General features: G+C 71.6%; 41 protein-coding genes and 1 pseudogene. 25 read left to right on the forward strand and 17 right to left on the reverse strand.

All coding sequences use genetic code 11. The annotated features are described in order from the left end of the window. Positions 1-89: 89 nt before the first annotated feature. Positions 90-1,310 carry a PP2C family protein-serine/threonine phosphatase gene (locus GTW40_RS24835; protein ID WP_343245780.1) on the reverse strand — a complete coding sequence of 407 codons (1,221 nt, stop codon included), beginning with the start codon at positions 1,308-1,310 and terminating at the stop codon, positions 90-92. A 212-nt stretch (positions 1,311-1,522) separates the two neighbouring features. On the opposite strand from GTW40_RS24835, the gene GTW40_RS24840 reads away from it, so the two are divergent. The 7 genes from GTW40_RS24840 (at position 1,523) to tgmC (ending at position 7,585) form a co-directional block, all read left to right on the forward strand. After that, a complete protein-coding gene (locus GTW40_RS24840; RefSeq protein ID WP_202486385.1) occupies positions 1,523-1,999 on the forward strand; it encodes a hypothetical protein in 477 nt (158 codons plus the stop codon). 143 nt (positions 2,000-2,142) lie between these two features. Then, positions 2,143-3,096 (forward strand): hypothetical protein, encoded by a 954-nt coding sequence (locus tag GTW40_RS24845; RefSeq protein WP_161182393.1) that lies wholly within the window; start codon positions 2,143-2,145, stop codon positions 3,094-3,096. A gap of 59 nt (positions 3,097-3,155) precedes the next feature. Continuing rightward, positions 3,156-3,698, forward strand: coding sequence for a hypothetical protein (locus GTW40_RS24850; protein WP_161182394.1), 543 nt, complete (start codon positions 3,156-3,158; stop codon positions 3,696-3,698). A gap of 90 nt (positions 3,699-3,788) precedes the next feature. After that, a complete protein-coding gene (locus GTW40_RS24855) occupies positions 3,789-5,030 on the forward strand; it encodes a helix-turn-helix transcriptional regulator (protein WP_161182395.1) in 1,242 nt (413 codons plus the stop codon). 181 nt (positions 5,031-5,211) lie between these two features. Then, complete coding sequence (tgmA, locus tag GTW40_RS24860; RefSeq protein ID WP_161182396.1) at positions 5,212-5,493, forward strand: putative ATP-grasp-modified RiPP; 282 nt, start codon at positions 5,212-5,214, stop codon at positions 5,491-5,493. Continuing rightward, entirely contained in the window at positions 5,490-6,443 is a 954-nt protein-coding gene (gene tgmB / locus GTW40_RS24865) for an ATP-grasp ribosomal peptide maturase (protein ID WP_161182397.1), read from the forward strand. The genes tgmA and tgmB overlap by 4 nt, the downstream gene beginning before the upstream one ends. 2 nt (positions 6,444-6,445) lie before the next feature. After that, positions 6,446-7,585 carry an ATP-grasp peptide maturase system methyltransferase gene (tgmC, locus tag GTW40_RS24870; protein WP_161182398.1) on the forward strand — a complete coding sequence of 380 codons (1,140 nt, stop codon included), beginning with the start codon at positions 6,446-6,448 and terminating at the stop codon, positions 7,583-7,585. Here the strand turns inward: tgmC and GTW40_RS24875 are convergent. Beyond that, on the reverse strand, positions 7,572-8,933 hold the full coding sequence (locus tag GTW40_RS24875; RefSeq protein ID WP_161182399.1) for a PLP-dependent aminotransferase family protein: 1,362 nt from the start codon (positions 8,931-8,933) through the stop codon (positions 7,572-7,574). The two genes, tgmC and GTW40_RS24875, sit on opposite strands and share 14 nt — an antisense overlap. Positions 8,934-9,022: 89 nt before the next feature. On the opposite strand from GTW40_RS24875, the gene GTW40_RS24880 reads away from it, so the two are divergent. The 6 genes from GTW40_RS24880 to GTW40_RS24905 all read left to right on the forward strand — a co-directional run bounded on the left by GTW40_RS24880 (position 9,023) and on the right by GTW40_RS24905 (position 17,180). Then, positions 9,023-9,811, forward strand: a complete 789-nt coding sequence (locus GTW40_RS24880) for an alpha/beta fold hydrolase (RefSeq protein WP_161182400.1) — start codon at positions 9,023-9,025, stop codon at positions 9,809-9,811. A gap of 45 nt (positions 9,812-9,856) precedes the next feature. Then, positions 9,857-11,791 (forward strand): FUSC family protein, encoded by a 1,935-nt coding sequence (locus GTW40_RS24885; RefSeq protein ID WP_161182401.1) that lies wholly within the window; start codon positions 9,857-9,859, stop codon positions 11,789-11,791. A 101-nt stretch (positions 11,792-11,892) separates the two neighbouring features. Next, complete coding sequence (locus GTW40_RS24890; protein WP_161182402.1) at positions 11,893-13,956, forward strand: VWA domain-containing protein; 2,064 nt, start codon at positions 11,893-11,895, stop codon at positions 13,954-13,956. Positions 13,957-14,084: 128 nt separating this feature from the next. Next, positions 14,085-15,800, forward strand: a complete 1,716-nt coding sequence (metG, locus tag GTW40_RS24895) for a methionine--tRNA ligase (RefSeq protein ID WP_161182403.1) — start codon at positions 14,085-14,087, stop codon at positions 15,798-15,800. Between the two features lie 60 nt (positions 15,801-15,860). Beyond that, on the forward strand, positions 15,861-16,304 hold the full coding sequence (locus GTW40_RS24900) for a hypothetical protein (protein ID WP_237525665.1): 444 nt from the start codon (positions 15,861-15,863) through the stop codon (positions 16,302-16,304). 186 nt (positions 16,305-16,490) lie between these two features. Then, positions 16,491-17,180: a nucleotidyl transferase AbiEii/AbiGii toxin family protein gene (locus GTW40_RS24905; protein ID WP_161182404.1), complete on the forward strand. Its 690-nt coding sequence runs from the start codon at positions 16,491-16,493 to the stop codon at positions 17,178-17,180. Positions 17,181-17,238: 58 nt separating this feature from the next. Here GTW40_RS24905 and aspS read toward each other — a convergent pair whose 3' ends face one another. Continuing rightward, positions 17,239-19,002: an aspartate--tRNA ligase gene (gene aspS / locus GTW40_RS24910; RefSeq protein WP_161182405.1), complete on the reverse strand. Its 1,764-nt coding sequence runs from the start codon at positions 19,000-19,002 to the stop codon at positions 17,239-17,241. A 186-nt stretch (positions 19,003-19,188) separates the two neighbouring features. On the opposite strand from aspS, the gene GTW40_RS24915 reads away from it, so the two are divergent. Further along, positions 19,189-21,396: a SpoIIE family protein phosphatase gene (locus GTW40_RS24915; RefSeq protein WP_161182406.1), complete on the forward strand. Its 2,208-nt coding sequence runs from the start codon at positions 19,189-19,191 to the stop codon at positions 21,394-21,396. On the opposite strand, the gene GTW40_RS24920 is transcribed toward GTW40_RS24915, so the two are convergent. From GTW40_RS24920 to GTW40_RS24930, 3 genes are all read right to left on the reverse strand, one after another. Continuing rightward, positions 21,393-22,442 (reverse strand): AI-2E family transporter, encoded by a 1,050-nt coding sequence (locus GTW40_RS24920; RefSeq protein WP_161182407.1) that lies wholly within the window; start codon positions 22,440-22,442, stop codon positions 21,393-21,395. The two genes, GTW40_RS24915 and GTW40_RS24920, sit on opposite strands and share 4 nt — an antisense overlap. A gap of 228 nt (positions 22,443-22,670) precedes the next feature. Continuing rightward, the gene (locus GTW40_RS24925) at positions 22,671-23,648 is read right to left on the reverse strand and encodes a pirin family protein (protein WP_161182408.1); all 978 of its coding nucleotides are present in this window, start codon (positions 23,646-23,648) and stop codon (positions 22,671-22,673) included. A gap of 142 nt (positions 23,649-23,790) precedes the next feature. Beyond that, positions 23,791-24,267 (reverse strand): SseB family protein, encoded by a 477-nt coding sequence (locus GTW40_RS24930; RefSeq protein ID WP_161182409.1) that lies wholly within the window; start codon positions 24,265-24,267, stop codon positions 23,791-23,793. A gap of 209 nt (positions 24,268-24,476) precedes the next feature. Between GTW40_RS24930 and GTW40_RS24935 the strand changes: the two genes are divergently transcribed. The 3 genes from GTW40_RS24935 to GTW40_RS24945 all read left to right on the forward strand — a co-directional run bounded on the left by GTW40_RS24935 (position 24,477) and on the right by GTW40_RS24945 (position 28,031). After that, on the forward strand, positions 24,477-26,303 hold the full coding sequence (locus tag GTW40_RS24935; protein WP_161182410.1) for an acyl-CoA dehydrogenase: 1,827 nt from the start codon (positions 24,477-24,479) through the stop codon (positions 26,301-26,303). 89 nt (positions 26,304-26,392) lie between these two features. Further along, positions 26,393-27,703, forward strand: a complete 1,311-nt coding sequence (locus GTW40_RS24940; RefSeq protein WP_161182411.1) for a M18 family aminopeptidase — start codon at positions 26,393-26,395, stop codon at positions 27,701-27,703. A gap of 67 nt (positions 27,704-27,770) precedes the next feature. Further along, positions 27,771-28,031, forward strand: coding sequence for a hypothetical protein (locus GTW40_RS24945; RefSeq protein ID WP_161182412.1), 261 nt, complete (start codon positions 27,771-27,773; stop codon positions 28,029-28,031). A 42-nt stretch (positions 28,032-28,073) separates the two neighbouring features. On the opposite strand, the gene GTW40_RS24950 is transcribed toward GTW40_RS24945, so the two are convergent. The 3 genes from GTW40_RS24950 to GTW40_RS24960 form a co-directional block, all read right to left on the reverse strand. Then, positions 28,074-29,894 carry a thioredoxin-like domain-containing protein gene (locus GTW40_RS24950; RefSeq protein WP_161182413.1) on the reverse strand — a complete coding sequence of 607 codons (1,821 nt, stop codon included), beginning with the start codon at positions 29,892-29,894 and terminating at the stop codon, positions 28,074-28,076. A gap of 104 nt (positions 29,895-29,998) precedes the next feature. Continuing rightward, on the reverse strand, positions 29,999-30,499 hold the full coding sequence (locus GTW40_RS24955) for an NUDIX hydrolase (RefSeq protein ID WP_161182414.1): 501 nt from the start codon (positions 30,497-30,499) through the stop codon (positions 29,999-30,001). 23 nt (positions 30,500-30,522) lie between these two features. Next, positions 30,523-30,918, reverse strand: coding sequence for a cupin domain-containing protein (locus GTW40_RS24960; protein WP_161182415.1), 396 nt, complete (start codon positions 30,916-30,918; stop codon positions 30,523-30,525). Between the two features lie 52 nt (positions 30,919-30,970). Here GTW40_RS24960 and GTW40_RS24965 point away from each other — a divergent pair, with 52 nt between their 5' ends. Further along, a complete protein-coding gene (locus GTW40_RS24965) occupies positions 30,971-32,044 on the forward strand; it encodes a helix-turn-helix domain-containing protein (protein ID WP_237525666.1) in 1,074 nt (357 codons plus the stop codon). Next, positions 32,041-32,535, forward strand: coding sequence for an LURP-one-related family protein (locus tag GTW40_RS24970; RefSeq protein ID WP_161182416.1), 495 nt, complete (start codon positions 32,041-32,043; stop codon positions 32,533-32,535). Before GTW40_RS24965 ends, GTW40_RS24970 begins: the two co-directional genes overlap by 4 nt. Before the next feature lie 15 nt (positions 32,536-32,550). Here the strand turns inward: GTW40_RS24970 and GTW40_RS24975 are convergent, their stop codons facing one another. Then, positions 32,551-33,345 (reverse strand): carbon-nitrogen family hydrolase, encoded by a 795-nt coding sequence (locus GTW40_RS24975; RefSeq protein WP_161182417.1) that lies wholly within the window; start codon positions 33,343-33,345, stop codon positions 32,551-32,553. Positions 33,346-33,562: 217 nt separating this feature from the next. Here GTW40_RS24975 and GTW40_RS24980 point away from each other — a divergent pair, with 217 nt between their 5' ends. Next, positions 33,563-34,387, forward strand: a complete 825-nt coding sequence (locus tag GTW40_RS24980) for a maleylpyruvate isomerase family mycothiol-dependent enzyme (protein ID WP_161182418.1) — start codon at positions 33,563-33,565, stop codon at positions 34,385-34,387. 408 nt (positions 34,388-34,795) lie between these two features. Here the strand turns inward: GTW40_RS24980 and GTW40_RS24985 are convergent, their stop codons facing one another. After that, a complete protein-coding gene (locus GTW40_RS24985; RefSeq protein ID WP_237525667.1) occupies positions 34,796-36,112 on the reverse strand; it encodes an MFS transporter in 1,317 nt (438 codons plus the stop codon). Continuing rightward, positions 36,109-36,759, reverse strand: a complete 651-nt coding sequence (locus GTW40_RS24990; protein WP_161182419.1) for a GntR family transcriptional regulator — start codon at positions 36,757-36,759, stop codon at positions 36,109-36,111. The genes GTW40_RS24985 and GTW40_RS24990 overlap by 4 nt, the downstream gene beginning before the upstream one ends. Positions 36,760-36,970: 211 nt before the next feature. On the opposite strand from GTW40_RS24990, the gene GTW40_RS24995 reads away from it, so the two are divergent. Continuing rightward, positions 36,971-37,867: a D-alanyl-D-alanine carboxypeptidase gene (locus GTW40_RS24995; RefSeq protein WP_161182420.1), complete on the forward strand. Its 897-nt coding sequence runs from the start codon at positions 36,971-36,973 to the stop codon at positions 37,865-37,867. Positions 37,868-38,074: 207 nt separating this feature from the next. Then, complete coding sequence (locus GTW40_RS25000; protein WP_161182421.1) at positions 38,075-39,022, forward strand: Bro-N domain-containing protein; 948 nt, start codon at positions 38,075-38,077, stop codon at positions 39,020-39,022. An 88-nt stretch (positions 39,023-39,110) separates the two neighbouring features. Here the strand turns inward: GTW40_RS25000 and GTW40_RS25005 are convergent, their stop codons facing one another. Genes GTW40_RS25005 through pdhA form a run of 3 tightly spaced genes read right to left on the reverse strand, consistent with a single transcriptional unit; the run spans position 39,111 to position 42,709 of the window. Then, positions 39,111-40,508 carry a dihydrolipoamide acetyltransferase family protein gene (locus GTW40_RS25005; RefSeq protein WP_161182422.1) on the reverse strand — a complete coding sequence of 466 codons (1,398 nt, stop codon included), beginning with the start codon at positions 40,506-40,508 and terminating at the stop codon, positions 39,111-39,113. Positions 40,509-40,518: 10 nt separating this feature from the next. Continuing rightward, entirely contained in the window at positions 40,519-41,496 is a 978-nt protein-coding gene (locus tag GTW40_RS25010; RefSeq protein WP_161182423.1) for an alpha-ketoacid dehydrogenase subunit beta, read from the reverse strand. A 1-nt stretch (position 41,497) separates the two neighbouring features. Beyond that, positions 41,498-42,709 carry a pyruvate dehydrogenase (acetyl-transferring) E1 component subunit alpha gene (pdhA, locus tag GTW40_RS25015; RefSeq protein WP_161182424.1) on the reverse strand — a complete coding sequence of 404 codons (1,212 nt, stop codon included), beginning with the start codon at positions 42,707-42,709 and terminating at the stop codon, positions 41,498-41,500. A 612-nt stretch (positions 42,710-43,321) separates the two neighbouring features. On the opposite strand from pdhA, the gene GTW40_RS25020 reads away from it, so the two are divergent. Then, positions 43,322-44,338 carry a phosphotransferase gene (locus GTW40_RS25020; RefSeq protein WP_343245781.1) on the forward strand — a complete coding sequence of 339 codons (1,017 nt, stop codon included), beginning with the start codon at positions 43,322-43,324 and terminating at the stop codon, positions 44,336-44,338. 66 nt (positions 44,339-44,404) lie between these two features. Here GTW40_RS25020 and GTW40_RS25025 read toward each other — a convergent pair whose 3' ends face one another. Then, positions 44,405-46,102, reverse strand: coding sequence for a protein kinase (locus GTW40_RS25025; RefSeq protein WP_161182426.1), 1,698 nt, complete (start codon positions 46,100-46,102; stop codon positions 44,405-44,407). Positions 46,103-46,460: 358 nt separating this feature from the next. On the opposite strand from GTW40_RS25025, the gene GTW40_RS25030 reads away from it, so the two are divergent. Next, entirely contained in the window at positions 46,461-48,077 is a 1,617-nt protein-coding gene (locus GTW40_RS25030; protein ID WP_161182427.1) for a Stk1 family PASTA domain-containing Ser/Thr kinase, read from the forward strand. A 79-nt stretch (positions 48,078-48,156) separates the two neighbouring features. Here the strand turns inward: GTW40_RS25030 and GTW40_RS25035 are convergent, their stop codons facing one another. Then, complete coding sequence (locus tag GTW40_RS25035; RefSeq protein ID WP_161182431.1) at positions 48,157-48,693, reverse strand: bacterial proteasome activator family protein; 537 nt, start codon at positions 48,691-48,693, stop codon at positions 48,157-48,159. A gap of 278 nt (positions 48,694-48,971) precedes the next feature. On the opposite strand from GTW40_RS25035, the pseudogene GTW40_RS25040 reads away from it, so the two are divergent. Beyond that, positions 48,972-49,200 (forward strand): annotated as a pseudogene (locus GTW40_RS25040) (hypothetical protein); the annotation flags it as partial.

Raw genomic sequence — 49,200 nt, forward strand, 5'->3', positions numbered from 1 at the left:
GGGGCACGCCGGGGACGGGGAAGGTCCCCCTTGCGGGGGTGGGCCGGGACGGCGGGGGCTGGGGCGGGCCCGGGACGGCGAACGTCCGCCTACCCGGACGCGTCCGGCAGCCGCCGTACCGCGAACACGGTGGTGTCGTCGGCGAGCCGCCCCCGCGTGTGCCGCAGCACCCCGTCCCGCACGGCCCGCACCAGCCGGTCCGGCGCGGCGCGCCCCGGGTCACGGGTGACGGCCCGGTCCAGCTCGCGTACGAGCGCGTAGAACTCTCCGCTGCGGTCGCGGGCCTCGGTGACGCCGTCGGTGACGACGAGAAGGGTCTCGTCGGGGTGGAGTTCGGGGGCGGGGACTGCCATCGGGGCCTCCGCCGGGGTGTCGGACGGGGTGTTGGCCGGACCGCCCGCCGGGTCACCCGTCAGGCCGCCCGCCAGGTCCCCCGTCAGATGGCCGAAGCCGATCGGGAGGCGTTCGGTGCCGGGGAGGGGGCGTACGCCGTGGGGGCCGACGGCCAGGGGCGCCTCGTGGCCGAAGTTGATGACCTCGACCGTGTCGCCGTGCCGTTCCGAGAAGCCGAGCAGGACGGCGGTGGCGAAGCGCTCGCCGTCGTAGCGGCCGAGCGCGGCGGTGTGGCCGCGGTGGCGGTACATGCGGATCTCCAGCCGGTCGGCGACGGTCGCGAGGTCGGGCTCGTGGTACGCCGCCTCGCGGAAGGTGCCGAGCAGCGCCGCCGCCGTCTCCACCGCGCCGAGCCCCTTGCCCTGCACGTCGCCGACGAGGACCCGGGTGCCGTGCGGGCCCGGCTGGATGTCGTAGAAGTCGCCGCCGACCCGCGCGTCGGTGTCGGCGGCCAGATACACCCCCGCGTGCTCCAGTCCCGCCCAGCCCGGGGGCAGCGGGCGCAGCACCGTACGGCGGGTCGTCTCCGCGATGTCCCGCATGTGGCCCTCGCGCCGCTCCCGGCGGGCCCGCAGCTCGGCGGCGACGACGGCCAGCGCGCCGCCGAGCGCGACCAGCACGAAGTCGGCGTTCCCGGCCCGGTACGGATCCGGGAAAGCGGTGTCCACGGCGACGTACGTGGCCAGCGACAGCAGGGCGAACACCACGGTCGTCCCCACCCCGCACAGCGCGGCGGCGACGCTGGGCACCAGGACGATCCAGGAGACCACCCGGAACCGCTCCCCGGTCGTGAGGTCCACCGCCGCGAGGGCGACGAGCAGCAGCAGCGGCACCAGCCAGGCCACTCCGCACCCGCCGACCCGGAGCCACTCCCGCTGGTCCAGGTGGTCGATCCGCTTCACGAGGCCCTCCGTCACGAACCCGTCCGCGTCCGGACGGCCGGGCCCTCCGTGTGCCTCAGCGAAGCACGGACACACCGCGCGCGCATCCGGGCGCCGGGGAGGCGCCCCGCCCTGTCGACTTGCCGGGCCGCCGCCCCCGGTGTGCTCTGGAGTGTGGAGCGGCATCAGGTGACGTCACGCGATGTCGGACGACGTCAGGCGAGATGCCAGGCGAGAGGAGCGCTCTCATGGCTCACGCGGCACCCGCGCCCGGCGCGCGGACCGGCGGCGCCCGTACCTCCGGCCGGGGCGGCCCGGCCCGCACCGGGCCGACGCCCAACGTGCTCGACGCCCGCACCCACCGGATGCTCAGGATCGTCGTACCGGTCCTGCTCGGGCTGATCTACGGCTACTGGGCGGCGGCCAACCGGCGCTCCGGCGGCCCCATCACCGGCTGGAACCTGCTCTTCGGGTTCCTCACGGCCCTCGTGTTCGCGGTCGTGCTCATCGCCCTGCTGACCGTGGCCCCCCGGCTGCGGCGCGAGCTGCACGCGGCGGCTTGGGCGGTGTTCATCGGCTGCTCGTTCGGCTTCCTCTACAGCCAGACCGGCGACTCGATCTACCGCTCGGTGGGGAACTCGATCGCGGTCGCGGTGGTGACGTTCATCGTGTTCTTCTACCGCTTCTACACCCGCGAGGACGCGGCGGGACACCGCGTCCACTGACCCCGCGCCGATCCCTCACGCCCGTGGACCCCGGCCCGCCCGGCCGGGGTCCACGGGCGTGAGGGTTCCCCCGGGTGCCGCCGCATTCCCCCGTACGCCCGCCCCCGCTCGCGCGCCACCCCCGCCAGCCCTTGCCTGGAAGGGTGTCCCCTCGTTTCCGGAGCGTCGTGTCAGCCGCGCTGATCGCGCTGGCCTGCCTCCTCGTGCCGTTCGGCGCGACGGCGGCCTGGGCGGCGTACACGCTCACCGACACGGGCCGCTACGTCACCACCATGGCGCCGCTCGCCGCCGATCCCGACGTACGGGAGGCCATCGCGGAGGCGGTCGGGGACGGCATCCTGCGCGCGGCGGACCAGCGCATGGACATGAGCCCGGTACGGGCCTCGGTACGGCCCTTCGTACGCGACGCGGTCCGCTCCTTCACCCGCACCCCCGCCTTCCGGCTGGCCTGGGACACCGGCAACCGGATCACCCACGACGCGGTGCTGCGCGCGCTGCGCGACGAGGGCCCGGCCACCGGGGCACCGGGCGCCGCCGTCACCGTCGACCTCGCCCCCGTCACCGCCCGGGTCAAGCAGCAGCTCACCCGGGACCATGTACCGCTCGCCGCCCGCATCCCGGTCCAGCACACCGTCGTCCCGGTGCTCCCGGCGGGCGACCTGACCCGGTTCCGCAAGGGGTACCACATGCTGGAAGTCGCCGGTTTCTGGCTGCCGGTGGCGGCCGTCGTGCTCGCCTCGGCCGGGATCGCCCTCGCCGTCAGCCGCCGCCGCGCGATCGTCGCGACCTCGCTCGGCACGGCCCTCGGCGGCGCCCTGCTCGCCCTCGCCCTCACCGTCGGCCGCGCCCTCACCCTGGCCGACCTCCCGCCCGACGTCCCCCACCCGGTCGCCGCCGCCGTCTACGACACCCTCACCGCCACCCTCCGCACGGTCTCCTGGCTCCTGCTCACCCTGGGCGTCACGGTGGCCCTGACGACCTGGCTGACCCGGCGCCGGGCGCGCCCGGAGGAGCCCCGGAAGCCCGAGGAGAAGCGCAAGAACCGACCGCCCACGTCCCCGGACCAGGTCCAGGAGGACGGCCGGGCGCAGGTCTGAGTCCCGGGCCCAGGTCTGAGCGCCGAGCGCTGTCAGTGCCCGGACCTACCGTGCACCGCATGAGGCACTGGATAGACGGACCCCTCGGCTGGATACACGGCCGCTGGATGACCGGCGAGGAGACCAACGTCGTCTTCTTCCGCGGCACTTGCCTGGACTCGCTCACCCGCGGCCTGCTCGGCCAGCACCGACGCCCCCGCGCGTACGGCAAGGGCGACGACTGGGGCGTCCTGATGCACGACATGCACGCCTGGGACTGTGGCGCCACCGGCGACTACGCGGGCGCCCACTACACCGCCCTGTGCCCGCCCGGCGCCGAACTGGCGGTCTTCATCACCGAACCGTGCCTGGCGAAGGCCCACGGCCCCTGGTTCGAGTACTACCGCGACGGCCGCCTCCACACCGCCCTCACCTTCGAGTCCCTCGGCGACGGAACCGGCCACGCCCCGGACCACTTCCTCCCGGCCCTCACCGAGGCCCGCCTGACCGGCCCCCTCACCGAGGCCGACGAACGCGACCACGAGGAACGCACGGTGGCGGCGATCACCCGCTTCCTGGGACTCCCCGAGCTGGAAGTCGCCATGCCGTCGACCGCTCCCTGACCCCGAATCACCCCCCCTCTCCACCCTTGCCCAGAAGGCGACTTGGCGTGTGCCGCGTCGGCGTACGCTGACGGAGAGGAGTGATGACGCATGTCGGACGAACTCGCGGAGAACCTGAAACGGCTCCGGCGCGCCAAGGGCTGGAGCCAGGAGCAGCTCGCGCACCGGGCCGGCCTCTCGGTGGGGCCCGTACGAAAGATCGAGCAAGGGCACAGCGGGGTCCGCATGGAGACCCTGCACGGTCTCGCCCGGGCTCTTGGAGTGCGGACATCGGACCTGATGGCGGCCGGACCGCCGCAGCCGGTCCCGCACGAGGACCCGAACAGCCGGAACCTGCGCGCCCTGCGCATCGCGCTCACGCCCGCGCTCGGCCTCGGCCGGACGCACGCCCCGGCCGGTGACGAACCGGATCTGCGCCGCCTGCGCCGCATGACCCACGACAACTCCGTCCTGTACTTCGCGGACACCTACGCGAGCATCGCCTCGGAGCTTCCCGTGCTCATCAGGGCGGCCGATGACGCGGTGGCCTGGTTCGACTCGGGCGACGCCCGCGCAGCGGCGCTGGTGGCCCGCTCGCGGGTCATGAACCTGGTGGGGCGGTATCTGACGCAGATCCGGCAGTACGACCTCGCCCATGTGGCGGCCCGACGCGCCATCGAGGACGGTCGGGCCGCCGGGGACGACCTGGCCGCCGCGTCCGGGGTCGGCGGGATGTGCTGGCTGCTGGTACGGACCGAGCGCTTCGACGAGGCGGAGGACATCGCCGTCGCCACGATGGATGTCGTGGAACCCAAGATCATGGGGGCCTCGGACGACCAGTACGCGACCTGGGGCGGCCTGGCCATGGAGGCTGCGGCCGCGGCCGTCCGGAACAACCGGCCCGACGCGGCCAAGGCCATGCGGAAGGCCGCCGGGACCGCCGCGAAGGCCGTGGGCAGGACACACAGGAACCTCCTGCGCCACTGGTCCATGTTCGGTCCGGTCACGGCCACCATGAAGGAGCTGGAGGACTTCATGATCGCGGGCGACGCCCGGTCCGTGGTCCGCAAGTCCGGCGAGGAGCCGAACCTCCAGGAGAAGAACTGGAAGAAGCTCGGCGGCCCGAGCACCAATGACGGCAACCGCTATCGCCTGGACCTGGCCCGCGCCCACGTCCGCTCGGGCGACCTGACCGCCGCGATGGAAGAACTGGCCGCCGCGGACCGCGCCGCGCCCGAGTGGTTCCGCCACCAGGCGTCCGCCGCCGTCACTTTCGAGGAAATCACCAAGAAGCGGCGGACCCTGACCACCGAGATGCGCGAGGTCGGCACCCACCTGGGACTCTTCCTCTAACTGCACTGCGGCGATGCAGTTCTGACGTTCTGTCACCGAAAGCGCATCACTGCGCGACTGGCAGGCCGACCCCTCCGCTTCTAACTTTGTGTGCCTGAATGGTCACGAATGGGGACGGTCGCCGGTCGTCCCGTGGATACGCCCGGCCCACCTGGCGCCCTCCACCGCAAAGGAGACTCCCGTGCTCGGAACGACGACTGCCGAAACCCCGGTGCCGCCCCCGTGGGGCCTGGCTCGCCTGGTCCCCCTCCGCAACGGCACTCCCGGCACCTACCGCTACGCGGGAATCGACCCCGAGACGCAGACGGGTCGCTGGGTGAACGGCGACGGCGCCCTGGTACCCGCCGAACTCGGCAAGCACGGGACGAGCGTCAACACCTACCCGCCGACACAGGTCAGCAAGGACGGCAAGCAGGACGCCGACAGCGGCCACGACGCCACGCAGGACGAGGGCCAGTCGTGACTTCCGGGCGCGCGGTGCTGGTGGCGACCGAGGACGAGGACGCCACCGCCGACCTGGTGATAGCCGAGCTGAACCGTCGCCGCGTACCCGTCGTACGGTTCGACCCCGGCCGGGACTTCCCGGACAAGGTCGGCCTCACGGCGTACGCGGAGCAAGGGGGCTGGTCCGGTCGGCTGACCGCACACGGCCGCACGACCGCGCTGGAGGAGGTCCGGGCGTTGTATCACCGCCGCCCCAGCCTCTATCAGGGGTACGACAGCGAGGACCAGGCACAGCGGTTCGCCGCCCAGGAGAACCGACGCGGTCTGGGCGGGGTACTGGCGTCCCTCCCGAACTGTCTGTACCTCAGCCATCCGCAGGCCATCGCGCGGGCCGAGTACAAACCCGCACAGCTCGCCGAGGCGAAACGGCTCGGGTTGTCGGTGCCGAGGACCCTCCTCACCAACAACCCGGCGGAAGCGCACGCCTTCGCGGCGGAACAGCCGACCATCTACAAGCCCCTGCACGCTGGTTCGTACAGCGTGCACGGGGAGCCTGCGGGTATCTGGGCTGCCGAAGTGGCGAGCCGGGAGATCGACGACCGCGTATCGGGCTGCGCGCATCTCTTCCAGGAGCGCGTCGACAAGTCCGCCGACGTCCGCGTGGTGGTCGTGGGCGAGGACGTGTTCTGTGCCCGCATCACGGCGCCGGAAGGAGTTGTCGACTGGCGGGCCGAGTACCGGCACCTGACGTACGAGGCGGTGGACTGCCCCGGCGAGATCCGGCAGGCACTCCTCCGCTTTCTCTCCGTCTTCGGCCTCGGTTTCGGGGCCTTCGACTTCGCTCTGTCGACCGATGGCGGCTGGTGGTTCCTGGAGTGCAACCCCAATGGGCAGTGGGCGTGGCTGGAGCATGCGACCGGTCTCCCCATCGCCTCGTCCATCGCTGATCTGCTGGAGAAGGGCGAGTGACCATGAGTGCTGAGTTCCCGGACTCGGAGAAGCTACGCGACGAACTCGCGCACCGGCTCAGGGCGATGGGCGCACTGCGTAGCGAGGCGTGGGGGGCTGCCGTCCTCGGTGTCCCCCGCGAGGCGTTCCTCGGAGACGGCTGGTTCGAGTACGAGGACGGCGGCTGGTACCGACCGCGCTTCCCGAGGGGCGCCGAGGATCTCCGGCGCATCTACGACGACGACACCCTCGTGACCCAGGTGGCCGGCGAGGTCGTACCGCGGGACGTCGAAGGGCGCATCCGGCAGATCCCCACGTCGTCCTCGACGCTGCCGAGCCTCGTGGTGCGGATGCTCGAGGAGCTGCGCGTGTGCCGCGCCGAGCCGGAACCGCGGGCGCGGGTATTGGAGATCGGCACCGGCACCGGCTACTCCACCGCTCTGATGTGCCATGCGCTCGGCTCCGAGAGCGTGACATCCGTCGAGGTCGATCCCGGCGTCTCGGTCCGCGCGGGCGTCTCGCTGGCCGGTGTCGGTCTCCACCCCGAGCTGGTGGTCGGCGACGGTCTGCTCGGCCACGCGGAAGGCGCTCCGTACGACCGGATCATCGCCACGTGCGGCGTCCACCACATCCCCCGGGACTGGATCGAGCAGACCAGGCCCGGCGGCGAGATTCTGGCCACCGTGGGCGGCTGGACGGGCGCCTCCGAACTTGTCCGCCTCACGGTCTCCGATGACGGCACGGCCACCGGCCCCGTGCTCGGTGGCCAGGTGTCCTTCATGCTCGCCCGGCCGCACGAGGCCCCACCCCTGGGCCTGCTGCCGGACACGCGCAATGCCGAAGCCGAGGAGACCGAGGTGGGAGCGAACCTCCTGGACGACTGGACACCCCGTTTCATCGCCCGCTTCGCGGCCCCCCGCACCCAACGGATCGTCCTGGAGCGCGACGGACACCTGGAGCATCTGTTCCTGGATGTCTCGTCGGGCTCATGGGCCGCGCTGCACGAGAGCGACGGTACGTGGCATGTCCGGCAGGGCGGCCCGGAACGGCTCTGGGACGTCGTCTCCCGGCAACTACTGCGCTGGACCAAGGACGGCCGCCCTGGGGCCGAGCGAATGACCCTGCACGTCGGCCCGGGCGGCGAACACCTCACCTGGACCTGACGCTCCCCGAACCGTCGAGCGGGAATTCTCGCGCGACCTCCGCCAACACCCCAAGCGCCCGCACCAGTTCCCCCTCCGACACCGAGCCGAGCCCCAGCCGTACCGCGTCCGGGGTATGCGCCGGGGACACGGCGAAGGCGGTGCCCGGTGTCACCGCGATTCCCCGGGCGCGGGCCGCCGCCGTGAAGGTGTCCGCGCGCCAGGGGGTGGGGAGGGGCCACCAGGTGTAGTAGGAGGACGGGTCGGTGAGCAGGGGGAAGCCGGACAGGGCCTGGGTGGCGAGGAGTTGGCGGTGACGGGCATCCGCGCGCTTCGCCGCCGCCAGGCGGTCCGCCGTGCCGTCGCCGATCCACCGCACAGCCGCCTCCAGGGCCAGCGACCCCGCGCTCCAGCCCCCGGACCGCACCGCCCGTGCCACCTCACCGGCCCGCGCGGGCGGTACGGCGGCGAAGCCGACGGTGAGGCCCGGGGCGATCCGCTTGGACAGGCTGTCGACGACGTGGCCGAGGCCGGGGAGGAGCACCGAGAACGGCGGCTCGTCGTCCTCGTGAAGGAAGGACCACACGCGGTCCTCCACCACCGGTATCCCCAAGTCCACGATCAGCTGGGCCAGTTCAGATCTGCGCTCCGCGTCCAGCGTCAGTGACGTCGGGTTGTGCAGCGTCGGCTGGAGGTAGAGCGCCGACAGCGGCGCCGAGCGGTGTGCGGTGGCGAGGGACGCGGGGAGGGGGCCGCGTTCGTCCGTGGCCAGCGGGACCAGCGTGGCGCCGAGGCGGGCCGCGACCTCTCTCACCAGCGGATACGTCAGCAGTTCGACGCCGATCCGGCCGCCGGGGCGGACCAGGGAGGCGAGGGTGGCGGCGATGGCCTGGCGGGCGTTGCCGGTGAAGACAATTCCGTCGGGGTCCTGGGAGCCCCGGGGAAGCAGTCCGGCGAACGCCTCCCTCGCCGCTTCCGTCCCCGCCGCCGGGGCGGGCAGGCGCAGCGCCTCAGAGAGGGCGTCGGGGCGCAGGAGTTCGGCGAGGACGGGGGCCAGCAGCTCCGACTGGCCTTCCACACAGGGGTAGTTCAGCTCCAGGTTCACCGTCGCGGGACCGCAGGAGGTCTCCGTCAGCGCGTGCCCCGGCTGCGCGTCCGGCACCGTGGCGCGTACGAACGTGCCCCGCCCTACCTCGCCCACCACCAGTCCCCGGCGGGCGAGTTCGCCGTACACCCGCTCGGCGGTGGACGCGGCGATGCCGTGGCGGCGGGAGAACGCCCGTTGTGGCGGCAGCTGTTGGCCCACCCACAGCCGCCCCCGCGCGATGTCGGCGGCGATCCGGTCGGCGATCCGGCGATAGTCGTCCACAACTCCCCTTGTCCAGCGACGTATTCCCATTGCACCGAGGGCAAAGATTTCATTGCACCGAGCCGGACGCGACTCCTAGGGTCGGACCCATGCCCCCCTTCCTCGCATACGACGACAAAGGCCCCGAAAACGGCCGCCTGCCCCTGGTCCTCGTCCACGGCCACCCCTTCGACCGCACGATGTGGGCCCCGCAGCTCGCGGAGTTCTCCGCCGGGCGCCGGGTGATCGTCCCCGATCTGCGCGGGTACGGCGCCTCCCCGGTGACCCCCGGCACGGTCCCGCTCTCCCGGCACGCGCGCGACATCGAGAGCCTGCTCGACCACCTCGGGGTGAGCGTCTTCGTGCTCGCCGGGCTCTCCATGGGCGGGCAGATCGCCATGGAGTGCGTGGGGCGGTTCGATGCCCGCGTCCGGGGTCTCGTCCTCGCGGACACCTTCCCCAAGCCGGAGACCCCCGAGGGCGTACGGTCCCGGCACGCCATGGCCGACCGGCTGCTCGCGGAGGGGATGGCCGGGTACGCCGACGAGGTGCTGGAGCGGATGGTCGCGCCGTATGCCGAGCCCGAGGTCAAGGCGCATGTGCACCGGATGATGACCGGCACCGATCCCGAGGGCGCCGCCGCCTCCCTGCGCGGCCGCGCGGCCCGCCCCGACTACCGGCCGCTGCTCGCCGGGCTCACCACGCCCACCCTGGTGATCACCGGCGTCGACGACACGTACACACCGGTCGCGGACGCGGAGGCGATACACGCGGCGCTGGCGGACGCGCGGCTGCACGTCGTACCCGGCGCGGCGCATCTGCCGAACCTGGAGCGCCCGGAGGAGTTCAACCGGGTGCTGGGGGCGTTCCTGGCGGAGGTGGCGGAAGTGGACGCGTAGACGCGGGACCGGGGGCTCATCGGGCGAAGCGACCATAATGGGCGCATGTCCCGAGAGCTCCCGATCGGCCTCACCCCTCCCGACTGGCTGGTACGGAACCTCCGCGCGCAGCCCGCGCCGGTCAACTGGGCCGCCGTGGCCCGGGCCTCCATCGCCCTGGCCCTCCCGCTGGCGCTCGGGTTCGCGCTCGGCTACCCCGCGTACGGCGCGCTCGCCTCCATGGGCGCGCTCAACGGCGTCATCGGCGACACCGCCGACGCCTACCGGATGCGCGTCATCACCATCGCCGTACCCCAGCTCATCGGCGCCGTCGGCGTCATCCTCGGCACGCTCGTCTTCGGGCAGGGCTGGGCGGCGGTCGTGGTCGTCACCGGTGTCGCGCTGGTCTCCGGGATGATCTCGACCATCGGCACGGTGGCCTCCGTGTCGGGCCTGCTGCTCCTGCTCAACTGCGTCGTCGGCGCGGGCCTGCCGCTGCCGCGCCCCTGGTGGCTGGCGCCGCTGCTGATGACCGGCGGCGGACTGCTGGTCCTGGCGCTCGCCCTGCTCGCCTGGCCGCTGCGCGCCGGGGTGCCCGAACGCGGCTCCGTCGCCCTCGGCTACCGCAGGGTCGCCGACCTGCTGGCCGCCTGCGGCGGACCCCCCGAGCGGTACGTCGCCGCCCGCTTCGACGTCACCCGCGCGCTGAACCAGGCGTACGACGTCCTCCTCGGCCACCGCGCCCTGCACCACGCGCGCAGCCCGGAACTCACCCGGCTGATCGCCCAGTTGAACGCGATCACGCCGGTGATCGAGGCGGCGCCCGCCGTCGACCTCACCGGCAAACCGCTGCCCCCGGAGGTCCCGGAGACGGTGCGCCGCCTGGCCGCCGACGTGGCGGCGGGCCGTACCGGCCGGCTGGACCTGCCCGAGCCGCCCCCGCCGACCACGGAGACCGCCCGCGCCCTCGACCACGCGCTGCGGCACGCCGTCGAGGTGGTCGCGGCCCCGCACGTGGACCCGCTCGGCGTGGACGACCACGCCGTACCGCTGCGCGTTCGCACGTCGCGGGCCGCGCGCAACGTCGTCCTGTCCGCCAACTCCTGGCGCTACGGCCTGCGTCTGGCCCTGTGTATCGGCATCGCGCAGGCCCTGGTCTCCCTGGTGCCCGTCCCCCGCTCGTACTGGGTCGCGCTGACCATCACCTTCGTCCTCAAGCCCGACTTCGGCTCGGTGTTCTCCCGCGCGCTGCTGCGGGCGCTGGGCACGGTGGTGGGCCTCGTACTGGCGGCGGCGGTACTGGCCGAAGTGCCGCTGGGCTGGTGGGACGTCCCGGTGATGATGGTGCTGGCCCCGCTGGTCCCGGCCCTCACCCCGCGCGGCTACGGCTACCAGACCGCCGCGATCACCCCGGTCATCCTGCTCCTCTCCGACATCCTCAACCACCAGGGCGTCCATCTGCTCCTGCCCCGGCTCCTCGACTCCCTGATGGGCTGCGGGATCGCGCTCGTCGCCGGGTATCTGCTGTGGCCGGAGAGCTGGCACAGCCGGGTCGGCGACCGGCTCGCGGACGCGGTGGCCGACACGGCGGCGTACGTCGAGGCGGCGTTCGGCGCCGACACGGCGCCGTCCGCCCGCACCCGGATGCGGCGCCGCCTGTACCGCGATCTGTCCACCATCCGGACGGAGTTCCAGCGCGCCCTGACCGAACCACCGCCCACGGGACGCCGTGCGGCGGCCTGGTGGCCGCTGGTGGTGGCCGTGGAACGCATCGTCGACGCGACGACCGCGGCCCGGGTCCGCGTACGCCACGGCGCGGCTCCGCCCGCCCCCGCCGAGGTCCACCATGTCGCCCGCCAACTCCGTGAACTGGCCGAATCCGTACGGCAGACCGACACCCTCACCGCCGTCCGCACCGACCTCACCGGACCCTCCGACAGCGTCCTTGAGCCGCTCCGCCAAGAGGTCGCCGCCGCCCGCGCGATCGCGACACCCCACTGACGACACCCCCGGTGCGGCCGGAACCCGCGCCTCAGGGCCGCTAACCTTACGTGTCCGTCCTGGCCAGCGATCGGCATCAACTCACGCGAAGGGTTGCGCACATGGGCATTCTCACTCTCCTGAGGAACGCGTTCGGCCGCCGCAAAGAGCGTCCCGCCGACCCAGAGAATGCGCCTGCCGTCCCGGAACCCCGCGAACACGAGCTGGTTTCGGCGGCGTTCGACGAGGTGACCGTGCCGAGGCAGCTGGCCGGTGGAGCGGAGACCCGGGGTACGGCTGAGTCGGCGGTTGCGGCTGAGGCTGAGGTCGCGGAGACGGCTGTTACGGCGGAGCCGGACGAGGTTGAGGTCGCGGGGGCGGCTGAGTCGGCCGAGGTGGCGGAGGCGTCGGTTACGGCGGAGCCGCGTGAAGCCGCGGTCGCGGAGGAAGCGGTTACGGCGGAGCCGGGCGAGCCCGAGACCACCGAGACCACCGCGACTGCGGAGCCGAAGGAAGCCGAGATCGCCGAGGCGTCGGTGGTCGCCGCTGAGACGCGTGAGCTGCACGAGGCCGAGGTCGCGCTGGAGCCGAGCGAGTCCGAGGTCACGGAAGCTGCGGCCGAGGTTGCGGTTGCGGCGGAGGCGAAGGAATCCGAGGTCGCGGAAGCGACGGTTACGGCTGAGCTGGCTGAGGCTGAGGTCGCGGAGGTGGCTGTTACCGCGGAGCCGGACGAGCCCGAGATCACCGAGGCGTCGGCGGTCCCGGCGAAGACGGACGAGACGAAGGACGCGGGAGCGGCGACCGCAGCCGAGCCGGGCGATGCCGAGGCCCCGGAGACGGCGGCCGCCACGGCGGAGCCGAGCGAGACGGCCACCGAGATCGCTGAGCAGCAGGCGGAGACCGAGGTCGCGGAGGCCGTGGCCGAGGCGGAGAACGTCGAGGTGCCTGAGCAGCGGGCGGAGCCGGAGACGGCGACCGCCGAGCCGACCGAGCCGGAGAACGCCGAGGTCACCGAGGCTGCGGTGACGGCCCCGGCGGAGCCGAGCGAGCCCGAGGTCACGGAGACCACGCCCCAGGTGCCCGCGCAGCGCACGGAGATCGAGGCGAGCGAACTCGACATCACGGTCGTGTCCGAGGCCACCGAGCCGGAGACGCAGGCCGAGCCCGCGCAGGCGACGCAGCCCGAGCCCGCCCAGGAAGCGGAGCCCGAGCCCGCCGAAGAGCCGCAGGCCAAGGCCGCGCAGGAGGCACAGCCGGAACCCGCGCAGGCGACGCAGCCCGAGCTCGCGCAGCAGACGCGCCCCGAGGCCGCCGAAGAGTCGCAGGCCGAGGCCGCCGAGGCCACCACCGCACCCGAGGCCGCCGACGGCGAGGACACCCCGCAGGGGCCACCCGCACCCGACAACGAAAGCCGCACGGGTGGTGCGGGTGGGAACCAGACCGCCGCCGATGGCGAAGCCGAGGCGGACCAGGCCAAGCACCCCGCCCCCGCCGAAGGCGAGAACCGTGCGGGTGGGAACCAGACCGCCGCCGAAGGCGAAGCCGAGGCGGACCAGGCCCAGGCAACCCCCGCCAACGACACCCCCGCCACCACCGCCCTCGCAAAAGCCGACCTCGCCACCACCCCCGCGAAGACCTACCTCGTCCTCGACCGCTCCGCGAGCATGCGCCCGTACTACAAGGACGGCTCCGCCCAGGCCCTGGCCGACCAGGCCCTCGCCCTCGCGGCGGAGCTGGACAAGGCCACGCCCGCCATCCACGTCGTCTTCTTCTCGACGGAGGTGGACGGCACCACGGACCTCACCCCCGACACCACGCAGACCGTCGACGACATGCACGCCACCCTCGGCCGCATGGGCCGTACCAGCTACCACGCCGCCGTGGAAGCCGTACTCGCCCACTACGACAAGCACCACACCCCCGCCGACAAGGCCCTCGTGATCTTCCAGACGGACGGCGCCCCGGACGCGAAGACCCCCGCCACCCAGGCCCTGACGAACGCCGCGAAGACCCACCCGAACGTCTTCTTCTCCTTCGTCGCCTTCGGTGAGCACGACAACAAGGCCTTCGACTACCTCCGCAAGCTGAAGACCCCGAACACGTCCTTCTTCCACGCGGGCCCGACCCCCCGCGAGCTGACGGACGCCGAGCTGTACGAAGGCGTACTGGCAGGCTGGCGCCCGTAAGGGAACCCGCAGCCCCCAGATCCCCGTATGCCGCCCGCGTCCACCCCGTAAAACGGGAGGCGGGCGGCATACACACGTCGGCTACGATTTCAAGGTTCGTACCCGTAGCGACCTGGGAGCAGCCCCCGATGGCTCGACACCTCATCACCAGCGCCCTTCCGTACATCAACGGGATCAAGCACCTGGGCAACATGGTGGGGTCCATGCTCCCGGCGGACGTGTACTCCCGGTACCTCCGCCAGCGCGGCCACGACGTCCTGTACATCTGCGCGACCGACGAGCACGGCACCCCCGCCGAGCTGGCCGCCAAGGAGCGGGGCCTGGCGGTGGACGAGTTCTGCGCCCAGGCGCACGACGCGCAGAAGACGGTCTACGACGGCTTCGCGCTCGCCTTCGACTACTTCGGCCGCAGCTCCTCCGCCGAGAACCGGGACATCACCCAGCACTTCGCGCGGAAGCTGAACGAGAACGGCTTCATCGAAGAGCGGGCGATCCGCCAGGTCTACTCGCCCACCGACGGCCGCTTCCTGCCGGACCGCTACGTGGAGGGCACCTGCCCGCACTGCGGCTACGACAAGGCCCGCGGCGACCAGTGCGAGAACTGCACCCGCGTGCTGGACCCGACGGACCTGATCAACCCGCGCAGCGCGATCTCCGGCTCCACGGACCTGGAGGTCCGCGAGACCAAGCACCTCTTCCTGCTGCAGTCCAAGCTCCAGCACGAGGTCGAGGAGTGGGTGGCCCGGCACGAGCAGGACTGGCCGCAGCTGGCGTCCTCCATCGCCCGCAAGTGGCTGACCGAGGGCCTGCACGACCGCGCGATCACCCGTGACCTTGACTGGGGCGTGCCCGTCCCGGCGGACACCTGGCCGGAGCTGGCGGCCGAGGGCAAGGTCTTCTACGTCTGGTTCGACGCCCCGATCGAGTACATCGGCGCGACGAAGGAGTGGGCGGACCAGGACCCGGAGAACCGGGACTGGAAGTCCTGGTGGTACGAAGCCGACGACGCCGTCCGCTACACGCAGTTCATGGCGAAGGACAACGTCCCGTTCCACACGGTGATGTTCCCGGCGACCGAGCTGGGTGTGCGGGAGCCGTGGAAGAAGGTCGACTACGTCAAGGCGTTCAACTGGCTGACGTACTACGGCGGCAAGTTCTCCACCTCGCAGAAGCGCGGCGTCTTCACGGACCAGGCCCTCGACATCCTGCCCGCCGACTACTGGCGCTACTTCCTGATCGCCAACGCCCCCGAGTCGGACGACTCGTCCTTCACGTGGGAGCACTTCACCGCGACGGTGAACAAGGACCTGGCGGACACGCTGGGCAACTTCGTCAACCGCGTCCTGTCCTTCTCCCGCAAGCGCTTCGGCGACGAGGTCCCGGCGGGCGGCGAGCCCGGCGAGGCGGAGGCGCGCCTGGGCGAGGAGATCGCCGGGCTGCTCGCGGAGTACGAGACCCAGATGGAGGCGCTCCAGTTCCGCAAGGCGGCCGCCGCCCTGCGCGCCCTGTGGTCGGCCGGCAACTCCTACCTGGAGGAGAAGGCCCCCTGGCTGGAGATCAAGACCGACAAGGACGGCGCGGCCCTCACCCTGCGCACGGCGATGAACCTGATCCACCTCTACGCGGTGGTCTCGGAACCCTTCATCCCGGCCTCCTCGGCGGCAATGCGCGCGGCGTTCTCCCTCCCGGAGGACACCGCCACCTGGATCACCCAGGAAGAGGCCAAGTCCCTCTCCGCGGTCCCCACCGGCACCCCCTTCACCGTCCCCCCGGTCCTCTTCGCCAAGCTGACGGACGAGGACCTGGAGACGTACAAGGAGCGCTTCGGCGGCACGGACGCGTAACACCACTCGGGCGCACACGGGTCCGCGGGGGTCACACGCCCCCTGCGGACCCGTGCCCGTATGGAGGCCATCGGTACGCGCCTGCCGTCCGACTTCAAGGCGCTCGCCGAGTGGTACCCGGCGTTCGAGCTGGACGACTTCCTGGGCGTCTTCGTTCCCCGGCCCGGAGAGGAACGCGCCTGGGCCGGGGCAGACGAGGGGCCGTACTCGGACTACCCGGCCGACCTGCGTCCCCCTGAGCTCGTCTCGACGAACCTGCTGTCCTGGGGAGGCTCCATGGAAGGCGATTACTTCTTCTGGAGCGTGCTCGGCGACGACCCCGACCACTGGCCGGTCACCATCTGCTCCCGCAACGGCCCCTGGTGGCACTACGAGGGCGGAACGGTCCAGTTCCTGGCAGAGCTCGTCAACGGCACCCTGGAGCCCTGGGCACTCCCTCCGGTCGACCCCGAAGTCACCGGCTGGGGCGTCGCGGGCGGCGACTTGCAGGAAGCAGCCAGCTGAGGGCCCGCCGGCTCGACCTCGCTCCCACGGTCACCCGTGCGGAAGAGCTGATCACTACGGTCTCCGAGGGCGCGCCCGAGGGATGAAATCCCGGGCCGGAACCGAGCCCCGCGAGGTGACGGGGCGCTGGGTCTGGGAAAGTTCAGCCTGTCCGAGCAGCACAGGAACCGTCCCCTTGGCCACGCCGTGAACCTTCCCGACCCCCACCGCCGTCTTCTCGCCGATGTCGTCACCGCGGGGGCCCCGTACGGGCTCGTGCTGGCCGGGGGGTATGCCCTGCAGGCGCATGGGATCGTGCGGCGGGCGCACCGGAACCTGGACTTCGCGAGTGAGAGCGGGGTGGGGATGGAGGAGATCGCCCGGGGGCTCGCGGGGGCGTTGGAGGTGCGGGGGCGGAGGGTCGAGGTGCGGGGTGTCGGTTCGTTCGCCGCGCAGCTGGTCGTCGGCGATCCGCCGAGCGGGGAGACCGTCGAGCTGGCGCTGCACAAGGAGGCGCTGTGGGAGCCGCCCGAGCTGACGGAGTACGGGCCGTCGCTGTCGCTGGAGGACGCCGTCGGGACCAAGGTGCGGGCGTTGTACGACCGAGGGGCGGCCGTCGATCTCGTGGACGCGCGGGCCGCGGCCGGACGGTTCTCGTTGCCGGAGCTGGAGGAGCTGGGGCGGCGGCACGCGTACGACGTGTTCGATCTGCCCACGCTGCAGGCGCGGCTGACGGGGACCGACTTCTATCCGGACGGGGACTTCATCCGGTACGGGCTCACCCGACAGGACGTCTCCGACCTGCGCGCCTGGGCCCAGCACTGGTCCGACGACATCGGTGAACGGCTCCTGGAGGACGGCGCCGATCCGGATCAGGAAAGCGAAGAGAGCGAATAGAGAACGGAGACGGCCCGGCTCCCCTCAAGGAGCCGGGCCGTCTTACGCGCACCGCTTACTACTTCGGCTGCGGCTTCCTGATGTTCAGGTGCAGCTCCCGCAGGCGGGACTCGTCCAGCTCGGTCGGGGCGCCCATCATGAGGTCCTGGGCGTTGCCGTTGAGCGGGAAGGCGATCGTCTCGCGGATGTTGGGCTCGTCCGCGAGGAGCATGACGATGCGGTCGACGCCGGGGGCGATGCCGCCGTGCGGCGGGGCGCCGAAGCGGAACGCGCGGAGCATGCCGGCGAACTTGTCCTCGACCGTGTCACGGTCGTAGCCCGCGATCTCGAAGGCCTTGAGCATGATGTCCGGCTCGTGGTTCCGGATCGCGCCGGAGGACAGCTCGACGCCGTTGCAGACGATGTCGTACTGCCAGCCCAGGATGTCCAGCGGGTCCTGGGTCTCCAGGGCCTCCAGACCGCCCTGCGGCATCGAGAACGGGTTGTGGGAGAAGTCGATCTTCCCCGTCTCCTCGTCCTTCTCGTACATCGGGAAGTCGACGATCCAGCAGAAGCGGAAGACGCCGTCCTCGAACTGGCCCGCGCGCTTGGCCGCCTCGACGCGCACCGCGCCCATGATCTTGGAGACCTCGTCGAACTCGCCCGCGCCGAAGAACACCGCGTGGCCGGGGGCCAGCGACAGACGCTTGGTCAGCTCGGCGACGTTCTCCTCGGTGAGGAACTTGGCGATCGGGCCGGTCAGCGAACCGTCCTCGCCGACGCGGACCCAGGCCAGGCCCTGCGCGCCCTGCGAGACGGCGAACTCGCCGAGACCGTCGAAGAACTTGCGGCTCTGGCCCGCGACGTCCGGCACCGCGAGCGCGCGCACGTGCTTGCCCGCGAACGCCTTGAACGCCGAGCCCTCGAAGACGTCGGTGATGTCGACGAGCTCCAGCTTGGCGCGCAGGTCCGGCTTGTCGGAGCCGTACTTGAGCATCGCCTCGCGGAACGGGATGCGCGGGAACGGCGAGGTGACGTGGCGGCCGCCGCCGAACTCCTCGAACAGCTCCGTCATGAGCTTCTCGATCGGCTGGAAGATGTCCTCCTGCTCGACGAAGCTCATCTCGACGTCGAGCTGGTAGAACTCGCCCGGCGAGCGGTCGGCGCGGGCGTCCTCGTCGCGGAAGCAGGGCGCGATCTGGAAGTACCGGTCGAAGCCGGAGATCATCAACAGCTGCTTGAACTGCTGCGGCGCCTGCGGCAGGGCGTAGAAGCGGCCCGCGTGGACGCGCGAGGGCACGACGTAGTCGCGGGCGCCCTCGGGGGAGGTGGCGGACAGGATCGGCGTCGCCATCTCGTTGAAGCCCATCGCGGACATCTTCTGCCGCATGGCGGAGATGACCGCCGTGCGCAGCATGATGTTGCGGTGCATCCGCTCACGGCGCAGGTCCAGGAAGCGGTACTCCAGGCGCCGCTCCTCGTTCACGCCGTCCTCGGCGTTGATCGTGAAGGGCAGCGGGGCGGCGGCGCCGAGCAGCTCGACCTCCGCGACCTCGACCTCGACCTCACCGGTGGGCAGCTCGGGGTTCACGTTCTCGGTTCCACGTGAAACAACGCGGCCGTCGATGCGGACCGTGGACTCCTTGGAGATGGAGTCCAGGGCCTCGTACGCGGGGGTGCCGGGGCGGGCGACCAGCTGCGTGATGCCGTAGTGGTCACGCAGATCGATGAAGAGGATGCCGCCCAGGTCGCGACGATTGTGCAGCCAGCCACTGAGCCGGACGTCGGTGCCGACGTCAGAGGCGCGGAGCTGGCCGCAGGTGTGGGACCTGTACCGATGCATCGTCGTTCATCGTCCTTTGCGCTTCGGGGTACCGAGATTGCTCTCTCTCGGCTGTGTACGGGCACGGGGCCCGGACCCATCAAGGGTACCGGGCAGGCCAAGATCGGCTCCCCACCATTACGGTCCGCACTGCCGTCCGCCGATCCACGGTGGCAGCCCAGGGTCACCTCTTCTTAAAGTGGGGCAATGCGCACTGGCGAGCCGCTTCCGTCCACGGGGGACATCCTCGCCGCCCTCGCGACCGGACTGTGGCACTGGGACACGGCGACGGAACTGGTCACCGTGGACGCGGAGGCGGCACGGCTGCTCGGCCTCCCCGCGCGCCCCACCACTCTCACCGAGGCCCAGGCCCGCGCCCGGCTGCACCCCGACGACTGGAACGAGATCACCGGGGTGGTGCCGCTCGCGGTGGCCGAGGGCACGCTGGCCGAGGTGCGCATCCGGATCATCGACGAGCAGGGGCACGTCCTCCGGGTCGTACGCAGCCGCTCCAAGCCGTCGTACGACCGTGAGCGGCACGCGTACGAACTGATCGGCACCCTCCAGGAGGTGACCGAGCCCGCGCCGGGCACGTCGTCGGCGCGCAGCGCGGTCACCGGGGACTGGCGGCGCTCGCGCGAGGCGTTCCTGCTGGACGCGGGCCGGGCGCTGGCCGAGGCGCGCTCCACGGAGGAGGTGCTGCGGGTCGCGGCCGGCCTGTCGATGCCGGGGTTCTCCCCGGACGGCCTCGCGGTGTTCGGCGTGGAGGGCGAGCGGCTGACGATCATCGGCCACCACGGCTACGCGCCCGGCGACGACGGCCCCTTCACCCATATGCCGCTGAGCACCAACTATCCGGCCGCCGAGGTCGTCCGCACCGGCCGCGCCGTCTATCTCTCCTCGCCCGGCGACTACCGGGACCGCTATCCGGCCGCCTGGCCGCTGGCCGAGCAGTTCGGGCGCCGTTCGTGGGCGTTCCTGCCGCTGACGGCGGGCGGGCACACGATGGGCGCCTGGATGGCGGCGTTCAGCTATCCGGTGGCGTTCACCCCGGACGAGCGGGCCGTGCTCACCACCGTGGCCCGGATGCTCGCGCAGGCGCTGTCGCGGGCGAGCGCCGCCGAGACCCAGCGGGAGCTGACCGAGGGCCTCCAGCGCTCCATGCTGCCCTCGCTGATCGCCGGGATACCCGGCATGAACGTGGCCGCCCGCTACATACCGACCGGCGGCGGCCTCCAGGTCGGCGGCGACTGGTACGACATGATCCCGCTGCCCGGCGGGGCCACCGGGCGCAGTACCGACGGCGGCAGGTTCGCGCTGGTCATCGGGGACGTGCAGGGGCACGACGTACGGGCGGCGGGGCTGATGGGCCAGCTGCGCATCGCCCTGCGCGCCTACGCCGCCGAGGGGCACCGCCCGGACGCCGTGCTCTCCCGCGCCTCCCGCTTCCTGCACGGCATCACGCACGACGAGGAGCTGGCCCAGCTGCGCTTCGCGACCTGTCTGTACGCGGAGGCCGACCCGGCGACGGGCCGCCTGGAGGTCGCCCGCGCCGGGCACCCGGACCCGGTGGTCCGGATGGCGGACGGCACGGTGATGACCCGGCCGACGGCGGGCGGGCCGCCACTGGGCGTCGATCCGGACGCCGACTATCCGACGACCCGGTTCACCCTGGAGCCGGGCGAGACGATGATGCTGTGCACCGACGGGCTGATCGAGACCGGCGGCCACGACATGGAGAGCGGCTGGCGGCGCGTCCGCGCGATCCTGGAGGAGCACGCCGTCTCGGACGCGGACCGCGAGCGCGGTCTGGAGGAGCTGGCGGACGCGCTGGTGCAGGGCGTGCACGGGCCCTCCTCCCACCACACGACGGGCCCGCTGACCGACCGCCGCGAGGACGACATCGCGGTCCTGCTGCTGTACCGGGGCGAGGAGCCCGAGCGGGAGGAGACGGCCCGCACCCGGGTGCGCAGCACGCTGCTGTCGGTCGCGCAGGACGAGCCCGAGCGGATCGCGGAGGCCCGCCAGTATCTGCGCGAGCTGCTGCACGACTGGGTCTCCCCGGACCAGGTGGACTCGGCGGTGCTGCTGGTCTCCGAGCTGATCACCAACGTGCTGGTGCACACCGACGCGGACGCGCTGCTGCTCGCCGAGATCTTCGGGCAGAGCGGGGCGCGACGGCTGCGGGTCCAGGTCACCGACACCGGCGCCGATCTGCCGCACAAGCGCCGCCCGGGCGAGCTGGCCTCCTCGGGCCGGGGCCTGATGCTGATCGAGCTGCTGGCCGACGCCTGGGGGGTCGAGCCGCAGGGCAAGGGCAAGAGCATCTGGTTCGAGCTGTACGAGCAGGACGGGGAGGGCGGGGAAGGCGGGGGCGCGGCCGCCGTGGAGTGGGGCCTGTCCGACGAGCTCTAGGTCCTGTCGGTCTGGGACTGCTCGTCGTACCGGGTGCGCAGTACGCCCACGATTCCGAAGAACGCCGCCGTGAGCGGAACCGCGAGCAGCATGCCGAGGATGCCCGCGACCGAGGCCCCGGCGGTGATCGTCAGCATCACCACGGCCGGGTGCATCTGGACGGTACGGCTCTGGATGGCCGGCTGGAGGACGTGGCCCTCCAGCACCTGTACGGCGAGGACGACCCCGAGCGCCCACAGGGCGATGACGAAGCCCCGGTCCGCGAGTGCGACCAGGACGGCGACGGCGCCGGAGAGGAAGGCGCCGAGGTAGGGGATGTAGGCGCTGACGAAGACGAGCGCGCCGAGCCCGACCGCGCCGGGTACGCGCAGGATCAGCAGGCCGATGGTGATGCAGACGGCGTCGATGAGCGCGATGAGCGTCGTCCCGCGCATGAAGCCCTCGATCGCCTCGAAGGCGCGGCGGGCCATGGCCTCCATCAGGTCGGCGGTGCCGCCGGGGGCGAGGGTGCGCAGCGCCTTGAGGGCGCGGTGGGAGTCGCGGAGGAAGAAGAACACGAGGAGCAGGGCGAGTACGGCGATGGCGATGGACTCGCCGACGATGCTGACGCCGCTGATGACGTTGGAGACCGCCGTGCCGCCGAACTTCTCCAGCAGCTTGCGGGAGTTGGCGGCGAGGTCGTCGAGTCCGGTGCCCGCGGCCCCGAAGTGCCGGGCGACGGCCTTCGCGGCGTCCCTCAGCGAGGTGACGATCTGGTCGCCGGTGTCCACGAGGGCTGCTACGACGATGTAGACCGCGCCGCCGACCACGGCGACGACTGCCACGCAGGTGAGGGCCGCGGCGAGGCTGGCGTTCAGCCTGGCCCTGACCATCCAGCGGTACAGGGGGCCCAGGAGGGCGGTGCCCAGCAGGGCGAGGAGTACGGGGACGACCGCTGTCCTCAGCTCGCCGCACAACCGGATGCCGACCCAGCCGACCCCGGCGATGAGCAGCAGGACGACACACCAGGCCGCGAAGCGGCGGACGGGGTCGGGCAGTAGCGACACCTGTCCAGCGGATCATGGGCCGGCCTCGGCTGTCGTGCTGCGGCGGGCCGGGCGGGTGAGGGCGCCGTCTCTCCACGCACCGTCTCCCAGGGGGCTCCCACCCCCTGGACCCCCGGCCTATGCCCACCCACCACCCGACTCGGTGGGCCGAAAAGTGGGCCACCAAAACGCCGCCGCCCGGCAGACGCCGTTGTCTGCCGGGCGGCGGGGTTCACAAGCGGGCGGATCTCACGCCTCCGGGCCCGTCTCCGTCATCCCGTGGACCGCGGGGACCGTGCCGAGGCGGCCCTTCTGGAAGTCCTCGAAGGCCTGCATGAGCTGTTCCTTGGTGTTCATGACGAACGGGCCGTAGTGGGCCATGGGCTCACGGATGGGCTGTCCGCCGAGGAGGACGACCTCGAGGTCGGGGGTGTGGGCGTCCTGCTTCTCGTCGGCGCGGACGGTCAGCGAGGAGCCGGCGCCGAAGACGGCGGTCTGGCCCATGTGGACCGGGCGGCGCTCCACGCCGACCGAGCCACGGCCCGCGAGCACGTACGCCAGGCCGTTGAAGTCCTCGCGCCAGGGCAGGGTGATCTCGGCGCCCGGCGCCAGGGTCGCGTGGACCATGACGATCGGGGTGTGCGTGATGCCGGGGCCCTCGTGGCCGTCCAGCTCACCGGCGATGACGCGCAGCAGCGCGCCGCCGTCCGGGGAGGTGAGCAGCTGCACGCTGCCCGCGCGGATGTCCTGGTAGCGGGGGGCCATCATCTTGTCCTTGGCCGGGAGGTTCACCCACAGCTGGAGCCCGTGGAAAAGACCGCCCGAGACGACGAGCTGCTCCGGCGGAGCCTCGATGTGCAGCAGGCCGGAGCCCGCCGTCATCCACTGGGTGTCGCCGTTGGTGATGGTGCCGCCACCGCCGTTGGAGTCCTGGTGGTCGAAGACGCCGTCGATGATGTAGGTCACGGTCTCGAAGCCGCGGTGCGGGTGCCAGGGGGTGCCCTTGGGCTCGCCCGGCGCGTACTCCACCTCACCCATCTGGTCCATCATGATGAACGGGTCGAGGTGGCGGTAGTTGATTCCGGCGAACGCCCGGCGCACCGGGAAGCCCTCGCCTTCGAAACCGCTCGGAGCGGTCGTGACGGTCAGCACCGGACGCGACACGGCGTCGGCGGGAGCGGTCACACGGGGCAGCGTCAACGGGTTCTCGACGGTCACTGCGGGCATGGTCGGTACCTCCTTGTGGGACCACTTTAGTTGAGCGTTGAACTTTCTGCCACTCACAACAGAGCGGGCCCGGAGGAAATTCCCTCCGGGCCCGGGGTGGGGTGGGTCACCCCGTCAGCCGCCGTAGGCGAAGCAATGGCGGCTAGCCGCCGTACATGCGGCGCATCGCGAACTCGACCATCTGCTCCACGGCCTTCGCGTCGAACACCATCCGGTGCTCGCCCTCCATGTCGACCACGAAGCCGTAGCCGGTCGGGAGGAGGTCGATCACCTCGGCGCCGGTGATCACGAAGTACTTGGACTCCTTGCCCGCGTACCGCCGCAGCTCCTTGAGCGAGGTGAACATCGGGATCACCGGCTGCTGGGTGTTGTGCAGGGCGAGGAAGCCCGGGGTGTCGCCGCGCGGGCAGTACACCTTGGACGTGGCGAACACCTGCTGGAAGTCCTCGGCGGACATCGAGCCCGTGGTGAACGCGCGCACCGCGTCCGCGAGGGAGGGCGCCGACGGCTCGGGGTAGAGCGGCGGCTGCTGGCCGTATCCGCCGACACCGCCCGGCATCTGCTGCTGCGGTGGGACGTACTGCTGCTGAGCGCCCACGTTCTGGTCGTAGCCGTACATGCGCGCAAGCCTATCGAGCCGGAGCCCCGGCGCCAGGGGGTGTCGGGGGCCCGGGCCGACGGGCGCCCCGGGGCCGGGCAGAGCCTCCGCGCGGCGAACCCCCGCGGGGTTGCTTCTTATTACCGACGGGTAGCATCATCGGAGCTACTAGTTGGTACGTGAACCAGATGCGAGGAGTCAGTGCCTCGCCGAGACCTGACGGAGTCACCATGGGGCACTACAAGTCCAATCTCCGCGACATCGAGTTCAACCTCTTCGAAGTCCTCGGCCGCGACAAGCTCTACGGCACCGGCCCCTTCGAGGAGATGGACACCGACACCGCCAAGTCCGTCCTGGCGGAGCTGACCCGGCTCTCGGAGAACGAGCTGGCGGAGTCCTTCGTGGACGCCGACCGCAACCCGCCGGTCTTCGACCCCGAGACGAACACCGCGCCGGTCCCGGCGTCCTTCAAGAAGAGCTACAAGGCCTTCATGGACTCCGAGTACTGGCGCCTCGGCCTGCCCGAGGAGATCGGCGGCACCAACACCCCGCCGTCCCTGATCTGGGCGTACGCGGAGCTGGTACTCGGCGCCAACCCCGCCATCTGGATGTACTCCTCCGGCCCGGCGTTCGCGCGCATCCTCTTCGAGGAGGGCACCGAGGAGCAGAAGAAGTGGGCCTCGATCGCGGTCGAGAAGACCTGGGGCTCCACCATGGTGCTGACCGAGCCGGACGCCGGTTCGGACGTGGGTGCGGGCCGCACCAAGGCGGTCCAGCAGGAGGACGGCTCCTGGCACATCGAGGGCGTGAAGCGCTTCATCACCTCCGGTGAGCACGACATGGAGGAGAACATCCTCCACTACGTGCTGGCGCGTCCCGAGGGCGCCGGTCCCGGCACCAAGGGCCTCTCCCTCTTCCTCGTCCCGAAGTTCCTCTTCGACGGCGAGTCCGGCGAGCTGGGCGAGCGCAACGGCGTCTACGCGACCAACGTCGAGCACAAGATGGGCCTCAAGGCCTCCAACACCTGCGAGATGACCTTCGGCGACCGCCACCCCGCCAAGGGCTGGCTGATCGGCGACAAGCACGACGGCATCCGCCAGATGTTCCGCATCATCGAGTTCGCCCGCATGATGGTCGGCACGAAGGCGATCTCCACGCTGTCGACGGGCTACCTCAACGCGCTGGAGTACGCCAAGGAGCGCGTCCAGGGTCCGGACCTGGCGAACTTCATGGACAAGGCCGCGCCCAAGGTCACCATCACGCACCACCCCGACGTGCGCCGCTCGCTGATGACGCAGAAGGCGTACGCGGAGGGCATGCGCGCCCTCGTCCTCCACACCGCCTCCGTCCAGGACGCGATCGCGGTCAAGGAGGCGAACGGCGAGGACGCCTCCACCGAGCACGCGCTGAACGACCTGCTCCTGCCGATCGTCAAGGGCTACGGCTCCGAGAAGGGCTACGAGCAGCTCGCCCAGTCGCTCCAGACCTTCGGCGGCTCCGGGTTCCTCCAGGAGTACCCGATCGAGCAGTACATCCGCGACGCGAAGATCGACACCCTCTACGAGGGCACCACGGCGATCCAGGGCCAGGACTTCTTCTTCCGGAAGATCGTCCGCAACCAGGGCGCCGCGCTGAACTCGCTCGCCGAGGACATCAAGAAGTTCCTGGCGCTCGGCACCGGCGGCGAGGAGCTGGCGGGCGCCCGCGAGCACCTGGCCAAGGCGGCCGTGGAGCTGGAGGCCATCGTCGGTCTGATGCTGACCGACCTCGCGGCCACCGAGCAGGACGTCAAGAACATCTACAAGGTGGGCCTCAACACCACCCGCCTGCTGCTCGCCTCCGGCGACGTGATCGTCGGCTACCTGCTGCTGCGCGGTGCCGCCGTCGCCGCCGAGAAGCTGGAGACCGCGTCCGCCAAGGACAAGGCGTTCTACACCGGCAAGATCGCGGCGGCGAAGTTCTTCGCGGCCAACGTCCTGCCCGGCGTGACCCTGGCCCGCAAGGTCGCCGGCACCGTCGACCTGGACCTGATGGAGCTGGACGAGGCGGCCTTCTAAGCTCTCGCACTCCGGCTCTTCCCCAACTGCCGCGGGCCCGCTCCCCTCTTGCCGGGAGCGGGCCCGCGCACGTCGTTAAGGTAAACGCCATGAGCGCACCGTCCCGCTTCGACCGCGGCCACACCGACGACCTGATGACCTTCCTCGCGGCAAGTCCGACGCCGTACCACGCCGTGGCGAACGCCGCCGCGCGGCTGGAGAAGGCGGGCTTCCGGCAGGTCGCCGAGACCGACGCCTGGGACACCCCGGCGGGCACCGGCACCGGTGGCCGGTATGTGCTGCGGGGCGGCGCGATCATCGCCTGGTACGTCCCCGAGGGCGCCGAGCCGCACACCCCGTTCCGGATCGTCGGCGCGCACACCGACTCCCCGAGCCTCAGGATCAAGCCGCAGCCGGACAGCGGCGCGCACGGCTTCCGGCAGGTCGCGGTGGAGATCTACGGCGGCCCGCTGATGAACTCCTGGCTCGACCGCGACCTCGGCCTCGCCGGGCGGCTGACCCTGCGCGACGGCTCCACTGTCCTCGTCGACGTGGACCGGCCGCTGCTGCGCGTGCCCCAGCTCGCCATCCACCTGGACCGCACGGTGAGCGCCGACGGCCTCAAGCTCGACAAGCAGCGCCACCTCCAGCCCGTGTGGGGCCTCGGCGACGACGTCCGCGAGGGCGACCTGATCGCCTTCCTGGAGGAGGAGGCCGGTCTTGACGCCGGTTCGGTCACCGGGTGGGACCTGATGACGTACCCCGTCGAGCCGCCCGCCTACCTGGGCCGCGACCGCGAACTGGTCGCCGGGCCCCGCATGGACAACCTGCTCTCCGTGCACGCCGGTACGGCCGCGCTGATCGCCGCCGCGACCTCGGGCGCCCCGCTCCCGCACATCCCGGTGCTGGCCGCCTTCGACCACGAGGAGACCGGCTCGCAGTCCGACACCGGCGCCGACGGCCCGCTGCTCGGCACCGTCCTGGAGCGTTCCGTGCTCGCCCGGGGCGGCACCTTCGAGGACCGCGCCCGCGCCTTCGCCGGGACCGTGTGCCTCTCCTCCGACACCGGCCACGCCGTGCACCCCAACTACGCGGAGCGGCACGACCCGACGCACCACCCGCGCCTCAACGGCGGCCCGATCCTCAAGGTGAACGTCAACAACCGCTACGCCACGGACGGTTCGGGGCGCGCCCTGTTCGCCGCCGCCTGCGAGCGCGCCGGAGTGCCGTACCAGACCTTCGTCTCGCACAACTCGATGCCCTGCGGCACCACCATCGGACCGATCACCGCGGCCCGGCACGGGATCACCACGGTCGACATCGGCGTGGCGATCCTGTCCATGCACAGCGTGCGCGAACTGTGCGGCGCCGACGACCCGTTCCTCCTCGCGAACGCCCTCGCGGCGTTCCTGGAGGGCTAGTTGGGCTGATGCCGGGTACCCGAGCGGGACCGGAGATTCCGGAACCGTGAAGGGGAGGCGAGTCCTCATGGGTCTCGGAGGCTGCATCATCCTGATCGCCGTGGGCGCGATCCTCACGTTCGCCACCGACTGGCACATGAACGGGGTCAACCTCGACCTGGTCGGCGTCATCTTCATGGCCACCGGCCTGATCGGGCTGGCCACGTTCAGCGGGATCGCCCGCCGCAGGCGCGTGGTGGTGCCCCCGACGACCCCGGTCGTCGAGGAGGAACCGCATCACCACCACCACGCGCACCGCGACGGGTACAACGACGGCTACGGCGTCTGAGCGGCCGGGACTTGAGGAGTCCCGGCCCCAACTCGGCTGTTCCTAGCGCTCGTCCATCCCGGCGAGGACCAACGGCAGCCGGTCCGCGCCCGCTTCGGTGAGGCGGACCGGGACGCCCCAGTCCTGCTGGTGGACATGGCAGGCCGGGTACTCGTTGGCCGGGTCGTCGTCGCAGGACGCGGCCATCGCCGAGACGTGCAGGATGCCCTCGGTGACGGCCGGGTTCAGCTCCAGCTCGCGGCTCAGGTCCGTGTCCGCGCCCTCGCCCTTGAGCAGCAGCTCGGGCGGGGTGGAGGAGACGAGCAGGCGGGTCGAGGGGCCGTAGCGCAGGTCGAGCTTCTGGCCCGCCGGGGCCTGGAAGATCACGTCCAGGAGCAGCCGGCCGGGAGCCACCTCGGTCGCGGCGCGCTGGGTGCGGTGGGCGACCGCCTCCACCCGGACCGCCTCCTCGGGCAGCCGCAGCCGGGTCAGCCGGTGCCGGGCCGACTCGACGACCACGATGTCCTCGCCCACCAGCACGGCGTCGCTCGGCTCGCGCAGATCGGTCGCCAGCGTGGTGACCTCGCCGGTCGCGGGGTCGAAGCGGCGCAGGGCGTGGTTGTAGGTGTCGGAGACGGCGACCGAGCCGTCCGGGAGCGCGGTGACGCCCAACGGGTGCTGGAACAGGGCCTGTTCGGCGGCACCGTCACGGTGTCCGAAGTCGAAGAGGCCGGTGCCGACCGCCGTGTGCACATGGCCTTCGAGGTCCACCCAGCGCAGCGCGGAGTTCTCGGAGTCCGCCAGCCAGAGCCGGTCCTCGGTCGCGGCGAGACCGGAGGGCTGCGCGAACCAGGCCTCGGTGCCGGGGCCGTCGACCAGGCCCTCGTTGGTGGTACCGGCCGCGACCTCGACGGTGCCCGCCGCCGGGTCGTACGTCCACAGCTGGTGGACGCCCGCCATGGCGATCCACACCTTGCCGCCGAAGACGGCGACGTCCCACGGGGAGGACAGCGCGGTCTCGCGGGCCGGGCCCGAGGTCGGGTTGCTCTGCATCCACTGCTTGCCGGTGCCCGCCAGGGTGGTCACCTCGCCGGTGGCGAGGTCGAGGCGGCGCAGGGCGTGGTTCACGGTGTCGGCGACGACCACCGCGCCGTCGTCCAGGAGCGCGAGGCCCTGGGGCTCGTTGAAGGACGCCTGCTCGGCACCGCCGTCCGCCAGACCCCGGTCGCCGGAGCCGATGCGGCGCACGACGGTCTCGCCGTCCTGCTCCAGCTCGACCAGCTGGTGCCGGGTGGTGTCGCTGACCAGGAAGTTCCCGGAGGGCAGCAGCAGCACCTTGCCGGGGAAGCGGAGGACGGTCGGCTCGGGCTCGGGCGCCACGTACGGGCCGTCGCCCCGGCGCAGGGTGCCCTTGGCCTCGTGCTCGGCCTCCAGCTCCTCGACCAGCTTCTCGATCGCGTGCGCGTGGCCCTCACCGGCGTGCTGCGCGACGACGTACCCCTCGGGGTCGATCACCACGAGCGTCGGCCAGGCGCGCACCGCGTACTGCTTCCAGGTGGCCAGCTCCGGGTCGTCGAGCACCGGGTGCTCCACGCCGTACCGCTCCACCGCGTCCACCACGGCCTGGTGCTCGGCCTCGTGGACGAACTTCGGCGAGTGCACGCCGATGATCACCACGGTGTCCCGGTGCCGCTCCTCCAGCTCGCGCAGCTCGTCCAGGACGTGCAGGCAGTTGATGCAGCAGAAGGTCCAGAAGTCCAGGACGACGATGCGTCCACGCAGGTCGGCGAGGGTGTACTGCTGGTCGCCCGTGTTCAGCCAGCCACCCTTGCCGATCAGCTCGGGGGCGCGGACACGGGTACGACGAGGTGCGGAGTCGGTCATGTGTCAAGGGTGCCACTCGCGTGCGAACACCCCGTAACCGCCGTACGACGTCACGCTCGGCGCGCGGCCGGTCACCGGCGGGCGGGGTCCGGGCGCGCGGCCGGTCACCAGCGGGCGAGCAGGGTCTCCTCGCCGCCCCGGTAGCGGTACATCCAGGTGCTCCCCGGTGCGGCCGCCCCGCTCAGGTAGGCGACGACCGGGTCCCGCTGCACGGGGCTGTCCAGGGCGCCGAGCAGCTCCAGGGCCTCGGCCAGGGGGAAGAAGGCGGCCCGCTCGATGTCGCTGTCCTCCGGCGCGACCTCCCCCTCCCACCGGTCGATCTCGAAGGCGACGGCCAGTGCGGAGGGGTGGCTCTCGGAGTCGATGTGCAGGAGGAAGGCGGTGCGCACCGGGTCGTCCACCAGGAGCCCGGTCTCCTCGCGCAGCTCGCGCCGGAGCGCCTCGTGCATCAGCTCGCCGTCCTCGACCCCGCCGCCGGGCAGCGACCAGAGCGCTTCGCCGTGGGCGCCGAGAGCCTCCCTTACAAGCAGCACCTCCTCGCCCCGGCGGACGATGCCGATGGCGAGCTGCACCCGGGGCGCCGGGGCCTTCGACTCCGCTGTCATACAGCCGACCGTACGGGACGGGGTCAGTCCAGCGCGTGGCCCGTCGTCGCGTCCACGTGGTCCGGGATCTCCTCGTGCCGGTCGCCGACGCTGAGCGTGCCGGTGGGTTCGAGGACCAGGATCTCGGTGGGGACGGGGGCGTACGGCTTGTGCTCGGTGCCGCGCGGGACGGTGAAGACGGAGCCCTTCGGCAGCTTCACCGTGCGCTCACCGGCGGGCTCGCGCAGGGAGATGTGCAGCTCGCCGGAGAGCACGAGGAAGAACTCGTCGGTGTCGTCGTGCGCGTGCCAGAGGTGTTCGCCCTCCACCTTGGCGACGCGGACGTCGTAGTCGTTGACCGACGTGACGATGCGCGGGCTCCACTGGTCGGAGAAGGAGGCGAGGACCGTCTCCAGGGACTGGGGTTCGCTGGTTGCCATGGCTCCATGCTGCGGGCGCGCGCCGGGGTCGCACGAGTGCTAGAAATCGCACATGGCGCAAGAATCCTGTCAGCCGGTAGGGCCGCCGCGTCCCCATCGGGTCGCCGTGATCGTGGACGAGGGCACCAACCCCTTCGAGATGGGCGTCGCCACCGAACTGTTCGGCCTGCCCCGCCCGGAGCTGGGGCTGCCGGGGCCGCTGTACGAGGTCACGCTGTGCACGCCCACCCCCGAGGTGCGGATGAACCACGGCTTCTTCACGCTGGCCGGGGTGCCGGGCCTGGAGGCGGCGGCCGAGGCGGACACCCTGATCGTGCCGGGGCGCCCGGACAACGTGGTCCCGCGCCGCCCCGCCGTCCTGGACGCCATCCGCGACGCGCACGCGCGCGGCACCCGCGTCGTCAGCTTCTGCACCGGCACCTTCGCTCTCGCGGAGGCGGGCCTGCTGGACGGCCGCCGGGCCACCACCCACTGGCGCTGGGTGGACACCTTCCGGGACCTGCACCCGAAGGTCCTGCTGGAGCCGGACGTGCTCTACGTGGACGACGGTGACGTGCTCACCGCGTCCGGCAGCGCCGCCGCGCTCGACCTCGGGCTGCACATCTGGCGCGCCGACCACGGCGCCGAGATCGCCAACGCCGTCTCCCGCCGCCTGGTCTTCGCCGCCCACCGCGACGGCGGACAGCGGCAGTTCGTGGAGCGCCCGCTGCCCGAGATCCCCGACGGCTCGCTCGGCCCACTGCTGGCCTGGGCGCAGGAACGGCTCGGCGACCCCCTGACGGTGGCGGACCTGGCCGCCCGCGCGGCCCTCTCCCCGGCCACCCTGCACCGCCGCTTCCGTACGCGGCTGGGCACGACCCCGCTGGCCTGGCTCACCGGCGAGCGGGTGGCGCTGGCCTGCCGGCTGATCGAGCGGGGCGAGCTGCGCCTGGACGTGGTGGCGGCGCGCAGCGGCCTCGGTACGGCGGCCAATCTGCGGGCCCGGCTGCGGCGCGAGACGGGGCTGAGCCCGTCGGAGTACCGCAGGCGCTTCGGTCCGCCGGACGGAACGGTGCGGACTGGCGGGGCGGTGAGGGCGGACGGGGCGGTGAGGAACGGCCCCCGCCGGGGAACCGGTCCCTCATGAGATTCCTCGTACGCGACCGCGTCTTCGGCATCGGTGACGACTACTGGATCGAGGACGACCAGGGCCGCAAGGTCTACCTCGTCGACGGCAAGGCCCTCCGGCTGCGCGACACCTTCGAGCTGAAGGACGCCCAGGGCCGCGTCCTGATCGACATCCACAAGAAGATGTTCGCCCTGCGCGACACCATGGTGATCGAACGGGACGGCGAGGGCCTGGCCACCGTCAAGCGCAAGCACTTCTCCCTGCTGCGCAACCACTACCGCGTCCACCTGACCGACGGCACCGAACTCGACGTCAGCGGCAAGATCCTCGACCGCGAGTTCGCGATCGAGTACGACGGCGAACTCCTCGCCGTGATCTCCCGCCGTCTGCTGACGGTGCGGGAGACCTACGGCGTGGACGTCGTACGGGACGACGCGGACCCGGCGCTCCTGATCGCGGTGGCGGTCTGTGTGATCCACCTGGCGGAGAAGGAGCGGGAGGACGGGTAACGCGCGAAGGGGCTTTCAGCGGCGTGGGGGTTCCAGGCCGAGCACCCGGTCCTTGAGGGCGGGGAACTGCTCGCGGGTCTCGGCGACCTTCGCGGGGTCGAACTCGACCGTGAGGACCTCTTCGTCCGCGCCCGCCTCGGCCAGCACCTCGCCCCACGGATCGACCACGATCGAGTGACCCGCCTGCGGAACTCCGGCGTGCGTACCGGCCGTTCCACAGGCGAGCACGAACGCCTGGTTCTCGACCGCCCGCGCCTGAGCCAGCAGCGTCCAGTGCGCGCGCCGCCGTTCGGGCCAGCCCGCCGGGAGCACCAGGGTCTCGGCACCGGCGGCGGTCAGGGAGCGGAAGAGTTCGGGGAAGCGGAGGTCGTAGCAGGTGCCGAGGCCGAGCGTGGTGTCCGGCAGCCGGACCGTGACCAGGTCGCTGCCCGCGCCCATCAGCACGGCCTCGCCCTGGTCGAAGCCGAAGCGGTGGATCTTGCGGTAGGCGGCGGCCAGGTCGCCGGAGGGGGAGAAGACGAGCGAGGTGTTGTAGAGGGTGCCGTCGGGGTCGCGTTCCGGGATCGACCCGGCGTGCAGCCACACGCCCGCGTCGGCGGCGGCCTTGGCCATCGCCTCGTGGGTGGGGCCCTCCAGCGGCTCGGACTCGGTCCCGAAGTCCTCGTAGGCGAAGGCGCCGGTGGTCCACAGTTCGGGCAGGACCACGAGGTCCGCACCGGCCTGCTCGCGCACCAGTGCGACCGCGCGTTGTCGCCGGTCAGCCACTGATTCACGGTCGTCCACGGCGATCTGGATCAGCGAGGCGCGCACACTACCACCGTCCTGGCATTCGAGTCGTTCCCACGGGCCTACGATCGTCACACGAAAGCACTGCCTGGGGGCCTCGGGGCAGCGTAACTTGGGGGTCTCCCCCGCTCGAGCGAAGCCGAGAGCGGAGGAGTCCCCAGACACCACCGAGTGCAGCCGCCGCCCGCCGGCAAGCCGTTCGATCCTGCCCGTGTACCGACCGCCGAGGGGTTCCCGTTCCGTGAGTCTGCATCCCACCCTCCAGCCCTACGCCGATGCCTGGACCCACTCCGTCGACGCGATATCCGAGCTGGTCAACCCCCTTGTCGAGGGGGAGTGGAACCGGCGCACGCCCTGCCCCGGCTGGTCGGTGCGGGACGTGGTCTCGCACGTCATCGGCCTGGACTGCGAGATGCTCGGCGACCCCCGGCCGATCCACGCGCTGCCCCGCGACCTCTTCCACGTCACCAACGAGCAGCAGCGGTACATGGAGATGCAGGTCGACGTACGCCGCCATCACACGGCGCCCGAGATGACGTCCGAGCTGGAGTACACGATCATCCGGCGCAACCGCCAGCTGCGCAACGAGTCCCGTGAGCCGGGCACGCTGGTGCGCGGGCCGTTCGGCAAGGAGATCACCCTCGAAGAGGCCATGCGGCGGCGGGCGTTCGACGTCTGGGTGCACGAGCAGGACCTGCGCACCGCCCTCGGCCGTCCCGGCAACCTCGACTCCCCGGGTGCCCACGTCACCCGCGACGTGCTCCTCCTCGCGCTCCCCAAGGTCGTCGCCAAGAACGCGGACGCGCCCCGCAGTTCGGCCATCGTCTTCGACGTCCACGGTCCCATCGAGTTCCTGCGCACCATCCGCGTCGACATCCAGGGTCGCGGCACCCTCGAAACCGCCCCCGCCCTCGGCCCCGCCGCCTCCTTCACCCTCGACTGGGAGACCTACTTCAGGCTCGCCTGCGGCCGGGTGACCCCGGAGTCGGTCACGGACCGGGTGAAGACGGAGGGCGACCCGGAACTGGTGTCGGCGATACTGCGGAACTTCACCATCACGCCGTAGCCTCCGGCGGTTCGGCGGGGGCGTCGTCGAGGTGGTGCGGTGGAGCTGCCTCGGCGCTGCGGTGCTCCTGCGGTGCGGGCCAACGGGGCGGCCGCTGCCGCGGGTGGGACGCCCCCTTCCCCAGACAGTCACCCCGGCGCCGCAGGCCGGTGCGACGGGTGCTCGCCCGCCGGGGCGGAAGCCCCGTGCGCCGACTACCGGGGCCCTATCACGTGCCCCCGGTACCGGCGGCCGCCCCACCCCGTCACGCCCCCGCGTACGGCCGGACCCACCCCGTCGTCACGCCCCCCCCGTGGGCGGGATCGGCTCCACGCACCAAACCCGCCCCCTCGCCCCTCACCTCGCTGGTACCACCGGCACGGGCCGCATCCCGCACCCTGTCACACCGCCCGCAGCCGACCCCACCCCTCACGCCGCAGGCACATGCACCGTTTCCACCCGGCTCGCCACCAGCCGCTCCCGTTCACGCCGAGCCGCGCGACCCCGCAGGCGGAGGATCTGGACGATGCCGACGGCCTGGAGGACGAAGACCGCGGAGAAGGCGACGGCGTAGTCGTCGCCGGTGGCGTCCAGGAGGACGCCGATCGCGAACAGGGTCGTCATGGAGGCGACGAAGCCGCCCATGTTGGTGATGCCGGAGGCGGTGCCCTGGCGCTCGGGCGGGTTGGCGGGGCGGGCGAAGTCGAAGCCGAGCATGGAGGCGGGACCGCAGGCGCCGAGGACCACGCAGAGGACGAGGAGCAGCGCCAGGGGGGCGTGGTCGCCGGGCCAGGCGAGGGTGAGCGCCCAGAACAGGGCGGTCGCGGCGACCGTGCCGAGGGCCAGCGGCAGCCGGGCCGCGTGGTGCCGGGCGACGATCTGGCCGTAGACGAGGCCGACGACCATGTTGGACAGGACGACCAGCGTGAGGAGTTCACCGGCGGCGGCCCGGCCGAGCCCCTGCGCCTCGACCAGGAACGGCAGCCCCCACAGCAGCAGGAACACCATCGCCGGGAACTGGGTGGTGAAGTGCACCCACATGCCGAGCCGGGTGCCGGGCTCCCGCCAGGACTCGGCGATCTGACGGCGGACGTAGGCGGCGCCCCGGTGCGGGGACGGCTCCGGCTCGTGGCCCTCGGGGTGGTCCTTGAGGAACAGCAGCGTCAGGACCAGGACGACCACACCCGCGAGCGCGCTGCCCGCGAACGCCGGGGTCCAGCCGAGCCCGTGCAGCAGCCGGGCGAGGACCAGGGTGGAGACGAGGTTGCCCGCCATGCCCGCCAGCGCCGCGAGCTGGGCGATCATCGGGCCGCGTCGCGCCGGGAACCACCGGGTGCCCAGCCGGAGCACGCTGATGAAGGTCATCGCGTCGCCGCAGCCGAGCAGCGCGCGGGAGGCGAGGGCGGTGCCGTAGGAGGGGGAGAAGGCGAAGCCGAGCTGACCGGCGGTGAAGAGGACGGCGCCGATGGCCAGCACCTTCTTGGTGCCGAGGCGGTCGACCAGGAGGCCGACGGGTATCTGCATCCCCGCGTACACCAGCAGCTGGAGGATCGAGAACGTCGACAGCTGCGAGGCGCCGACGTGGAAGCGGTCGGCCGCGTCCAGGCCCGCGACGCCGAGCGAGGTGCGGAAGATGACGGCGACGAAGTAGACGGCGACGCCGGTGCACCACACGGCGACCGCGCGCCGGCCGCCCGGCGGATCGCCCGGCAGGACACGGCCCATCTCATCCGCCCGCGCGCTCATCGCACCTCCCCGCGCGCCAGGTGGGAGAACCAGCCCACGTGCCGGTGCACGACCTCGACGGCCGCCTCGGCGTCGCCGGAGCGCAGCGCGTCCAGGATCTCCGCGTGCTCGGCGAGGGTCTTGGCGATGCGGTCCGGGTGGGAGTGCATGACGGCGACGCCCATCCTCAACTGCCGGTCGCGCAACTGGTCGTAGAGGCGGGAGAGGATCTCGTTCCCCCCGCTGCGGACGATCTCGGCATGGAAGCGGCGGTCGGTGACGGCGGCGCCTGCGAAGTCACCGGCGGCGGCCTGCTCCCGCTGCCGCTCCAGCAGTTCGGTCAGCCGCTCCACCAGCGCGGGCGGGGCGGGTACGGCCTTACGGGCGGAGTGCTCCTCGACGAGCAGCCGGGTCTCCACCACGTCCGCGATCTCCTGCGCGGAGACCGGCAGCACCAGGGCGCCCTTCTTCGGGTACAGCCGCAGCAGCCCCTCGGCCTCCAGGCGCAGCAGGGCCTCGCGGACGGGCGTGCGCGAAACGCCCACCGCCTCGGCCAGTTCGCCCTCGGTGAGAAGGGTGCCGCCCTCGTAACTGCGGTCGAGGACACCTTGTTTGACGTGGGCGTAGACGCGTTCCGCGGCGGGTGGCTGCCTGGTGGCCGTTTGCATGGCCACAGGATAGATACAACAGGTGTCCGTCGGGGAGTGCCGTCCATGATGCGGACCGGGCCGCGACTCCCGTAAAGACGGCGGAAAAAATCCCTCCGCACCCCGCAACCATCCACCCCTCAGGGGTGTCACACACGTGCGGCCCCACTTTTATGCCACCTCAACCAGGCCGCTTTTCACAGGGCATTCAAGACAATCGAGGTATTTCGCTTTGATTACCGGCATCAAGGGCTCCCGCCTCCGCAAGGCCGCCGCCGTCGCCGTGACGTCCGGCGCCCTGCTCACCACCGGCGCCCTCACCGCGGTCCCCGCGCAGGCCGTGACCGCGCCCTCGATCGTGGCCGCGGGCGGCTACGTGATGAACAACTCGACGGGCGCGTCGCTCTACACGAAGGCTGCGGACACCCGGCGTTCCACCGGTTCGACCACCAAGATCATGACCGCCAAGGTCGTGCTGGCGCAGCCGAACCTCAACCTGGACGCCAAGGTCGTGATCCCGAAGGGCGCCAGCGACTACATCGTCGCCAACAACGGCTCCTCCGCCGGCCTCATCGTCGGCGACAAGGTCACCGTCCGTCAGCTGCTGTACGGCCTGATGCTGCCGTCCGGCTGCGACGCGGCCTACGTCCTCGCGGACAAGTTCGGCGCGGGCACCACCCACACCGCCCGGGTGAACTCCTTCCTCGGCAAGATGAACTCCGCCGCGAAGAGCCTGGGTCTGAAGAACACGCACTTCGACTCCTTCGACGGCATCGGCCGGGGTTCCAACTACTCGACGCCGCGCGACCTGACGAAGATCGCCAGCAGCGCGATGAAGAACGCCACGTTCCGCACGATCGTCAAGACCAAGTCGTACACGGCCAAGACGGTCACCAAGACCGGCAGCACGCGCACGATGAAGGCGTGGACCAACACGAACACGCTGCTCAACAACTACAGCGGCACCATCGGCGTGAAGACCGGCTCCGGCCCCGAGGCCAAGTACTGCCTGGTCTTCGCCGCCACCCGCAACGGCAAGACGGTCATCGGCACGGTCCTCGCCTCGACGTCGGTCACCCAGCGCGAGACGGACGCCAAGAAGCTCCTGAACTACGGCTTCGCCAAGTAGTCCGCCCCACAAACCGGGGGAAGAGGCCCGCCACAGCCAACTCGGCCGCGGCGGGCCTCTGGCATATGCAGACGCTTCCCACTAGCACACCGGGCCAGGCCGAAACCCGGGAATTACGCCGTCTTCCCTCGCAATCGTGAACATCCCGTCCCCCAACTGGCATATGCGAATTCCTCCGCCCTACGTTCCGGCTCGGAGGTGACGCACATGAACGAACCCAGCAACCGCCCCGACGCGTCCGCACCCCACGAGGCCATCGACATCAGCGACTTCGTCTACGCGGCGACCGGAGAGCGCGTACGGAGGCTGACGATGCCGGACGGGAGCCATTGGTTTCCGGCAGTGGATGTGTGCCGGCAACTGGGCCACACGAACGCCCGCAAAGCTCTTTCGGACCATGTCCCCGAGGCCCATCGAGAGACGATCGAGAGCGTAACTGGGGGTTACGCTCTCAGCGTTCCCGCAGGTAGACAGTGGCGCCGAGACATGAATCTGATCGACCTCCAAGGTCTGATTCTCCTCGTCAACGCCTGCACCAAACCCGCCTGCGCCCCCTTCAAGGAGTGGGTCGCGGAAGTGATCGAGACCGTACAGCGAGAGGGTTCGTACTCTCTCGAAGAGGCCGAGGTACAGCCGACCGCTCCCGGCTCCCCCATCGCCTACGCGATGCCGGACCAGGTCGCGGAGGCCATCGTCCGCCTGGAGGCGCACAACCTCCAGTTGGACGCGGAGTTGGCGGGCGCACAGCGTGAATCACTGGCGCTGCAAAGGGAGATGCTCGCCACGCAGCACGCCACGCTGACGGCGCAACAGGCCATCGCCGAGGCGATGGGCCGGATCGCGGACCGGCTCGACGGCCTGACCCTCACCCGCACCACTGTCCCCGCCCGCCACACCACCACCGCCACCGTCCTGGCCGACTGGCGCGATCGGTTGTCCGTGACGGAAGACGTCTGGACCGTGGCGGTCGTCATCGCCCCGGTCCTGGTCGAAAAGGGAGAACTCCGCGAGCCCCTCGAATCCCTCGCGGCTCGCACGGGGTTGACGGTCCGTCGGGTCAACGAATGCCTGCGCATGCTCCACAAACACGCCTGCATCCGCTCTCGTGGAGGAGCGGAGAACGGGGCGCCGGTGTACGTGCTCCCTACGGTCTGAGCGTGCCGCTCACTGTGGGCAGTTGAGAAATGCTGAGACCGTAAGCACAGCTTACGGTCTCAGCATTTCCGCAGGTCAGAAGGGCACACTATGCCCAGGTCATCAACCGCTTCGGCTGTTCCAGGATCGCCGCCACGTCCGCCAGGAACTTGGAACCCAGTTCGCCGTCGACCAGGCGGTGGTCGAAGGAGAGTGCCAGCGTGGTGACCTGGCGGGGCTTGATCTTGCCCTTGTGGACCCAGGGCTGGAGCTTGATCGCGCCGACCGCGAGGATCGCGGACTCGCCCGGGTTGAGGATGGGCGTGCCGGTGTCGACGCCGAAGACGCCGACGTTGGTGATGGTGATCGTGCCGCCCTGCATGGCCGCAGGGGAGGTCTTGCCCTCGCGGGCCGTCGTCACCAGGTCGCCCAGCGCTTCGGAGAGCTGCGGGAGCGTCTTGGACTGCGCGTCCTTGATGTTCGGCACGATCAGACCGCGCGGGGTGGCCGCGGCGATGCCCAGGTTGACGTAGTGCTTGAGCACGATCTCCTGGGCGGCCTCGTCCCAGGACGCGTTGATGTCCGGGTTGCGCCGGATCGCCACCAGGATCGCCTTGGCGATCAGCAGCAGCGGGTTGACCCGCAGCCCCGCGAACTCCTTGTCCTGCTTGAGTTCCTCGACCAGCTTCATCGTCCGCGTCACGTCCACCGTCACGAACTCCGTGACGTGCGGCGCCGTGAACGCCGAGCCGATCATCGCCTGCGCGGTCGCCTTGCGGACCCCCTTGACCGGGATACGGGTCTCGCGGGACGTGTCGTACGTCGGCACCGGCGCCGGCACCACAGCGGGAGCCGTCGGCGCCTCGGTCACGGGCTCCGCCGGGGCCACCGCCGCGTGTACGTCCTCGCGGGTGATGATCCCGTCCGGGCCGGACGGCGTCACCGTGGCGAGGTCGACGCCCAGGTCCTTGGCCAGCTTGCGCACCGGCGGCTTGGCCAGCGGGCGCTCCTTCACGGGGGCGGGCGCGGGCGCGGCCGTACCGTGGCCGTTCAGCTCGGACTGCACCGCCTGCGCGGCCGCGGACACCGTCACCTCGGGGCCCTTGCGCGGGCGCCGCTTGGTGGAGGACGCCGCCACGCCGTACCCGACGAGCACCGGCTGGCGCTTCTGCGGCTCGGCCTCCTCCTCGACGGCGGCGGCCGGAGCAGCGGCCACCTCGGGCTCGGCGACCGCGGGCACCTCGCCGCCCGACACGTCCACCGCGATGATCGACATACCCACGTCGACCGTCGTCCCCTCGGGGAAGCGCAGCTCGCGCACCACCCCGTCGTAGGGGATGGGGAGTTCGACAGCCGCCTTGGCGGTCTCGACCTCGCACACCACCTGGCCGTCGGTGACCTTGTCGCCCACCTGCACGTACCACTTGAGGATCTCGGCCTCGGTGAGCCCCTCGCCCACGTCCGGCATCTTGAACTCGCGCACGGAAGCTTCCGTCATCGTCGTCACGAAACCTTCCTCAGTACGCCAGGGCGCGGTCGACGGCGTCGAGCACCCGGTCCAGGCTCGGCAGGTACTCCTCCTCCAGGCGGGCCGGCGGGTACGGGGCGTGGTAGCCGCCGACCCGGAGCACCGGGGCCTCCAGGTGGTAGAAGCAGCGCTCGGTGATGCGCGCGGCGATCTCCGCGCCGGAGCCGAAGAACACCGGCGCCTCGTGGACGACCACCAGGCGGCGGGTCTTCTCCACCGAGGTCTGGATCGCGTCGAAGTCCAGCGGGGACACCGAGCGCAGGTCCAGGACCTCCAGGGACTTGCCCTCCTCGGCGGCCGCCGCGGCGACCTCCTGGCAGAGCTTGACCATCGGGCCGTACGCGGCCAGCGTCAGATCGGTGCCCTCGCGGACCACGCGGGCCTTGTGCAGCGGGGCCGGGATCGCCTCGAAGTCGACCTCGCCCTTGTCCCAGTAGCGCCGCTTGGGCTCGAAGTAGATCACCGGGTCGTCGCTCTGGATGGCCTGCTGCATCATCCAGTAGGCGTCCGACGCGTTGGACGGGCTGACGATCTTCAGACCGGCCACGTGCGCGAACAGCGCCTCGGGGGACTCCGAGTGGTGCTCGACCGCGCCGATGCCGCCGCCGTAGGGGATGCGCACGACGACGGGCATCTTGACCTTGCCCAGCGAGCGCGCGTGCATCTTCGCCAGCTGCGTGACGATCTGGTCGTACGCCGGGAAGACGAATCCGTCGAACTGGATCTCCACCACCGGGCGGTAGCCGCGCAGGGCCAGGCCGATCGCGGTGCCGACGATGCCGGACTCGGCCAGCGGGGTGTCGATGACCCGGCTCTCGCCGAAGTCCTTCTGGAGACCGTCGGTCACCCGGAACACGCCGCCGAGCTTGCCGACGTCCTCACCCATCACCAGGACCTTGGGGTCCTCGTCCAGGGCGCGCCGCAGCGACTCGTTGATCGCCTTGGCCAGAGCCATCTTCTCGGCCATCTCAGTTGCCCCCCTCTACGTCCGCGAACGACGCCTGGTAGGCGGCGAACTGGGCGCGCTCCTCGTCGACGAGCGCGTGCCCGTCCGCGTACACGTTCTCGAAAATGGCGAACCGGTCCGGGTCGGGCATGGCACGGACCGCTTCGCGCACTCGTTTGCCCAACGCCTCGGACTCGGCCTCCAGTTCCGCGAAGAATCCCTCGTCCGTGTGGTTTGCGGCCTCCAGGTACCGGCGCAGGCGCAGGATCGGGTCCTTCGCCTCCCAGGCCTGGCGCTCCTCGTCGCCCCGGTAGCGGGTGGGGTCGTCGGAGGTGGTGTGGGCGCCCATCCGGTAGGTGAACGCCTCGACCAGGGTCGGGCCCTCGCCGTCGCGGGCGCGCTCCAGCGCCCAGCGGGTCACGGCGAGGCAGGCCAGCACGTCGTTGCCGTCCACGCGGACACCGGGGAAGCCGTAGCCCTGCGCGCGCTGGTAGAGCGGGACGCGGGTCTGCTTCTCGGTGGGCTCGGAGATCGCCCACTGGTTGTTCTGGCAGAAGAACACGACGGGAGCGTTGTAGACCGCGGAGAACGTGAAGGACTCCGCCACGTCGCCCTGGCTGGAGGCGCCGTCGCCGAAGTAGGCGATGACGGCCGAGTCCGCGCCGTCCTTGGCGACGCCCATGGCGTAGCCGGTGGCGTGCAGCGTCTGCGAGCCGATGACGATCGTGTACAGGTGGAAGTTGTTGCCGTTGGGGTCCCAGCCGCCGTTGTTCACCCCGCGGAACATGCCGAGCAGGTTGGTGGGATCGACCCCGCGGCACCAGGCGACGCCGTGCTCGCGGTAGGTCGGGAAGACGTAGTCGTCCTCGCGGGTGGCGCGCCCCGAACCGATCTGGGCGGCCTCCTGGCCGAGCAGCGAGGCCCACAGGCCCAGCTCGCCCTGGCGCTGCAGGGCGGTGGCCTCGGCGTCGAAGCGGCGGGTGAGCACCATGTCGCGGTAGAGACCGCGCAGCTCCTCGGCGGTGATGCCGTCGACGTACGCGTCGAACTCGGCGTTCGCCACGCGCTCGCCCTCGGGCGTCAGCAGCTGCACCAGCTCGGGCTCGGTGCTCTTCCTCGCGGCGGTGCGGGTGGTGCGCCTGGTCCCGGTGGCTGCGGCGCTGCCGCCGGTCTTCCCGGTCTTGCCTGCGGCGCCGCGTCGCGGCTTGCGCGCGGCACTGCTGTCCACGGTCACGTGTGCTCCTCCGTCGTTCCGGCTCCCGGGGTTGCCGGTGAGCCTGAGGTCCCCCTTGCTCGGTCGGAGCCGGGGGGAGCGGCCACCTGTTCACGTCCACCGGGCACGGGGTGGGTGCCACTCGGCCGGGAACAGGCGTGACAGGTGCCCCGGCGAGCGCCCTGCGACATTTACGTTACCCAGTGCTCCACATTTCTGTGAAACCCCACCTGACCTGCGATTTTGCTTGGATATCCAAGTAAATCGACAGAGTCCGGAAGTTCCCTGGTCACAGCCTTGCAGGAGGCCGGAGCAACGGCACGTTATCCCGCGCACCCAGGTCACGGGAAGACTCCGGGCACGAGTGCGCACGGGCGTGGCGCGGGGCGTGGCACCGGGTGTCGCGCGGATTCGGCACCGGGTGTCACGCAGGTTCGGCACAGGTGCGGAGCGGGTTTGGCGGGCGCTTTTCGGAATTCCCCGGGAACCGCGCGAAAACCGCCCCGGAGTTCACGGCGGTACATCGTGTGACCGAATGCGATCGGCGGCGACTGCCTGTGACAAGGCCCAGCTCACGGCTGCTTTTCGTGCCCTAGCATCTGCCGCGTGCAGCGCCTTTGTGTACCACCCCTCGTGCCCCACGCGCCCCCACTTGGCGCCTTGTTACGCCTTTACGGAGCCGGTACGGCCCTCGCCTGCGAACCGGTCGACCAGGGGCTGCTCAACCGGGGGTACCGGGTGCGCACCACCCGGGGCCACTACTTCCTCAAGCACCACTTCGACCCGGACACCGCCGACCCCGCCGCCATCGAGCGCCGCCACCGGGCCACCGGGCGGCTGGCCGCGGTCGGGGTGCCGGTCGCCCAGCCGCTGACCCACAGCGAGGGCCGCACGGTCGCCGTGATCGGCGGCCACGCGTACGCCCTGCACCCCTGGATCGACGGCGGCCACCGGCACGGCGGCCAGCTCACGCGCGCCCAGAGCGCACGCCTGGGCGCACTCCTCGGCGCCGTGCACGCCTGTCTGGAGCGCGTGATGCCGCCCAAGGGACGCACCCGCCCGGCGACGAGCCCGCATCCCGTGGAGAGCGCCGACCCGGCCGACACCCACGCCCTCATCGACGACCTGCTCTGCCACGTCAGCCGCCACCGGCCCGCCGACGCCTTCGACGAACTGGCAAGGCACCGGCTGCTGGAACGTCGTGACCTGCTGGAACAGCACGCGGGACGGCGTCCGCCGCGCGGCGGTCCGGTGGGCTGGGTGCACGGCGACTTCCACCCGTTCAACCTGCTCTACGTCGACGACGCCCCGGCCGCCATCGTCGACTGGGACCGGCTCGGGGTGCAGCCACGTGCCGAGGAGGCGGTCCGCGCCGCCGCGATCTTCTTCCTGCGGCCCGCGGGCACGCTGGACCTGCCGAAGGTCAGGGCGTACGCCCGCACGTACCGGCGCGCGGCCCGCGCCACGCCCTCGGAGCTGGCGGCGGCCGTGCACCGGGTGTGGTGGGAGCGCCTGAACGACTTCTGGATGCTGCGCTGGCACTACGAGCGCGGTGACACCCGCGCCGACTGCCAGTTCCCGGCCGCCTCCGCCCTCGTGGCGTGGTGGACCCGCGAGTACGAGGCGGTCTGCGACGCCTTCACGGGCTGAGCGGCGTCCGGTTCCGGCGGCCCGGCCCCGTCACTGGGATGTCGTGGGGGCCGGGGCCGACGGCCTTCAAGTCCCGTCGCCGCCCGCGCTGCCCTCGGTCGTGGTGCCCGTGGTGCCGCCGGTCGTCGGCGCACCGTCGGTGGTGCCGGTCGTACCGGTCTGACCGGTACCGCCGTCGGTCGAGGTACCGCTCTGGCCCGTGCCGCCGGCCGCCGTGCCCTGGCTCCCGCCGCTGTCGGTGCCGCCGCCGCTGCCGGTGGTCGTGCCCTCGTCGGTACCGCCCGTCGTGCCCTGGTCGGTGCCGCCATCCGTGGTGTCCGTGGGATCGTCCGTCGGGCCCGAGGTGGTGGGCTGGGTCTGGGTGTACGACGGTTTCCGGTAGCCGCCGCCGCTGTAGCCGCCCGAGCCGCCGCCCTGCGTGCCCGTGTTCTGCTCGGGCGCCTCGGTGGTGTTGTCGTCGGGGGTCTCGGTGACCTTGTCGTCCTGGTCCTGGGTCTGGGACTGGCTCGGCGACTGCTTGTCCTTCGGCGTGTCCTTCCCGCCCGAGTTGTTCAGCGCGAGCGCGACACCGGCCACCACCGCGACCACCGCGAGCGCGGCCAGCAGCCACAGCTTGCCGCGGCCGCTGCCCCGGTTGCCGCCGCCCTCGAAGCCGCCGTCGTCGCCGCGGCCGTAACCGCCGGGCAGGATCGGCTGCGGGATCTGCGTGGTGCCGCCGCCGTACCCGCCGGCCTGGTGCATCACCGTGGTGCCCGCGAAGCCGCCGGGCGGGGTGTGCCGGGCCTCGGGGGCGTCGACCGGGCCGGTGTTCCAGGTGCCGGTGTGGCTGCCCTGGTCGTACAGCATCTGCAGGCCGTACTGGATCAGGCCGCGCATCTCCTCGGCCGTCTGGAACCGGTCGTCGGGCTCCTTGGCGAGCGAGCGCATGACCAGGCCGTCCAGCTCCGGCGGGGCACCGGCGGCGACCTGCGAGGGCGGCACCGGCATGTCCTGGACGTGCTGGTAGACCACCGAGAGCGGGGTCTCACCGGTGAACGGGGGCCGCAGTGCGAGGAGTTCGTAGAGCAGGCAGCCGGTCGCGTACAGGTCGGAGCGGTGGTCGACGGCCTTGCCGAGCGCCTGCTCCGGGGAGAGGTACTGGGGGGTGCCCATGACCATGCCGGTCTGGGTCATCGTCGACTGCGCGCCGTGCAGGGCGCGCGCGATGCCGAAGTCCATCACCTTGACCGCGCCGTTGTCGGTGATGATGACGTTGGCGGGCTTGATGTCGCGGTGCACGATGCCGTGCTGGTGCGAGTAGGCGAGCGCGTCCAGCACCCCGGAGACGATGATCAGGGCCTGCTCGGGGCCCGGCGCCTCGGCGTCGATCAGCAGATCGCGGATGGTGCGGCCCTCGACCAGCTCCATGACGATGTACGGCACGGCCTGGCCGTTCACCTCGTCCTCGCCGGAGTCGTACACGGCGACGATGGAGTGGTGGTTGAGTCCGGCGACCGACTGGGCCTCACGCGTGAAGCGCGCCTTGGACACCGGGTCCTCGGCGAGGTCCGCGCGGAGCAGCTTGACCGCGACGGTGCGGCCCAGGCGGATGTCCTCGGCCGCGAACACCTCGGCCATGCCGCCCCGGCCGAGCCGGTGCGTCAGCCGGTAGCGGCCGTCGCCGACGAGTCCGGCGTTGCCCCACGCCTCCGGCGCGTCCGACATGCCGCCCGTGACCACCTCGGGGTCGTCGGACGGGCCCTGGGCGCCGTGCGTCTGTGCCATCGGTCCTCGCCGTCGTTTCTGCCCGCGTTTCAAGCGGTGTTGTTACGGTCTCCGTCGGCCACGCTACAGCCTTCGAGGTGACCGCCGGTCCCGATCCGGGACCGGGGCCGACCCGAGACGGACCGGCCATGAAACCGGTACCCCACACCCTCGTGCAAATTCCGTGCGACCTCCGTACACCTGCTGTAACGCTTCCGCGACGCTTCCTTCGCGTACGGTCACGGAACGGGCACCGAGCTTGACGTGTCACCGCCCTGGGGCAGACTTGGCCGGGAATGACACATTCGATCAAGGCAGGTACGCGCACGGCGCGTTCGCTCTGCGGCGGCCCGCGAAGGCCAGTGGGGGACACGGAGAGATGAGCCAGGACGGCGCACAGGGCCGGTACTCGGGGCGGGCGCTCGCCGGTGGCCGCTACCAGTTGCGCGACCTGCTCGGCGAGGGCGGCATGGCCGCCGTGCACCTGGCCTACGACGCGGTACTCGACCGTCAGGTCGCGGTCAAGACCCTGCACACCGAACTCGGCCGCGAACAGGCCTTCCGCGAACGGTTCCGCCGCGAGGCCCAGGCCGTGGCCAAGCTCACGCACACCAATATCGTCTCCGTCTTCGACACCGGCGAGGACGAAGCGGACGGTATGCCGTACATCGTCATGGAATACGTCGAGGGCCGCCCCCTCGGCTCCGTCCTGGCCGAGGACGTACGGCAGTTGGGCGCGATGCCCGCCGACAGGGCGCTGCGGATCACCGCCGACGTGCTCGCGGCGCTGGAGATCAGCCACGAGAAGGGCCTGGTCCACCGCGACATCAAGCCGGGCAACGTGATGGTGACCCCGCGCGGCGTGGTCAAGGTGATGGACTTCGGCATCGCGCGGGCGATGCAGTCCGGCGTCACCTCCATGACCCAGACCGGCATGGTCGTCGGCACCCCCCAGTACCTCTCCCCCGAACAGGCCCTCGGCCGCGGCGTGGACGCCCGCTCCGACCTCTACTCGGTCGGCATCATGCTGTTCCAACTGGTCACCGGACGCCTGCCGTTCGACGCGGACTCCCCGCTGGCCATCGCGTACGCGCATGTGCAGGAGGAGCCGGTCGCGCCCTCCTCGATCAACCGCGCGCTGCCCCCGGCGGTGGACGCGCTGGTCGCCCGCGCGCTGAGGAAGAACCCCAACGAGCGCTTCCCGACCGCCGAGGCGATGCGCGAGGAGTGCCTGCGCGTGGCGGCCTCGCTCCAGCAGGCGGCGCCGAGCATCGTGCCGGGCGCCGGTCCCGTGCAGAGCGGCGCGGGCGTCGGCTCGACCGTGTTCCCGCCCGTCGACCAGACCCGCCCGGTCCCGCAGGGCGGCGCCGTCCAGCAGCCGTACCAGCCGGCCGTGCCCGTCGCGCCGGTCGCGCCGGTCGCGCCGCAGAACCCGTACGGCACCCCGTCCTACGGGTATCCGCAGCAGGGTGGCTACCCGACCACGCCGGTGGGGTACGGACAGCCCGGGTTCGGCACGGGTGCCCCGGGCCCGTCGGCTCCCCCGGCCTCCGGCCGGAGCAACAAGGCCGTGGTCGTCGCCTCGGTCGCCGTGGCCCTCGTCGCGGTCGCCGGGCTTCTCGTCGCGCTGTCCCTGCGGGGCGGCGGCGACGAGAACCACGGGAAGGGCGGCGGCAGCGCCTCCCCCTCCGCCCCCCGGCACGCGGCGGGCTACCGGGGGCCCGACACCAGCAAGACGATCGACAAGACCGAGTGCACCGAGCCGGACGAGTCGTACAACGACCCGGACAAGGTGCGGCTCCCGGACTTCCGCTACAAGTACGTGAAGTCCGTCAAGGAGTGCGCGCGGGCCGCGGGCTGGCGGGTGAAGGAAGTCCACGTCGACGAGAACACCTACGGCGACGGGGCCGTCACCGATCAGTTCCCCAAGCCCGACACCGACGTCGACCCCAAGGACGTGGAGATCCAGATCAACGTGTCCACGGGCAACCCGTGACCGTACTGCGCTGAAAAGGGCCCGGCGGCATGTCCGCCGGGCCCTTCTCCGTGTGGTCCTCGTGGGTCCTGACCCCGCTCTACAGGTACGGCCCGCCCGAGCGGCCGCCCATGTGCTCGTCGTCGCCCTCCGGGGACATGCCCGGCGGCAGCGCGCGGCGCATCTGCTCCAGCTGGGCCCGGGCGGCCATCTGCTGGGCGAACAGCGTGGTCTGGATGCCGTGGAACAGGCCCTCCAGCCAGCCCACCAGCTGGGCCTGTGCGATCCGCAGCTCCGCGTCGCTCGGGACGACCTCGTCCGTGAAGGGCAGCGAGAGCCGCTCCAGCTCCTCGACCAGCTCCGGCGCGAGCCCGTCCTCCAGCTCCTTGACCGAGCTGGCGTGGATCTCCTTGAGCCGTACCCGGCTGGCCTCGTCGAGGGGAGCCGCGCGCACCTCCTCCAGGAGCTGCTTGATCATGCTGCCGATCCGCATGACCTTCGCGGGCTGCTCCACCTGCTCCGTCACGGGGATCTCGCGGGAGCCCTCGTCCCCGCCGCCTCCGAGCGCCGTGCCGTCCTGGCCCACGACGAGGATCTGGGGATTTTCCGGCGACCGTTCGTTCCTCGGCATCTCCATGCCGTCATTGTCTCGCACGGCCCCACCTCATCACCGCCGCGCCCCCTCGCGCCGCCGCTCTCCCGGTCCGGGCCGCCGTAGACGGGGTGACTGGCCGCCGTACGGCGCGGTGACGGAGCGGCCGTACGACGCGGTCAAGGAGCGGCCGTAGACCTGACGGCCCATCCCGAAATGCCCGCGGTGGCGCCGAATGTGAGGCTGGATTCCGTCGGTTTTCCGCCGGTCACGGCATCGGGTACGCCGCCGGACACGGCACTGGGTTCCGGGAGGTCACCGACGTGACTCCAAGGCTGCGACTTCTGCTCCGCCTCGTGCGGCTGCTGCTCGTCCTCACGGCGGCGGCCGTGCCCGCGGGCGGCACGGTGATGGCGTTCGGCGCCGCGTCCGCCCCGCCGGGCTTCCCCGCGCCACCCGGCGCCTCCGCCTCCGCCACGCCGTCCGCCTCGCGCGTCACCGTGTCCCCCGCCGCGCGGACCCGGCCGTCCGGCTCCGCCTCGCCCACCGCCA

It is taken from the genome of Streptomyces sp. SID4985 (assembly GCF_009863025.1).
Taxonomy (GTDB): Bacteria; Actinomycetota; Actinomycetes; order Streptomycetales; family Streptomycetaceae; genus Streptomyces.

Bases quoted from the DNA above. Each gene is read 5' to 3' on its own strand.
- GTW40_RS24940 (WP_161182411.1), top strand. From the start codon at position 26,393: ATGAGCGCACCGTCCCGCTTCGACCGCGGCCACACCGACGACCTGATG.
- GTW40_RS24925 (WP_161182408.1), bottom strand. From the start codon at position 23,648: ATGCCCGCAGTGACCGTCGAGAACCCGTTGACGCTGCCCCGTGTGACC.
- aspS (WP_161182405.1), bottom strand. From the start codon at position 19,002: ATGCATCGGTACAGGTCCCACACCTGCGGCCAGCTCCGCGCCTCTGAC.
- GTW40_RS24840 (WP_202486385.1), top strand. From the start codon at position 1,523: ATGGCTCACGCGGCACCCGCGCCCGGCGCGCGGACCGGCGGCGCCCGT.
- GTW40_RS24855 (WP_161182395.1), top strand. From the start codon at position 3,789: ATGTCGGACGAACTCGCGGAGAACCTGAAACGGCTCCGGCGCGCCAAG.
- GTW40_RS25035 (WP_161182431.1), bottom strand. From the start codon at position 48,693: ATGGAGATGCCGAGGAACGAACGGTCGCCGGAAAATCCCCAGATCCTC.
- GTW40_RS24850 (WP_161182394.1), top strand. From the start codon at position 3,156: ATGAGGCACTGGATAGACGGACCCCTCGGCTGGATACACGGCCGCTGG.
- GTW40_RS24880 (WP_161182400.1), top strand. From the start codon at position 9,023: ATGCCCCCCTTCCTCGCATACGACGACAAAGGCCCCGAAAACGGCCGC.
- GTW40_RS24990 (WP_161182419.1), bottom strand. From the start codon at position 36,759: ATGCAAACGGCCACCAGGCAGCCACCCGCCGCGGAACGCGTCTACGCC.
- GTW40_RS25010 (WP_161182423.1), bottom strand. From the start codon at position 41,496: ATGGCCGAGAAGATGGCTCTGGCCAAGGCGATCAACGAGTCGCTGCGG.
- GTW40_RS24960 (WP_161182415.1), bottom strand. From the start codon at position 30,918: ATGGCAACCAGCGAACCCCAGTCCCTGGAGACGGTCCTCGCCTCCTTC.
- metG (WP_161182403.1), top strand. From the start codon at position 14,085: ATGGCTCGACACCTCATCACCAGCGCCCTTCCGTACATCAACGGGATC.
- GTW40_RS24930 (WP_161182409.1), bottom strand. From the start codon at position 24,267: ATGTACGGCTACGACCAGAACGTGGGCGCTCAGCAGCAGTACGTCCCA.
- tgmC (WP_161182398.1), top strand. From the start codon at position 6,446: ATGAGTGCTGAGTTCCCGGACTCGGAGAAGCTACGCGACGAACTCGCG.
- GTW40_RS25000 (WP_161182421.1), top strand. From the start codon at position 38,075: ATGAACGAACCCAGCAACCGCCCCGACGCGTCCGCACCCCACGAGGCC.
- GTW40_RS24965 (WP_237525666.1), top strand. From the start codon at position 30,971: ATGGCGCAAGAATCCTGTCAGCCGGTAGGGCCGCCGCGTCCCCATCGG.
- GTW40_RS24890 (WP_161182402.1), top strand. From the start codon at position 11,893: ATGGGCATTCTCACTCTCCTGAGGAACGCGTTCGGCCGCCGCAAAGAG.
- GTW40_RS24950 (WP_161182413.1), bottom strand. From the start codon at position 29,894: ATGACCGACTCCGCACCTCGTCGTACCCGTGTCCGCGCCCCCGAGCTG.
- GTW40_RS25025 (WP_161182426.1), bottom strand. From the start codon at position 46,102: ATGGCACAGACGCACGGCGCCCAGGGCCCGTCCGACGACCCCGAGGTG.
- GTW40_RS24970 (WP_161182416.1), top strand. From the start codon at position 32,041: ATGAGATTCCTCGTACGCGACCGCGTCTTCGGCATCGGTGACGACTAC.
- GTW40_RS24935 (WP_161182410.1), top strand. From the start codon at position 24,477: ATGGGGCACTACAAGTCCAATCTCCGCGACATCGAGTTCAACCTCTTC.
- GTW40_RS25030 (WP_161182427.1), top strand. From the start codon at position 46,461: ATGAGCCAGGACGGCGCACAGGGCCGGTACTCGGGGCGGGCGCTCGCC.
- GTW40_RS24885 (WP_161182401.1), top strand. From the start codon at position 9,857: ATGTCCCGAGAGCTCCCGATCGGCCTCACCCCTCCCGACTGGCTGGTA.
- GTW40_RS24955 (WP_161182414.1), bottom strand. From the start codon at position 30,499: ATGACAGCGGAGTCGAAGGCCCCGGCGCCCCGGGTGCAGCTCGCCATC.
- GTW40_RS24900 (WP_237525665.1), top strand. From the start codon at position 15,861: ATGGAGGCCATCGGTACGCGCCTGCCGTCCGACTTCAAGGCGCTCGCC.
- GTW40_RS24985 (WP_237525667.1), bottom strand. From the start codon at position 36,112: ATGAGCGCGCGGGCGGATGAGATGGGCCGTGTCCTGCCGGGCGATCCG.
- GTW40_RS24915 (WP_161182406.1), top strand. From the start codon at position 19,189: ATGCGCACTGGCGAGCCGCTTCCGTCCACGGGGGACATCCTCGCCGCC.
- GTW40_RS24945 (WP_161182412.1), top strand. From the start codon at position 27,771: ATGGGTCTCGGAGGCTGCATCATCCTGATCGCCGTGGGCGCGATCCTC.